Source organism: Pseudomonadaceae bacterium SI-3 (genome assembly GCA_004010935.1).
Taxonomy (GTDB): Bacteria; Pseudomonadota; Gammaproteobacteria; order Pseudomonadales; family Pseudomonadaceae; genus Stutzerimonas.
This window is the reverse complement of sequence record CP026511.1, coordinates 2,988,637-3,046,307: the sequence shown is the minus strand read 5'-3', so window position 1 is coordinate 3,046,307 and position 57,671 is coordinate 2,988,637. Positions and strand designations below refer to the sequence as shown.

Below are 57,671 nucleotides of genomic sequence, written 5' to 3'. Positions count from 1 at the left end.
GGAGGCCGCGAACTTGATTAAGTTCGAGCAGTACTACAACGCTTCGGCTCAGATCATTCAAGTTGCCCGCTCCTTGTTCGATACATTGATCAATACCTTTAGGTAACAGGCCCGCCCATGCGCATCTCGACTCTGCAAGCATTCAATAACGGCGTAGCCGGTATTCAGCGCAACTACTCCAATGCAACCCGCACACAGGAGCAGATCAGCACGGGCAATCGCATCCTGACGCCGGCGGACGATCCGGTTGCGTCAGTGCGTTTATTGCAACTTGAACAGCAACAGAATGTGCTGAGCCAATACAACTCCAATCTGACAGCGGCGAAGAACAGTTTGACCCAAGAAGAGGTGACGCTGAACTCCGTCAACACCGTACTACAGCGAGTGCGGGAGCTGGCTGTACAGGCAGGCAACGGGGCCCTAGATCCGCAGGATCGAAAGGCGATTGCCGCTGAGTTGGGCGAGCGCGAGGATGAGCTGTTATCGCTGATGAATACCCGAAACGCGCGAGGGGAATATTTGTTCTCTGGGTTTCAGGGCAAGACTCAGCCCTTTGTTCGAGGTGCGGACGGCAGCTACAGCTATCAGGGGGATGAGGGGCAGCGGAAGTTGCAAGTTGCGAGTTCGCTGAACGTACCTATCAGTGACAACGGTAAATCCATTTTCGAGAGCGTAACAAATGCTGGGCGGCTGAATAGTGCTCTCGCAACCGAGCCGACTGGATCAACTCTTCGTGTGTCCGCTCCACTTGTGCAAGACGAGGTTGCGTTCAGCGCGTTTCCAAGCGCTGGGATCGAAATCGTCTTCAACGATGCCCCTGATGAGCGGACTTATCGGGTTTTCGAGTATGGCGCCGACACAAGCACCGCGCCCCCCCTGGCAACGGGCAGAATGGATGACGATGCGGATAAATCGGACAAGCTAGTTTTTTCTGGCGTCGTGCTGCAGTTGGATGGGGCGTCGGTAGGTGGCGAGCGGGCAGTCGTTCTACCCGGAAAAATCAGTATTGATTCCGGGACCGGAGCTATAACGACCGGACCAGTAGCTAACAAGCAGGGCATTCTCGACACAATTGCGAGCTTGCGTATGGCTTTGGAAAGCCCTGCGACCAGTAGCAACGGCGTTCGCGATACCGTAGCCGTGGCCCTAACCAACCTTGACCACGGCATGGTCAGTGTTGACCAGGCGCGCGGAAACATCGGGGCTCGACTCAATGTAATCGAAACAACACAAACTGATAACGAAGATGTTGCGCTGGTCAACAAAGGCGTGCAGGCCGAGCTGCGTGAGCTCGACTACGCTGAAGCGCTGTCTCGGCTATCGATGCAGACGGTGGTGCTTGAAGCAGCCCAGCAGAGTTATGTGAAGATCGCGGGATTGAGTCTGTTCAACGTGATGCGTTGAGTCGCCCGGAGGGCACGGTTCACAGAATAAGCAGCCCGATTTGACTTGCTATTGGTGCGACTTAGAGTGTCATTGCGGCGCATGGAGTACCGCGTCGCTAATCTGACACTCATAAGGACATGAACAATGCTTAAGTCATTTATATCCGCTTCCATATTCGCTCTGCTCGCTAGCGTCTCTCTAAGCAGTTTCGCTGGCCCGACCAAGTCAGCTGACCCCGTAGTGGTTGCAGCGGCCCAGCAAGCAGCGCCGATCAACATCAATTCGGCCGACGCCGAAACCCTGACCCGCGAACTCAAGGGTATTGGCGCAACAAAGGCCAAGGCGATCGTTGCTTATCGCGAAGCGCATGGCCCATTCACCGCCGTCGACGAGCTCCTCGAAGTTAAAGGAATCGGTGCGGCCACTTTAGAAAAAAATCGAACAAAACTTGGCGTTAACTGATCCGCCTATTTTTGAATAAACGAAGCCGGTCATTCGACCGGCTTTTTTATGTCTGTAACGGTGCTGCGCAGACCCGCTCTCAAATCGGGCCGGTTCTGCTGCGTTGGCTATCCCGGTCCGGTAGGTAGGAGGAACGCGGGCCTACGCGCGCTGTCCTTGTTAGAACGCTCAGCTAGCTTTGTTTACCGCCTTTGAGGCCGAATTAGCCTTAAAAAGGCGTTGACATGTTACGGTTATTCACATTGATAACCGTCTTGTCTGAGAAGACACATGTACGCGGCGCAGCTACTCATTGGGTTTTTATAACTTACTGATTTGAAAAGATTTATTTGCGCTGAGTAAAGAGCCGCCGATCTGTTTAGAGGCCACGTCACGTGGGCGTTCCAGCCAGTCATCCAGCCGCTGTTCACAAGCTTATCCACAGGTTCTGTGGATACTTTTAGAGACCGGGCAAAGCAGCTCTAGTCGGAGGTATCTGATGAAAACACCTTGGAATTTCTTTAAATACCTACCGATGGCGCAACGTGTGCTCGCTCGGGGCCGGTTGCCTATCGTGCTCCTTGCGGTCGCGCGCAAACGCTCGGCTCAGGGTGGGTTGATGAAAGGTCTGCGTGAAGATCTTGGTTTGCTGCAGCAACTGTGTGTGGCGTGGTGGCGAGGCGAATATCGGCAGGTCAGCAGACCCGCGCTGGTGGCTGCGGTAGCTGGTTTGTTGTATTTCCTGTCCCCCTTGGACGCTATCCCCGACTGGATTCCAGGTCTTGGCTTCGTTGATGATCTGGCAGTACTGGGTTGGATAATCCGCAAGTGGTCTGGCGAGTTGCAGGCGTTTCGGACCTGGAGAGACAGCCAGTCAGCGGATATACGAGCAAGTATCGACCGGTTACCCTCCTTGGACGAGCCAATGGATAGCGACGTTAGCAACGGGCGGAATGTCGGGCGGTAAAAAGACCCTGGATTAGTTCTTTCGAATGGCTCGTGCAGCCCCGTTCCTCATTCTTTGGTGCGACCGGCTGGTGTCGAAAAAAATAGACGCGTGGACTGGTAAGATCCCGACTTTCCAATTTGAGACTACGGTCGGGGTAGCGGATGAGTGTTCAGGTCATCATGCGGGACGGTAAGCCAGAGTATGCCGTGCTGCCGTGGGAGGAGTATCAGACTCTGCTGACGAACGGGCGTGACGTAAGCGCCGCAAAGCCAGTGGAGGCAAGTGATACTGCTCTAGGCGCATTGCCAACTTTCGGAACGTTGCCGATGTTGCGGGAGGCTAAGGGGTTGAGCCAAGAAGCGCTGGCGCGCTCGGTGGGTATCAGCCCTGCTTATCTCGCCCTCATCGAAAGCGGTGAACGCGATCCCGATAATGCGATACGTCGCGCACTCGCCCGCGCATTGGAGATCGAAGGATGGCAGCAGGAGGCGTGACAGGCACCGCAGCGTCAATTCGCATCAGTCGTCCACATTGGCAGGCGTTGTTGGACGAGTTGGCTGAGGTGCGGCGACAGCGCCATCTGGTCACTTACCGCGCGTTGGTCGAGCGGCTCCAGTTACCGGCGCCTGCCATGCAAACCTTGACAGCCGCGCTGGAACATCTGGCTGCGCTGGATGCCCGTGCGGATAGGCCGCTACGTAGTGCGTTGGTGGTGAGCCAAGGGGCAAGTCGTCTGCCAAGAACCGGTTTTTTCGAATGTGCTACTCGCCTCGGGCGCTTTTCTGGTCCGGCAGACGGTTCTGCGGCCGCATCCTGGCACGCAGGTGAGGTTGCGCGAGTGTTCGAGTTTGATTATCCAGGGATTCCGTAATGCTGAATAATATCCGTGCGCGAGTCGGTTATCTGTTTGCTCGCAAATTGATGAGCTCACGTTGGGCCGTTCAGCAACCGAAACTGTGGCGCTGGATGGAGGGCCAATTTTCGCGCATGGCTGCGATTGGCGATTCGAAGGCGCAAAGCTTTTATGGCCATATCCTGCTGTTTCGAGGACAGGGATTTGGTGCTAGGCAGGAGGGTATACGTCTGCTGCGTCTGGCTGCCGAAAAGGGCGATGCCAAGGCCGCTTACCAGATGGGTGTCATCAGCCTGGGCGAAGACGCTACTCACGGGCCAGACGGTGCCAAGGCCGCGCATTGGTGGAAGCTTGCCGTCGAGGCAGGGCACCCCTTAGCGGCAACCAGGTTGGCTCAGCTGTACACGGCGGGAGGCCATGGCCTCGCACGAGACGTGCAGCAGGCGGAGCATTACAAGGCCAGTGCAGCCAGACTCGGACTTTGATTACTTGTGACTGAGATAAAGCGTCCGCGTTTGCAGGCTCAACCCTAGTACCTTTTGGCTTAGTGCCTGGTGTCGGATGCAGTCTGCCGATTGGCGTGACGCGCACATTTCTTACCATGGCTGGCGTCCGTACAATGCAGCGCTTTCTCGGTTGGGTCGTTTCTAATGCAGATCGCCTTGGCGCCTATGGAAGGGCTCGTTGATGACATTCTCCGCGACGTTCTCACCCGTGTTGGCGCTGTTGACTGGTGCGTGACCGAATTCATCCGTGTGTCGGATCGTCTGTTACCGGCATCTAGTTTTCTTAAGCTTGCTTCCGAGCTTGAACACGGCGCGGCAACCCGCGCAGGTACGCCGTTGCGTGTGCAGTTGCTGGGCTCGGATCCGCTCTGCCTGGCTGACAACGCGGCGTTTGCGTGTAGCCTCGGCGCCCCTGCAATCGATCTAAATTTCGGCTGCCCAGCCAAAACGGTCAATAAATCCCGCGGTGGCGCCGTTCTGCTCAGGGAGCCGGATCTGCTTCATTCCATCCTTCACGAAGTACGTAAGGCGGTTCCGGCGCATATACCGGTTACCGCGAAGATGCGTTTGGGTTTTGACCACAAGGGCGGCGCGCTCGACTGTGCCCGTGCACTGGTTGATGGCGGTGCTGCGCAGCTGGTTGTGCATGCGCGGACCAAGGTCGAGGGATACAAGCCTCCAGCGCATTGGGAGTGGGTGGCTAAGGTTAGGGACGTCGTCAATGTGCCGGTGTTTGCCAATGGCGATATTTGGTCGGTCGAGGACTGGCGACGTTGCCGTGAGGTCAGCGGAGTTGAGGACATCATGCTAGGCCGCGGACTGGTTTGTCGGCCGGATCTGGCTCGGCAGATCGCGGCGGCAAAGGCCGGTGCGCCGCTCGAGCCGCTGAGTTGGGAAGATCTGCAACCGCTTTTGGCCGATTTCTGGATGCAGGCGCGACGCAAGATGTCTCCGCGCTATGCGCCAGGTCGTTTCAAACAATGGTTATCCCTGCTTACCCGTAACTATCCGCAAGCCGTTACGCTGTTCGCTCAGGTTCGGCGGGAAAACGACTGCGATCGGCTCGACGCACTGCTGGGTCTAGACGTAAACGCGCAGGGTTTTAAGGCGGCTGTTTAGCGTCCTCCGCTCACATCAAGAAGAGCGCCGCTGGTGTAGCTGGCCTTGTCGCTGGCCAACCAGAGGATCGCTTCAGCGACCTCTTTCGCTTCACCGCCCCGGCCCATGGGCACGCTGCTCCTTACGCGCTCGATGCGATCGGGCTCGCCACCACTGGCGTGAATTTCTGTATGGATCACGCCAGGCCGTACGGCATTGACCCGGATGCCCTCTGCAGCCACTTCTTTGGCCAGCCCGAGGGTCATGCTATCTATCGCGCCCTTGGCGGCCGCGTAGTCGATGTACTCGTTGGGCGCGCCGAGTTTGGCTGCAATTGAGGAGACGTTGACGATGGCACCGCCGGTACCACCGTTGCGAGTGGACATGCGCTTGACCGCCTCGCGGGCGCAGAGAAAGCTACCGAATACATTTACCGCGAATACGCGCTCCAGGCGTGCTTTGTCCATGTCTTCCAGGCGCGTCTGGCGTTCGAGCATGCCGGCGTTATTGACTAGTACGTCGAGCCTGCCGAATTCGGCATCAAGCGCTTCGAACAAGCGTATGACTTGCGACTCCTCCGCTACGTCCGCCTCGACCGCAATTGCGCGCGCGCCCCGGCTGTGCAGCTCGTTCAATAGCTCGTCGGCTGCGTCCTGGCGCGATCGAAAGTTCAAGCACAACGCGTAGCCTTCAGCCGCTGCGACCCTGGCTGTGGCAGCGCCGATGCCACGGCTGGCCCCCGTTATCAACATTACTTTCGACATAAAAAATCCTCGACGATCGGTCTTGAAAACAGGCGAGCAGTTCCTATTTTGGGCATCACAGGATGCCGAATTCGGGTCCTGTATGAACCACTCGCTGAATATCAGGAGACAGCAAAATGACTAGTTTTTCGATGGCTCCACTGTTTCGTCAGTCCATTGGTTTCGATCGCTTCAACGATCTGTTCGAGTCCGCGCTGCGCAATGATGCAAACGGCTCGTTCCCGCCCTACAACGTGGAAAAGCACGGCGATGATCAGTACCGCATCATCGTAGCTGCCGCTGGGTTCCATGAGTCCGACCTGGATTTGCAGGTCGAGCGAGGCGTGCTGACTGTGAGCGGTGGCAAGCGTGAGAACAGTGGCGAAAACGTTACCTACCTGCACCAGGGTATCGCCCAGCGTGCTTTCAAGCTCTCGTTCCGCCTCGCCGACCATATTGAAGTGAAGGGCGCAGAGTTAAGAAATGGGCTTCTCAGCATCGAGCTCGAGCGTGTCGTGCCAGAGGAGGCCAAACCCAAGCGCATCCCAATTAACGGTGAGCGTTTGGCGTTGGAGGGCTGAGCGAGCCGCCAGCACGTAGCTTGAACAGTAACCCCGCCTGCGCAGTTCGCACGGCGGGGTTTTCGTTTTCTGGAAACGCCTTTCAGCTGAGTGAGTGAGTTTTGAGCAGTTCTCCGAAATCTGCCGGCGGAAGAGGGCGGCTGAAGAGATATCCCTGATACAGGTAGCAGCCTTGCGCTTGGAGCAGGTCAAGCTGCGCCTGTTGTTCGACCCCTTCGGCAATCACTTCCAGCCTTAGACTTCGCGCCATTGCGACAATGGCGCGAATGATCTCGGCGTCGTTTGGATCATCCAGTGCATCGCGAACGAAGGACTGATCGATCTTAAGGACATCGACTGGTAGCCGCTTCAGGTAGGTGAGGGAAGAGTAACCAGTGCCGAAATCGTCCATGGCGAAGCTCACGCCCTGTCGGCAGAGGCGGCGCATCTTGGCGATGGTGTCGTCCAGGTTCTGGATAACGATGCCTTCGGTGATTTCCAGTTTGATCATTGTGTGCGGAAGGCTGACGGCTTTGAGCGCTTCGAGAACCCGTTCGACGAAATCACTCTGGCGGAACTGCCGTGGACTGATGTTGACGCAGAGGCTGAAGCTGTCCGAATCAACGACGCCGTTGGCCAACAGCGATGCGGCGATGTGACAGGCCTCCCTGATGACCCAATTGCCCACTTCGACAATCAGGCCGCTTTCTTCGAGCACGTCGATGAACTGGGCAGGGGAACGCACGCCATCCACCGGGTGATGCCAGCGCAACAGGACCTCGGCGCCGATCACCCTGGCGGAGCGCGCATCGACCTGTGGTTGAAGGTACAACTCGAATTCGTTGCGCTGTAGGGCAAGACGCAGTTCGCTCTCAAGCTGGAGGCGTGCACTGGCTGCTTGTTGCATTGTGGTGCGGAACAGCTGAATCGCATTGCGTCCGGCGTCCTTTGCCCGATATAGCGCAATGTCGGCGCGCTTCAGCAGATCGGCAGGCGTCTCGCCGTGATCAGGCATCAAGGCGATACCGATACTGGGCGTTACCTGCAGCCTGTTGCCTTCGAACACCATAGGCTCGGCGAGGAGGGTGCGAAGTTTTTCGGCGACCTGACGGACATGGCGGGTCACCTCCGAGCGCTTGCCCGTCAAACCGGTGAGTAGCACAACGAATTCATCGCCACCCAAGCGGGCTACGGTGTCCTCCTGTCGGATGCTGGCCTCGAGGCGGGCAGTGATCATTTTCAATACCGCGTCACCGACCGGATGTCCAAGCGAGTCGTTGATGTGTTTGAAATGATCGAGGTCGAGAAACAGTAGGGCGCCACGCAGCTTGTGGCGTTTATGCAACGCCGTCTGCTGAGTCAGGCGATCCATTAACAGCGTTCGGTTAGGCAGGTTCGTCAACGGGTCGTGATAGGCCAGGTGGTGAATTTGCGCGTGGGCGGCCTTGAGTTGGCTGATGTCCCGTGCGGATAACAGCAGACAATCTGTGTTGTTCAGCACGATGGGTTCTACCGACACTTCAATGTGCTTTAAACGACCGTGACGATCCTGGCCGACCATCTCCCAGTTCGTCACCCGGCCGTCACGTTCGAGCCGTTCGAGAATCTCCTGGCGCTGCGTGCTGGGCCAGACGCCCAATTCATAAGAGGTTCTGCCGATGGCTTCTTCGGGACTGTAGCCTGAGAGGCGTTGGAAGCCTTCGTTAACCTCGATGAATCGTCCCGTGCCGCGCTCGCTGATGATGATGGCGTCGGGGCTCGAATGAAAAGCCTTGGCGAATTTAACCTCGCTGGCCTTCAGCGCCGCCTCGGCCTGTTGTCGTTTGGTAATGTCACGAAAAGTGGTGACGATGCACAGGCGGCGGTCGACGCGGATGAACCGGCTGGAAACCACGCAAGTGACGATCTGTCCTGTCCTGGTGCGGAACTGTGCCTCGGCGTTCTCCAGCCGCTGATCTCGCATCAGTTGCTCGAACAGTGATTTTCGCTGCCGTTCGTCCTGCCAGATGCCGATTTCCGGAGCAGATCGCCCGACGATATCGGTGCTCTCCCAGCCGAACACAACGCTAAAGCTCGGGTTGATCTCCATGAAAACTCCGTCGCGGATGCGGGACAGGGAGATCGGGTCTGGACTGCCTTGAAACAAGGCTGAGAATTTCGCTTCCGACGCCGCCAGGTGCTGCGCACGTAGTACCCGTTCGGTGGCGTCGATGATAATTCCGGCCATGCGCAAGGGCGCGCCATGCTCGTCTCGGTAGAGCTTGGCGGTGCTTTCGAGGTGCCGAATCGTGCCGTCTGGATGGTTGGCCTGGTACGTGGCCTGATAGGTTTGTCGACGCCCGGCGAGGAGGTCGCTGTATGCCGCCCGCATGGTCTTGCGGTCGTTCGCAGCGACGCTGCGGAAAAACTCACGAAACGATCCATCGAATGGGCCTTCTACCAGACCTTGCAGCTCGGAGGCCCTGGACGAGGCATAGAGCCGGTCGCTTGGAATGTGCCATTCCCAGTTGCCCAGCTCTGCGGAGGCGAGTGCCAGCTCAAGGCGTTCTTGGCTGTCTTCCAGCGCCTGCGCCTGAATGTGACGGTCGGTGATGTCGCGGATGACGCCCACCAGCGTCGTCTCCCCATTCTCATTGACCTGTCGTTGCCCATCGATTTCAAGCCACCGCACACTAGCGTCTGGCCAGCAGACGCGATGGCGGAAGCTGAACCGTGATTCGGCGCCAGTGAGCATCGAACATACTGCAGTCTCGATATGCTGTCGGTCTTCCGGTACGACGAGCTCGAGATACCGATCTGGAGAAAGCTCTACGAGCGGCGCGCTCAGGCCGAACAGCTTTCCCGTGCCGAGGGACCAATGCATGGCGTCGCGTTGAACATCCCAGGACCACAGGCCGAGCCCTGCACCGTCAAGCATCGATAGTAGGCGCGCAACGTCCTGCCATGGTTGTGGTGCACCTGGGGAGGCATCGGACGTGGCATCAGGCGGCAACATGAGCGGCCTCGAAGAGCTGGGTCTGCGTGATGTTTCGACGGTAGGCGATGCTCATGGCTCTCTTGGATCTTGTTGTTGTCCCGCGAACTTATCCGTAGCTAGTGGCAAAGTGCAAGTGCGCTTAGTCGGCCTCCAGCAGTGACATGAAGGCCTTTGCCGCGTTCGACAGGGTGCGCTCGGTATGGGTGATGTAGCCGAGCTCCCTCGCCAGTTGAATGCCCGAGAGGGGCAATCGTACTACCTGATCATCAAGCATGGTGCGGGGCAACACACTCCAGGCGATCCCAATCGAAACCATCATCTTGATGGTCTCCATGTAATTGGTGCTCATCGTGATATTAGGCGTCAGCCTCTCACGTTCGAAAAGCCGGTGGGCGATGTGATGGGTGAACGTGTTGCCGCCTGGAAATACCGCGGGAAAGCCGGCGACGTCGGCCAGCGTTATGTCAGGCTTCTGGGCTAGCGGATGTTCGGGAGCGACGACGAAGTCCAGTGGGTCATCCCAGACCTTGACCGCGCGAATCGGCGATGCAGTCTGCGGCGCCAGCGTGATTACGGCCAGTTCGGCTCGACCGTGCAGAACTTCATCGTAAGCGACCTCCGAATCAAGGAAACGAATATCCAGATTCACCTTCGGATAGGCACGCGTGAAGGCTCTCAGCAACGGTGGTAGACGATGCAGCCCGATGTGGTGACTGGTGGCCAGGCTCAGTTGTCCGCTGACGTCGCCGTTGAGGTTGGTCAGTGCACGACGGGTATCGTCCAGCACGTTGAGGATCTGATAAGCGCGAGGTAGCAGCGCGCGGCCAGCTTCAGTCAGCCCGATTTCCCGGCCAAGCCGATCAAAAAGTCGCACGCTCAGCTGTGATTCCAGCGAAGCCAGGCGCTTGCTCACGGCCGGCTGAGTCAGATGCAGACGCTCAGCGGCGAGGGAGAAGCTGCCCATCTCGGCGATCGCTATAAAAGCGTTAAGGCTGGCGAGGTCCATGGCTGGCTCCGGTCATCGGTGTTGGACTGACGTCATTAGCATGAGGATAGGTGTCAGTATTCCGTTAAGGAATGAGTAAGATGAAAAATATGAATTTGAGTAATCCATTGCAAGTCCCTAGCATGACCTCATAAGCAAAAGGGCTATTGCCCAACGCACTGATGAGGAAAGTCCGATGGCCGGCAAAACGCTCTACGACAAGCTCTGGGAAATGCACGAGGTCAAGCGCCGCGATGATGGCTCGTCACTGATTTATATCGACCGTCATATCCTGCACGAAGTGACCTCACCGCAAGCGTTTGAAGGGCTTCGCCTGGCCGGGCGCAAGCCATGGCGCATCGATGCCAACATTGCCACCCCGGATCACAATGTGCCGACTACCAAGGGCGAGCGTCAGGGCGGCCTGGAAGCGATCGCCGATGAGGTTTCCCGTATCCAAGTGCAGACTTTGGACGAGAACTGCGACGACTTTGGCATTCTTGAATTCAAGATGAACGACGTTCGTCAGGGCATCGTTCATGTGATCGGCCCAGAGCAGGGCGCAACCCTGCCGGGGATGACAGTGGTCTGCGGGGACTCGCACACCTCTACGCATGGCGCTTTCGCTGCACTGGCCCATGGCATCGGCACTTCGGAAGTCGAGCATGTGCTCGCCACGCAGTGCCTGGTCGCTAAAAAAATGAAGAACATGCAGGTGCGCGTCGAGGGCAAGCTGCCCTTTGGCGTGACTGCCAAAGACATCGTTCTGGCCGTGATTGGCAAGATCGGCACGGCCGGTGGCAACGGTCATGCGCTGGAGTTCGCTGGCAGTGCCATCCGTGACCTTTCGATGGAAGGGCGCATGACCATCTGCAATATGTCCATCGAGGCCGGGGCGCGCGTGGGGATGGTGGCTGCAGACGAGAAAACCATCGCTTATGTGGAAGGTAGGCCCTTTGCGCCCAAAGGGGCCGATTGGGAGCGGGCTGTCGAACTCTGGACGACGCTGGTTTCCGACGAAGACGCCGTATTTGACACGGTCGTGGAGTTGAATGCCGAAGACATTAAGCCACAGGTTAGCTGGGGCACTTCACCTGAAATGGTGCTGGCGGTTGACCAGAACGTGCCGGATCCGGCTGTTGAAGCTGACCCTGTCAAGCGTGACTCCATCACTCGTGCGCTGAAGTACATGGGGCTGCAAGCCAACCAACCGATCACTGACATTCAACTCGATCGCGTTTTCATCGGTTCTTGCACCAACTCCCGGATCGAAGACCTGCGCGCCGCAGCGGAAGTGGCGAAGGGTCGTAAGGTTGCCGCAACGGTCAAGCAAGCGATGGTGGTGCCGGGGTCCGGGCTGGTCAAGCGGCAGGCCGAGGCGGAGGGGTTGGACAAGATCTTCGTTGAGGCAGGTTTTGAATGGCGCGAGCCGGGCTGCTCCATGTGTCTGGCGATGAACCCGGACAAGCTGGGCAGTGGCGAGCACTGCGCGTCCACGTCCAACCGCAACTTCGAAGGTCGGCAGGGTGCCGGTGGCAGGACGCATCTGGTGAGCCCGGCAATGGCGGCCGCGGCTGCGGTGACTGGTCGTTTCGTAGACGTTCGTGAATTGATGCAGGCCTGAGGAGACCACCATGAGAGCATTTACCCAGCACACCGGTCTCGTCGCGCCGCTCGACCGCGCCAACGTCGACACCGATCAGATCATCCCCAAGCAGTTTCTCAAGTCGATCAAACGCACCGGTTTCGGGCCCAATCTGTTCGATGAGTGGCGCTATCTGGATGTCGGGCAGCCCAATCAGGATTGTTCGACTCGCCCCGTGAACCAGGATTTCGTGTTGAATTTTCCGCGTTATCAGGGGGCTAGCGTCCTGCTTGCGCGTGAGAACTTCGGTTGCGGTTCATCCCGTGAGCACGCGCCCTGGGCGCTGGAAGAATATGGCTTCCGGACGATCATCGCGCCGAGCTTTGCCGACATCTTCTACAACAACAGCTTCAAGAATGGCCTGCTGCCGATCGTCCTGAAGGAAGAAGAGGTCGACGAACTGTTTGAACAGGCAGAGGCCACTGAGGGTTATCAGCTCACTGTAGACCTTGCTGCTCAGACGGTTACCCGTCCGGACGGTGTTCAGTACGGCTTCGAGGTCGATGCATTTCGCAAGCACTGCCTGCTTAACGGATTGGATGATATCGGCCTGACTCTGCAAGACGCTGAGGCCATCAAGACGTTTGAAACCCGTCATCAACAGAACCAGCCCTGGTTGTTTGGCGCTATTAAGTAAATAAAGAAGCGGCGAGCTCAAGCCACTTGCTCGTGGCTTTCAGTTATTCCAAAGGGAAATTTATCAATGTCCAAGCAGATTTTAATTCTTCCGGGCGACGGTATCGGCCCTGAAATCATGGCCGAAGCGGTCAAGGTGCTGGAACTGGCCAACCACAAGTTTCAACTCGATTTCGAGTTGAGCTATGACGAGCTGGGTGGCGCGGCGGTCGATAAATATGGCGTACCACTGGCTGACGAGACGCTGGAGCGTGCTCGTGCGGCGGACGCCATTCTGCTGGGCGCGGTTGGCGGGCCGAAGTGGGACGCCATCGATCCGGCCATCCGCCCCGAGCGTGGCTTGTTGAAAATTCGCTCCCAGCTGGGCCTCTTCGGGAATCTGCGACCGGCGCTGCTGTACCCGCAGCTGGCGGCTGCCTCTAGCCTTAAGCCGGAGATCGTGTCCGGTCTGGATATTCTCATTGTCCGGGAGCTGACTGGCGGCATCTATTTCGGCCAGCCCCGTGAGAGCAAAACGCTGGAAAATGGCGAGCGTATGGCGTTCGATACGCTGCCCTACAGCGAAAGCGAGATCCGCCGCATAGCCAAGGTCGGTTTCGACATGGCTCTTGTTCGAGGCAAGAAGCTCTGCTCGGTGGACAAGGCGAACGTACTGGCATCCAGTCAGCTGTGGCGCGCTGTTGTGGAGGAGGTCGGCAAAGATTATCCGGATGTCGAGCTTAGCCATATGTATGTCGATAACGCAGCGATGCAGTTGGTACGCTCGCCGAAGCAGTTCGACGTGATCGTCACCGACAACATGTTCGGCGACATTCTGTCGGACGAAGCTTCCATGTTGACCGGCTCGATCGGCATGCTGCCTTCTGCTTCGCTCGACTCGAACAATAAAGGCATGTTCGAGCCTTGCCATGGTTCAGCTCCGGATATAGCCGGGAAGGGTATCGCCAATCCGCTGGCAACGATCCTCTCGGTGTCGATGATGCTTCGCTACAGCTTCAACCAGGTCGCTGCCGCAGATGCGATCGAGAAGGCAGTCAGCAACGTGCTCGACCAGGGATTGCGAACAGGTGATATCTGGTCCGAAGGTTGTGAAAAAGCGAATACTCAGGTGATGGGCGATGCGGTAGTCGCGGCGCTCGCGAAGTTGTAATCTCTCTGGCCCCATTGCACCGGCCGTTGATAGCGCTAGCGGGCGACGGCTAGGCGGAAACGCCGAATAGTGCGAGGCGTGGTGTTTGATGTGTATGAACAACGCGCCCGCGCTTTTGAACCCGAAAGCGTCTTTGTTTATCGACGGCCCGTCCCGCGGGCCACATATATATAGGTGTAGTTGCGATGAAACGTGTAGGTCTGATCGGTTGGCGCGGTATGGTTGGTTCCGTGCTCATGCAGCGGATGCTGGAGGAGCGGGATTTCGACCTGATCGAGCCGGTGTTCTTTACCACCTCCAACGTCGGCGGTCAGGGTCCTTCGATCGGCAAGGAAATAGCGCCGCTGGAGGATGCCTACAGCATCGACGAGCTGAAAACTCTCGATGTAGTTCTCACTTGCCAAGGTGGCGACTACACCAGTGAAGTCTTCCCGAAGCTGCGTGAGGCGGGCTGGAAGGGCTACTGGATCGATGCGGCGTCCACGCTGCGCATGCACGACGACGCGGTTATCGTGCTGGACCCGGTGAACCGCAAGGTCATCGACCATCAGCTGGATGCGGGCACGCGCAATTACATCGGTGGCAATTGCACCGTCAGCTTGATGCTGATGGGGCTTGGCGGTCTGTTCGAGCATGGGCTGGTCGACTGGATGAGTGCGATGACTTATCAGGCCGCGTCTGGTGCCGGTGCGCAGAACATGCGTGAGCTGATCAAGCAGATGGGAAGTATCAATGCTTCGGTCGCTGACGAGCTTGCTGACCCGGCTAGTGCCATTCTGGACATCGATCGAAAAGTTGCCGAATGCCAGCGCTCGGAGGCGTTCCCGGTCGATAACTTTGGCGTTCCACTCGCCGGTAGCTTGATCCCTTACATCGACAAGGAGCTACCGAACGGGCAGAGCCGCGAAGAATGGAAGGCCCAGGCGGAAACCAACAAGATCCTGGGTCGATTCAAAAGCCCGATTCCGGTGGATGGTATTTGTGTTCGTGTCGGCGCCATGCGTTGCCACAGCCAAGCGTTGACCATCAAGCTGAACAAGGACGTGCCTATCTCCGATATCGAAGGCATGATTAGCCAGCACAACCCTTGGGTAAAGCTTGTTCTGAACCATCGTGACTCAAGCATGCAGGAGCTGAGCCCGACTTCGGTGACTGGCACATTGAGTGTCCCGGTCGGCCGCCTGCGCAAGCTGAACATGGGGTCGCATTACCTCGGTGCATTTACCGTCGGCGATCAGCTGCTTTGGGGGGCGGCCGAGCCGTTACGCCGCATGTTGCGCATTCTCCTAGAGCGTTAATCCTAGACAAAAGCGATACCAGAAGCGCCTCGGCAACCCCGCGGCGCTTTTTTTGTGCCGGAACCCACCGAGACGCATGCGGAATGGCATAGTCGAGGTGGCGTTTCCCTGGTATTTCGTCGGGTTAAGTCTCGAATGTTCAGTGTCAAGAATGCTTTCCGCTACAGTGGTGCGCTTAAGTGGTTTGAAAAAGCCAGCACTCGGCGAACGCAGGTCGCCAGCAGTTGCGACTTGCTTGAAGCCCGCGGAGCTAATTTGTGGATTGGGTCTGATAACGTGCGAAAAGGCGTAGTGGGCAACGCTGCCTGGTCTGGTGAGTTGTTGATAAAACACTATCTGTAAAAGATACTTGCTGGAAGTTCGAAGAATTATTCTAGCTAACAACGCTGTTTAGGCTTATCGCTGACGGGGGACCGCCACCTGGCGGGCGCAGGCAGTGACTATAAGACCCTCTCGAAGATCCGAGAAAAGTTAAAAAACAAGGATTTACACAATGGTTCGGGTTCGCAATCTGGTGCTGGCAATCGCGGCTGCTACCGCGCTGACTTCCGAAATGGCTTATGCGCTGGGCTTGGGCGAGGTCACGCTGAAGTCCTCGCTGAATCAACCGCTGGTGGCTGAAATCGAACTGCTGGACGCGAAAACGTTAGCGCCCGGTGAAGTTGTGCCGGTTCTGGCGTCCGCTGAAGACTTCAATCGGGCAGGTGTCGATCGCCAATACTTCCTGACGGACCTGACTTTTACTCCGATTTTGCGCCCAGACGGCAAAAGCGTCATTCGGGTGTCTTCGACCAAACCGGTCCGCGAACCCTATCTAAATTTCCTGATCGAAGTGCTCTGGCCAAGCGGGCGGCTCCTGCGTGAGTACACGTTGCTTCTGGACCCGCCACTTTACTCGCCGGAGATTGCCGCTTCGGTCGCGCCGCAACTGCCTGTGGCTGCTCCGATTTCCCGGCCTGCCGCAGCGCCGCAGGTCGCGACACGACCTACTTCTACGCCCGCCTCCAGCGCTGCCTCCTCAAGCGACCAGTACAAGGTCACGCCTAACGACACGCTGTGGGAGATCGCTGAGCGTGCACGCCAGGGCGGCACGGTCCATCAAACAATGTTGGCCATTCAGGATCTTAATCCCAACGCCTTTATTGGCAATAACATCAACCGCATGAAGAATGGTCAGGTGCTCCGTCTCCCTACTGCCGAGCAAATTGGCAGTCGTTCGCAAGCCGAGGCTATTCAGCAGGTCGCGCAGCAGAACGCGAGCTGGCGCCAGGCTTCAGGCTCGGCAGCACCAGCTGCTCGTCAGCTCGACGCCACTCAGCGTGGCTCGGCAGGTGCTGCGCCTTCGCGCAGCGAACAGGGTGACAATCTCCGGCTAGTTGCTCCAGAACCTGGCAAGTCGACCGTTGGAAGTGATGAAGGGGCTGGTGGTGATGCGGCCGCATTGCGCGACAAGCTAGCTGTTAGCGAAGAGAGCCTCGATTCCAGCCGTCGCGAAAATCTTGACCTGAAGGATCGTCTCAGCGACCTGCAGGGGCAGCTGGACAAGCTGCAGCGTCTGATGCAGCTGAAAGACGACCAGTTAGCAAAATTGCAGGCACAGCTCGCGGCCGGGACGGAAGCAGGAGCAGGTGTCGCTGCGCCTTTGACCCCTTCGGCCGAAGAGACTGGCACAAGCGCTGAGCTTGCGCCCGAGGCTGCTGAAGGAGATTCTCAGCTTGGTGCTGGGGCCGATGCGAGCCCGGACGCAGCGTCGCAGGCCCCTCAGAGCGAAACCATAGAGCCTCCTACGCAGGCCGAGCAAGCACCTGTTGTGCCGGCCGAGCCGGTTGCCGCTCCGCAAGAGCCAGAGACCGACGGCTACATCGACGAGTTGTTGGCCAGTCCCGTTCTGCTCGGTGTTCTGGGCGGCAGCGCGTTACTGCTGTTACTGGTCGGATTAACGGTGCTATCACGTCGTAACGCGATGAAAGAGGCCGAACTGCAGGAAAGCCTTCTTGCCGACAATTCGACTGATAATTTTTATGTCGCTCAGGCGGAGCTGGAGTCGGCTGAGAGCGATTCGGCCGATCTAGGCGCCGCGCACGATGCTGAACAGGTCTCAGCAGATTCGCTTGCTGGCGCGGGTAATGATCCCTTGGCCGAGGCGGATATTTATATTGCTTACGGTCGTTTTAATCAGGCTGCCGAACTGCTACAGAACGCGTTGAACGACGAGCCGCAGCGTAGCGACCTGCGGCTGAAGCTCATGGAGGTCTATGCCGAACTGGGCGATCGAGATGGATTCGCGAGGCAAGAGGCTGAGCTTCGCGAAATAGGTGGTTCGTTTGCGGAGATCGAGCAGACAAAGGCCCGTTATCCAGCGATGGCGGCGGCCGGTTTTGGTGCTGCGGCTGCCTCTGCCTCTACAAGCGATGATTTTGACACCTTCAGTCTGGATGATCTCGAGCTGGAAGAGCCAGCCCCGGTGACGGAGCAAAAGGCGGACGATGACTTCGATCTGAGCCTCGATGATCTCGAGCTGGACGATGACCTGGCGGTTGCACCCGTAGCGCCAGCTAGCGAAGCCACGCCGGAATTGGATGATGTCAACTTCGACGAAATCAGTCTCGAGGTCGCAGCCCAAGAGCAATCTGCCGACGATTTCTCCTTCGATCTAGACGAGCCGGCAGCAACCGAGAATGTGTCATTGGACGATGAGCTGGCCGGCTTCTCGCTTGATCTAGACGAGCAGCCCAGCAGTTCTACTCGTGATGAAGACCTGATGCTGGGTTTCGGTGACGAGGCAAAGCCAGCCTCGACCGAGTCGGTGGATGAGTTTGACTTTGAGCTTACTGACGCAGCGCAGCCCGCTGACATGCCGGACGAGTTCGACCTGTCGTTGGATGACGAGCCTGTAGCACCGGCAGCACCAGAAACCTTGTCATCAGAATTGGAAGTGGTAGAGGCCGAGCTTGAGGATCTGTCGCGGGACTTCAATGAGCCGGTTGATCCGTCGCCCGAAGTGGCGGCGGCTGCAGCAGAGCCTGCCGCTTCGGCGCCTGAGGCTCTGGATGACGATTTCGACTTCTTTGCCGATACCGATGAGACCACTACCAAGCTGGACCTCGCGCGGGCTTACATCGACATGGGCGATGCCGAAGGCGCTCGCGATATTCTTGACGAGGTCATGAGCGAGGGAAGTGACACCCAGCAGCAAGAAGCGCGAGAGATGCTCGCTAAACTAGCCTGACTATGATCGAAGCAGTACACCAAGCGGCAGCCTCATCGGCTGCCGCTGACGTTTTCAGAATTGCCCTCGGGGTTGAATACAAAGGCGCCCGGTATCGTGGCTTCCAAAGGCAGCGTGACGGCGTGCCCTCCATTCAGCTGTCTTTAGAAAACGCCTTGAGCAAGGTCGCCGGGGGGCATTCGGTCACGTTGAGTTGTGCTGGGCGTACCGATGCGCTCGTTCATGCGTGTGCCCAGGTCGTGCATTTCGATACGCCGGTAAAACGATCCATGCACGCCTGGGTGATGGGTGCGAATCAAAACCTGCCCAGCGATATCAGCGTGGCTTGGGCCAAGGAGATGCCGAGCAGCTTCGATGCACGGTTCAGCGCCATGGCCCGCCGTTACCGTTACGTGATTTACAACGATCATATCCGGCCTGCCCACCTAGCAGAGGAAGTGACCTGGAATCACCGTCCCCTGGATATCGCACTCATGCGTGAAGCGGCGAAGACCTTCGTCGGAACTCATGACTTCAGCGCATTTCGGGCGCGCCAATGCCAGGCAAAGTCGCCCATCAAGACGATTCATCATTTTGAATTGCTCCAGCATGGCAGGCTTATTGTGCTCGACGTACGTGCTAACGCTTTTCTGCATCATATGGTCCGGAACTTCGCTGGCGTGCTCATGACAATCGGCGCCGGCGAGCAACCTGTCAAATGGGCGCGGGAGGTATTGGAGTCACGTGTAAGGCGAACTGGTGGGGTGACGGCTCACCCTTTTGGGCTGTACCTCGTCCAGGTGGACTATCCCGATCAGTTCCAATTACCTGAACGCTATTTGGGGCCGCACTTTCTGTCCGGCCTGCCGGATGTGCGGGCACTCCCGCGCTGAGGCAAAAAGCCCAAACTGAAACTGGCGCGGCGCAGGTGGTGATGCGGCTGAACGATGCAGGTTGCAGCCTCTGGTGCTTTTGTTACCATCCTGGGTCTTCTATCGCAGGTGTCCGCCGTTGCCTATCGTTCGTAGCAAGATATGTGGAATAACCCGAGTCGAGGATGCGCTTGTCGCAGCTGATGCCGGGGCGGACGCAATCGGCCTTGTGTTCTATGCCAAAAGCCCTCGGGCCGTCAGCATTCAGCAGGCGCAGAGAATCGTTGTCGCACTGCCGCCGTTCGTCACCACTGTAGGCTTATTCGTTAACGCGTCGCGTTGCGAGATCAACGAAACGTTAGATGCGGTGCCGCTGGACATGCTTCAGTTTCACGGTGACGAAGCCCCCGCCGACTGCGAAGGGTTCTGTCGGCCTTGGTACAAGGCACTCCGAGTCCAGGCGGGCGAGGATGTTCGACGGCAGGCTGCGCGCTATGCGGGCGCCAGTGCCATTCTGCTTGATACGTTCGTTGCAGGCGTTCCAGGTGGGACTGGAGAGGTTTTCGACTGGTCACTGATCCCGACTGATCTGCCCAAGCCCTTGATACTCGCTGGCGGGCTCACGTGCCAAAACGTCCAGCAGGCTGTGGCCGAAGTGCGGCCATATGCCGTCGATGTCAGCGGCGGAGTGGAGCTCAGCAAAGGCATTAAAGATCCTGATTGTGTGATGGAATTCGTTCGGTTGATAAGGGCGTCGATGTGACGAACCTAGGACGTTTGCCGTCCAGTTACAGTTCGCTGTGCTGGCGAGCCGCCATTCATGCATCGCCGTAGATGCGCGATGACTCGAGTCTCAGCGACAGCGCCTTAAGGCCTATCGCTTACGCGACGCAGTGAACTCCGATTGGAGACCGGTCGCAACGATGAATTTGCCGGTGCGTGCAGACGTTACGCGCGGGACTGACAAGCTGTGGAGAATAAAAGCATGAGCAACTGGCTGGTAGACAAGCTGATCCCCTCGATCATGCGCTCGGAAACGCAGAAAAGCTCAGTGCCCGAAGGGTTGTGGCACAAATGCCCGTCGTGTGAGGCAGTCCTCTATCGGCCGGAGCTTGAAAAAACTCTGGACGTTTGCCCGAAGTGTCAGCATCACATGCGGATTGACGCACGCACCCGTCTGGACATCTTCCTTGATAAGGAAGGGCGTGAAGAAATAGCTGCGGACCTCGAGCCTGTTGACCGATTGAAATTCCGGGACAGCAAAAAGTATAAGGATCGCCTCTCCGCTGCGCAGAAACAAACCGGGGAAAAGGATGCTCTGATTGCGATGCGCGGAACCTTGATGCATATGCCAGTAGTAGCCTGTGCATTCGAGTTTTCCTTCATGGGCGGCTCCATGGGCGCAATAGTTGGCGAGCGTTTTGTGCGTGCTGCGAACGCTGCGCTTGAGCAGCGTTGCCCTCTGGTCTGCTTCGCAGCATCCGGTGGTGCTCGTATGCAAGAGGCGCTGATCTCGTTGATGCAGATGGCCAAGACCTCCGCTGTCCTGGCTCGTATGCGCGAAGAGGGGTTGCCATTCATCTCCGTCCTCACCGACCCGGTTTATGGTGGCGTATCGGCGAGTCTGGCCATGCTGGGGGATGTCATTGTTGCGGAGCCTAAAGCGCTCATCGGTTTTGCTGGCCCGCGTGTGATCGAGCAGACTGTGCGCGAAAAACTTCCGGAAGGGTTCCAGCGCAGTGAGTTCTTGCTTGATCACGGCGCTATTGACCTGATCGTTCCTCGTTCCGAGTTGCGCGCTCGTCTGTCGCGTCTGCTGGCTCAGCTGCAGCAAATGCCTACTCCAGGTGAGCCCGCTTTGGTCACGGCTGACGCATGACCCAGCGGAGCCTGGAGGACTGGCTCGGATACCTTGAACAGCTGCATCCCGTTGCCATTGATATGGGCCTTGAACGATGCCAAGAGGTGGCCGCGAGGCTAGGGCTAACGCGTCCAGCTCGCCAGGTCGTCACCGTTACAGGTACCAATGGCAAGGGATCCACCTGCGCCTTCATTGCTCGAATGTTGGTGGGGCAGGGCAAGACGGTGGGTGTCTACAGCTCGCCGCATCTGTTGCGCTACAACGAGCGGGTTCGTTTCAACCAAGTCGATGCGACAGACGAGGCATTGTGCGAAGCGTTCGAGGCGGTCGAGCAAGCGCGTGGCTCTGTTTCTCTCACCTATTTCGAAATGGGCACGCTGGCTGCTTTCTGGCTTTTCGAGCGTGAGGCGCTCGATGCCGTGGTATTGGAGGTCGGGCTTGGTGGGCGTCTCGACGCGGTGAATATCGTGGATGCCGACGTGGCAGTGGTAACCAATATCGGCTTGGATCATGCCGAATGGCTTGGAACGACCCGCGAAAGCGTGGCGTTTGAAAAGGCCGGAATATTTCGTGCTGCAAAGCCCGCGGTATGTGGTGACGCCGACCCTCCAGAATCGATGCTGGAAAGCGCGGCTCGGTCCGCTGTGCCGCTTATGGTCCGTGGGCGCGATTTCGACCTGCGTAGGGAAGCAGCCTGCTGGCATTGGCGTGGTATAGACGCCCAAGGCGCCGTCCGAGAGCTGTCAGATCTGCCGATGCTGACCCTGCCACTGGATAACGCTGCGCTAGCGCTACAGGCGTTTGCATTGCTCGAGTCGTCTTGGCAGCCTGAGCGACTGGTCGAGGCGCTACAGAGCACCCGAGTTACCGGACGCCTGGATCGCCGTACCGTCTACTGCCGCGGCGTTGAGCTTTCGGTAATTCTAGACGTTGGGCATAACCCGCACGCAGCTGTCTATCTGGCTGAGCAGCTCCATCGGGAGTCGAAGCCCGGTCGCCGCCTCGCGGTGTTCGGTCTTTTGGCTGACAAGGATCTCTCGGGTGTCATTGACGCGCTGGCGACTGTTTTTGATGCTTGGGCAGTCGCACCATTACCCACCCATCGCTCGCGCTCTGCGGACGAGTTGCGATCGGCATTGATGGAGCGCGGCGAGGCGGTCACTATCTACACTGGCATCTCCGAGGCGCTCCAGCGGCAATGTGATGAGGCGCGCGAGGGCGATGAGATAGTGGTGTTTGGTTCTTTTTATTGCGTGGCTGAAGCGCTGGCCTGGCTTGATCGGCACGCATCTGGTGGAGGGCATGCTCTTGGTGGATAGAGGATTGTTGCAACGTATCGTCGGCGCGTTGGTGCTTGTTGCGCTGGCCGTGATATTCGTGCCGATGCTTTTCAATCGTGATGATGCGGGCCAGCAGGTTGCCGTCGATCCGCCCGCAATGCCTGAAACACCGGCTACACCGGCAATCGAGACACAGCCTGTAGAGGTACCTGAGCCAGAGGTCGACCCGATCCCAGAAAATTACGAAATTATCGAAGAAGGGCCTGTGGCTGAATCCAATAGCCCGGCGGACCCCATCAATCCTGCTCCTGTGGGATCACAGCCTGCTCCGGTCACTCCCGAGTCGGCAAGCGCTCCGCCTCCACCGGTCAAGCCGGCAGCGACTGATGAGCAGCGGTTGGACGCAGCCAATCTGCCGGTCAGTTGGTCTGTTCAGCTGGCCAGCCTTTCCAGCCGTGAAAACGCCGACAAGCTCGAGAAAACACTACGATCTCAAGGCTACAACGCCTACATACGTACTGCTGACGGGATGAACCGGGTTTTCGTGGGGCCTTTGGTGGAGCGGGCGGAAGCCAATCGTCTGCGGGACCAATTGCAGCGACAGCAGAAGCTCGACGGGTTCGTTGTACGTTTCAAGCCAGAGCAAGGCTGACACATTACGGCCTTCCAGTTCGTTTAACCGGCAGCCGGGAGGGCACCTACGCGGTGCTTACTCCCTAGCTTGCGCTCTGGTAAAATGCGCCGCCTTTCTCCTTTGCAGGAAACCCTGTGGCATTCACCTGGGTCGATTGGGCGTTCATCGCCGTTGTGGTCATTTCCAGCCTGATCAGTTTGAAACGCGGTTTCGTCAAGGAAGCGCTTTCCCTGCTCACCTGGATCATTGCCGGCGTCATCGCCTGGATGTTCGGTGGTGCGCTTTCGCACCATCTCGCGGACTTCATCAGCACACCTTCCTTTCAAGTCATCGCAGCGTGCGTAATTCTGTTTGTAGTGACGTTACTAGTTGGCGCACTGGTTAATTTTCTCGTGGGAGAGCTGGTGCGCGTCACCGGCCTGTCCGGTACGGATCGCTTTCTTGGAATGGTATTCGGCGCAGCTCGAGGGGGCTTGCTGGTCGTGGTGTTGGTTGGTCTGCTCAGCCTCGCCCCGGTCCAGCAGGATCCCTGGTGGCGAGAGTCAGCGTTGCTACCGCATTTTCTGTTGGTTGCTGACTGGTCGAAGAACCTGATCCTTGGGTTTGGAAGCCAGTGGGTGGCCGGCTCGCTCGATGCTTCAAGCTAAGACGAGCAATCTTTAGAAGGACTCGGCACGGCTAAAACCTGTGTGATGTCCGGATCAGCCTGTAACAACTGAGAGGTTCCTTGCATGTGTGGCATTGTCGGCATTGTCGGTAAGTCGAACGTCAATCAGGCGTTGTATGACGCGCTTACCGTTCTGCAACATCGTGGGCAGGACGCAGCCGGAATCGTGACCAGCGACAGCGGCAAGCTGTTTCTGCGCAAGGACAACGGGCTGGTTCGGGACGTGTTTCAGCAGCGTCACATGCAGCGACTTGTGGGCAACATGGGTATCGGTCACGTGCGTTACCCCACCGCGGGCAGCTCTAGCTCCGCGGAAGCACAGCCGTTTTATGTGAACTCGCCTTATGGCATCACACTGGCGCATAACGGCAACTTGACCAACGTCGACCAGTTGACCAAGGAGATTTACGAGTCCGACCTGCGCCATGTAAACACCAATTCTGACTCGGAAGTGCTGCTCAACGTCTTCGCCCATGAGCTGGCAGTGCGCGGCAAGCTGCAGCCCACCGAGGAGGATGTGTTTGCTGCCGTGGCCAAGGTGCATGAGCGTTGTGTAGGTGGTTATGCAGTGGTGGCCATGGTGACCGGCTATGGCATCGTTGGCTTCCGCGATCCGCATGCAATCCGTCCGATCGTGTTCGGGCAGCGGCACACCGATCAGGGTGTGGAGTACATGATTGCCTCCGAAAGCGTTGCGCTGGACGTGCTGGGCTTCTCGCTGATCCGCGATCTGGCACCGGGCGAGGCCGTATACATCACAGCAGATGGCAAGCTGCATACCCGTCAGTGCGCGCCGAATCCGAGCTACGCGCCTTGTATCTTCGAGCATGTCTATCTTGCGCGTTCAGACTCGCTAATGGATGGCGTTTCCGTATACAAAGCGCGCCTGCGCATGGGCGAGAAGCTGGCCGACAAGATCCTCCGGGAGCGGCCCGAGCACGATATTGACGTCGTCATTCCAATTCCCGACACCAGCCGTACGGCTGCATTGGAACTGGCCAACCGACTGGGCGTGAAGTTCCGCGAAGGCTTCGTCAAAAATCGCTACATCGGTCGGACCTTCATCATGCCCGGCCAGGCCGCACGCAAGAAATCGGTACGGCAAAAGCTCAACGCCATCGACCTTGAGTTTCGCGGTAAGAACGTCATGCTCGTGGACGACTCCATCGTCCGGGGAACGACCTGCAAACAGATCATTCAGATGGCCCGGGAAGCTGGGGCGAAAAACGTCTATTTCTGTTCTGCAGCGCCAGCCGTTCGCTACCCGAACGTTTATGGGATCGACATGCCCAGTGCACACGAACTCATCGCGCACAATCGCAGCACCGAGGAGGTCGCAGAGCTGATAGGCGCCGACTGGCTGATCTATCAGGATCTGCCGGACCTGATCGATGCAGTTGGTGGCGGTAAGGTAAAGATAGAGAACTTCGATTGCGCAGTGTTTGACGGTAAGTATGTGACTGGCGACATCGATGATGTCTATTTGCACAAGATCGAACAGGCTCGCAATGACCTCAGCAAGAGCAAGGGTGTCGCTGGCAGCGCAATAATCGACCTCTATAACAACTGATCGACAACCTGGCGGCCATGCCGCCTCGGTTCAAGGTGGAAAACGACTATGACAACCGACTGGGACGCAGGCCGGCTGGACAGTGATTTGTCTGGTGCGAGCATGGATACGCTGGCTGTTCGAGCGGGCCAGCGCCGCTCGCCTGAGGGTGAGCATGGCGAAGCGCTGTTCTTCACCTCCAGCTATGTGTTCCGAAGTGCCGCTGACGCTGCCTCACGTTTTTCCGGTGAGGTGTCGGGTAATGTCTATTCACGCTATACCAATCCCACCGTACGAGCGTTCGAAGAGCGTATCGCTGCTATGGAGGGCGCCGAGCAGGCGGTAGCGACCGCCTCTGGGATGTCTGCGATTCTGGCCATGGTGATGAGCTTGTGTTCTGCTGGCGATCATGTGCTCGTGTCGCGCAGCGTTTTCGGTGCTACGGTTTCGTTGTTCGAAAAATATCTCAAGCGCTTCGGGCTCGAGGTCGACTACGTACCGCTTACCGAGCTTGCAGCCTGGGCGCCGGCATTCAAGCCCAACACCAAGTTGGTCTTCGTCGAGTCGCCATCCAACCCGCTGGCTGAGTTGGTCGACATCGCTGAACTGGCGGCGTTGTGTCACAGCAATGGTGCGATGCTCGCCGTGGATAATTGTTTCTGCACGCCAATTCTCCAGCAGCCTTTGGCACTGGGTGCTGACATCGTCATTCATTCCGCCACGAAGTACATAGATGGTCAGGGCCGTTGTTTGGGCGGTGTGGTTGCCGGTCGTGCGGAGCAGATGAAGGAAGTCGTGGGCTTTTTGCGCACCGCAGGGCCAACACTGAGCCCGTTCAACGCCTGGGTATTTCTCAAGGGCCTGGAAACGCTGCGCCTGCGTATGCAGGCCCATTGCGCCAGCGCTCGTACGTTAGCCGAGTGGCTAGAGCAACAACCGGGGATTGAGAAAGTCTACTACGCAGGCTTGCCCAGCCACCCTCAACACGAATTGGCCAAGCGTCAACAGAAAGACTTTGGCGCGGTGCTGAGCTTTGAGGTAGCGGGGGGCAAGGAGGGTGCCTGGCGTTTCATCGATGCCACCCGCTTGATTTCCATCACGGCGAACCTGGGCGATAGCAAAACCACCATCACCCATCCTGGCTCGACCACCCACGGGCGGCTTTCTGCCGAAGACCGTGCCAAAGCAGGCATTCGCGATAGCTTGATAAGGGTGGCAGTGGGACTTGAGGACGTGGTTGATCTACAAGCTGATCTCGCCCGAGGGTTGGCGGCGCTCTAAATCAAAACGCTCAAGCAAAAAGGACCCCGCTAAGAGGAGGGTCCTTTTTTTGATGGAACACGGGTCAGTGCGAGCGTCGTGTGCTGAAGTTGCGATTTCAGTCTTTTGCCGGCTCGAAATTCACCACGAAACCGTCAAGACGCTGTTCAGTCGCCAGTTCTTCTCGAACCCGATTGGCCTCCTGGCGACTGTCTATCGGACCCACGAACACCCGATGCGTACGGCCGGTAATGCGCAGGTAGGCGTCAAAGCCCTCCTCGCGAAGCTTGCTCGCCAGCGCCTGAGCACTGTCACCGTTTTGCAGGCTTGCCAGTTGCACTGCCCAGCCTGAGCGAGAGGACGCCTGAATCGGCGGCTGCGTTTGCGGTGTGAAGCTTTGCGGTGCACGTTGCGTTGCGGGAGTAGAGGGCATGCGGCTGCGTTGCTCGGGCTCGTTGGAGCGCAGGTCGATCGCCGGGGCTGGTTGTCCCTGTCCATCGAATAAGCCTTCCGGGGTGGCCGGAAGAATGGTCGGGCTGCCGGGGTTGGTTTCGATGACTCGGATGTCGCTGTACTTCTTACCCGACAATGCTGCCAGACCAGCACGGTCGCGAATCACGGTCGGTCGCAAAAACACCATCAAATTGCGTTTGATATGACTTTCCTGCGTTGAGCGGAACAGCGCTCCTAGCAGTGGGATGTCGCCAAGCAGAGGCACCTTCGAATCGGTTCGGGTCACATCGTCCTGAATCAATCCCCCCAGTACGATGACCTGGCCATCCTCAGCGAGGATAGTGCTCTTGATGGATCGTTTGTTGGTGACCAGGTCGACAGCCTGAGCAGAAAGGCTGGCGGATGGCGCAATCGAGGAGATCTCCTGCTCGATCTCCAGGCGTAGCGTGGCGCCCTCATTGATATGCGGAACCACCTTGAGCGTGACACCAATGTCCTCCCGCTCAATGGTCGTAAATGGGTTGTTTGCGCCGGAAGCGTCGGTTGTGTAGGTGCCGGTTTGGAACGGCACGTTCTGGCCAACCAGTATTTCGGCTTCCTGATTGTCCAGCGTCAACAAGCTTGGGGTGGAGAGTAGGTTGCTTTTGCTGTTGGCGGAGAGTGCGGTGATCAGTGCACCAAAGCTCCGGGTGCCAACGCCAATGATCGCGCCGTCAGGCAGATTGTTGGGGATTTCATTGTCATTGATGGCGTTGAGCACGGTACCAATGGAAAGGCCTGTATTGCCAAAACTGACTCCGCCTACGCCGCCCGTGCCACCTCGTGCATCTACGGCCCACTGCACGCCAAGGGCGTCGGTGATATCGCCTGATACCTCAACGATGGCCGCCTCCACCATCACCTGCGCCCGCGGCACATCGAGCTGGCGCACGATTGATTCGAGAGTCGAGATCAGTTCGGGCTCCGCCAGCATGACCAGTGCGTTGAGGCTCTCGTCCGCGCGAATGAGAATGTTCTGCTGACGTCCCGCTCCCCCTTGGACCTCGCCATCCCCCTGTTCGGCGAGGCCTTCGGAAATGTCGCCGAGCATCTCGGCCAGCGACTTGGCGTCATTGTGGCGAAGGCGAATCACCCGCGTATTGGCTGAGCGCGTGCTGGGCGTATCGAGTGTCTTGGCCAGGCTGGCCAGCTTCTGGCGCGCCAGTTCCGGTCCGGTGAAGATCAGGCGATTGGTGCGCGAATCGGCAATGATCTGCGCACCTGCGGTGTCCTTGGCCTCGCCGCGTGCCAGGGTATTGCGCAGGACTTCAGCGATGTCGACGGCCCAGCCATATTGCAGATTCACCACTGAGTAATCGTCGTTCTGGGCTTGGTCGAGCTGTCGGACCAGCTCTTCGATGCGTGCGATGTTGGCGCTACGGTCGCTGATGATCAACGCGTTCGCCGAGCTGACCGCAGCGAGATGTCCGTACTGTGGAACCAGTGGGCGGATCAGTGGGATCAGCTCGGTCGCGGAGGTGTGTTGGACCTGGATGACGCGGGTTTCCAGCAGATCCCCTCCAGTCGGACCGCCACCGGCCTCCGATTTCGCTTCGGCATTCGGCACAATTCTGGCGACCTCACCCTGTGTGAGTACGCTGAAGCCGTGAGTTGCCATGACCGACAGGAACAATTGGTAGACCTCTTCCAGCGAGAGGGTCGTAGACGATACGACGCTCACCTGACCCTTTACGCGAGGATCAACGATGAAGGTCTGTCCGGTCAGTTGGCTGATCTGGTCAATGAAGGCCCGAATGTCGGCGTCCTTAAGGTTGATCGTCCAGCCGTCCTGTTGGGTCTCGCTTGGTTCGATTCCGGGATCGGCCGCGTATAGGGGCAGGGGGGCGGCGAGCAGACCGGCGGCGATCAATGCAATGAGCGGGCGGGAGGAAAAAGGCAGCATCGGTCAGTTGTCTTCCGTGGTCTGTTCGTCGGAGGGCATGGTTTCTAGCGGGCTTGTAGCAGCCCCTTCCATTTGTTGCCGGAGTGCTTCCATTTGCTGTTGAAGCATCTCCGCTTGCGGATCGGGAGCTTCCATCTCCGCTGGTTCACTGTAGTCGGGCAGGCTATCGGGCACGGCCGTCGGAGAACGGACGCTTGGGAAGAACAGGCTGTCAATACGACCGCCACGCTTTACCTCAACCCTGTCAGGTTGAACGCTGTACAGGCGCACCCCTGACTCCAGTTCTTGATCGACCCGATAAAGCTGTGGCGGTTGGCCGCTTAACTGAATGATCGCAGTCGACCGAGCGGGGTCGGCATGAACGAAGCTGCCTAGCAAGGTTAGATCAGAACTCGATTTGCCGGGCGTATAGCTTTGTCCGCTCGAGGCCGGGGAACCGAACAACCCTTCCATTCGCTCCAGATCAGGCGCGGCCCCGGCGGGTTGGCTGCTGTCCGTGATGGCTGCAGGCGGCGTTTGGGTCAGTCTGAGCCAGGCCATGACCTGACTGGCCAGGTAGAGACCAAATAGCACGACAATGACTGCGCTGAGGATCAGGGGCGCAAACCGGCGAATTTTCTGCAGTGCTGCGGGGAAAGCCAAGCTAGGCACTCCGTGAAACCAAATGTTTGATGGTCATGAACGCTGACTCGCGGCGGCGGTTGCTGACAATATGAACAGCGGGCTTGAGTGCCAGTGTAGACCCGGACCATGACAAAGAAGCACTTGAGTATGCCAGTGCAACTGACTGTTTTTCAGGCAAAAGGTGCCCGGAGGTCGTGGAATGAGCGATGGGGCCACGAGGGCTTGGAATATTTTTGAAAAAATCGCGACACACTGTTGACTTGATTTCCCTTGGTGCGTAAATTGCGCGCCTCGCAGGGCGATCAGCCATCAGCCTTAACGGTTGACACTAAACGCCTTGCGAGTCGGACGAAAGTCCAGCCGACGCGCAGCGGTAGTTCAGTCGGTTAGAATACCGGCCTGTCACGCCGGGGGTCGCGGGTTCGAGTCCCGTCCGCTGCGCCATATTTGCTTCCCTTCTGCGGAAGCCACGCGAAAAGCGGCCTTAGGGCCGCTTTTTTCGTTTCTATCGTCTGTATTCCTTCTTCGCTTCATCTTGCGTCAGGCGCTTGCGTCTGGCCGCGATGTGCTTGCCTGTCGTCAACTCCGACGACCCTCAAAAAAAATTGTACATCGTAGATTTAAAGTAGCGGTTTGCACTGCTCGGATGGTGTTCTAGCGCCGAAAAGTCGGCTGTTTTCGATCCTAAGAGCAAAATACTTGTACAAAGATATGTCATTGTGACATCTTGTTGTACAAGTTATGGGTGGCCTAGAGCTTTCTCTCGCCGCGGCGTAACGACATTCATCCCCGGCTGCCGCGCAGCACATATGCAGAGACTCTCAATGAACAAGCAGATGTCAGTATCCAAGCGCCTCGGTCTCGGATTTTTCGTCATTCTCGCGTTGATGGCAGTCGTGGCCATGGTCAGTGCGCTCAAGGTCGACACGATCGATCGGACCATGAAGAGCATCAGCTCTCAGGCGGGTCTGAAGCAGCGCTACGCGATCAACTTCCGGGGAAGCGTTCATGATCGCGCAATTGCCGTACGGGACGCGGTTAGCGCGGCTGACGCTGACTTCGCACGAGGTCGGATAGCGGAGATCGATCATCTTGCAAAGTTATATGCCGACTCCGCCGGCCCGATGAAGGCGATGCTTGCGCAGCGCACGGCTGACCCGGTCGAGCTTCAGCTGATGGGGCAGATCGAAGCGATCGAAGCGAAGACCAACGACCTGACCCGAAAAGTCGTCGACATGCGTTTCGCTCAAGGCTCGGAGCAGGCTTATGCCTTTCTCTTGGAAAATGTCGCTGGCGCTTACAGCGAGTGGCTTCGGCTGATCAATGCCTTTATCGACCACCAAGAAACGTCGATAAGCGAGCAAGTGACTGTGGTGCGCGATACGGCTAGCGGTTTTCTAGTGCTTATCATCACAGTCACTGGTCTAGCGATTTTGCTGGGCACAGCTATCGCTATGCTGATCATCCGCAAGTTGCGATCGACCCTTGGTGCTGAGCCTGATGAAGTGGCGCGGGTAATTGGCAACCTTGCCGACGGCGATCTCGGCCAGGTGATCCTCACCCGCTACCCGGACAGCGTAATGGGGGCAACTGCGAAGATGGCCGGTCGACTGACCGGGATCATCGCCGAGGTTCGTGCTGCCGCTGACGGGCTGGGTGTCGCGTCGGGAGAACTGCTTACCTCATCGTCCAACAGCAGTCAGCAGATTCAGCAGCAGTCCGCGGAGGCTGAGCAGGTGGCGACCGCCATCAATCAGATGGCGGCGACTGTCAGTGAAGTCGCAAACTTTGCGGCCCGGGCCGCGATGGCCGCCAAGAGCGCCGACGAGCAAGTCGAGACCGGCACGCGAGTGGTGGGTGAAACGGCGATATCGATCCACAATCTGGCCAAGGTGCTTGAGCAAGCCACCGAGACGGTTAGCCAGGTTTCCAAGCAAAGCGGCAGCATCGAAAAGATTCTTCAGGTCATTACCGCCATTGCGGAGCAGACCAATTTGCTGGCGCTTAATGCTGCCATCGAGGCCGCGCGCGCCGGTGAGCATGGGCGAGGCTTTGCAGTGGTGGCGGACGAGGTGCGGTCGTTGGCTAACCGGACTCAGCAATCGTCAAGCGAGATCAGCGAAATGATCGAGTCGTTGCAGTCGGGAGCAAGCAAGGCGGCTGAGGTGATGCAAACCAGCAAGCGAATGGCGCAGCAGACGGTCGAGCAGACCCTCGAGGCGGAGGGCGCTCTGTCGAAGATCCGCCATGAGGTTGGCTCGATCAACGAAATGAATGCTCAGATCGCCACGGCATCCGAGGAGCAGAGCGCGGTGGCCGAGGAGGTCAACCAGAGCGTGACGCGCATTCATGACTCCGCCGTGGCCAGCTCGGCCGCCTCTAATCAGGTTGCCGCTTCGAGCAGAGACCTGACGACGCTCGCCCAGGAATTGAATCGAAAGGTTGGTTACTTCCGGGGCTGATGCAGGAGGCCCAAGCCTTGCTGGTGCACGGCATAGTGACCTTCGGACGCGTTAGGCGTATTGCCGGCGCGGCTGATGGCCGCAGCTGAGCCACAAAAAAGGCCAAAGTGGAGGGGCATGGCCACATCCTTGGCTGTTTTACCTTGACCTGCGTCAACCTGTAACGGGGTATCCGGCGCACCCTTGCGGTTAAATGCTGTCAGTAATGCGTGTTGTGACTAACAAGCCAGGGGCTGATGGCGTACTGACGAGGGGTGGTTAATGTTCGGTTTGGAAGCGCTTGAACTTGCGCGGATCCAGTTTGCTTTCACGATTTCCTTCCACATCATCTTTCCAGCGATCACCATCGGGTTGGCGAGTTTCCTGGCAGTGCTGGAAGGGTTGTGGCTGAAAACCAAGCGCCAGGTCTATCGAGACCTCTACCATTTCTGGCTCAAGATATTCGCCGTCAACTTCGGAATGGGTGTGGTATCGGGGATCGTCATGGCCTACCAGTTCGGTACGAACTGGAGCGCCTATTCCGAATTCGCTGGAAGCGTCACGGGGCCATTGCTGGCTTACGAGGTGCTGACCGCTTTCTTCCTTGAAGCCGGTTTCCTCGGCGTCATGCTGTTTGGCTGGAATCGCGTGGGCGCCGGGCTGCATTTCTTTTCGACGCTGATGGTGGCAGTCGGCACCCTGATCTCCACGTTCTGGATCCTGGCTTCGAACAGCTGGATGCACACACCGCAAGGGCACGAGATCATCGATGGCATCGTGATCCCAGTGGACTGGTTTGCCATCGTATTCAACCCCTCGTTCCCGTACCGTCTGACGCACATGGCGATTGCTGCCTTTCTCGCGACTGCGTTCATGGTCGGCGCATCTGCCGCCTGGCACCTGCTGCGCGGCAATGACAACCCGGCGGTGCGAAAGATGCTTTCCATGGCAATGTGGATGGCGCTGATTGTTGCGCCGATTCAGGCCGTGGTCGGAGATTTTCACGGGCTCAACACGCTTGAATACCAGCCGGCGAAAATCGCCGCGATGGAAGGTCATTGGGACAACTCGTCAGGTGAGCCTACTCCGTTGTTGCTGTTTGGCTGGCCGGATATGGAGCGCGAAGAAACCCGCTACAAGGTCGAAGTTCCGTACCTTGGTAGCCTGATTCTCAAGCACAGCCTGACCGAGCAGATCCCGGCGCTGAAGGATTTCCCCAAAGAAGACCGGCCCAATTCCACCATTGTGTTCTGGACCTTCCGTGTGATGGTCGCGCTCGGTCTGCTGATGATCTTCACAGGCTTCTGGAGTCTGTGGCTGCGTCGGGGTGGCAGGCTGTTCCACTCCAAGCCTTTCTTGCGACTCGCATTGCTGATGGGCCCGTCGGGGATTCTCGCAATTCTCGCCGGCTGGTTTACCACCGAGGTTGGGCGGCAGCCGTGGGTGGTGTACGGGATCATGCGGACCGCCGATGCGGTATCCAACCATGGCGCCGGGCAGCTTGGTCTCACCCTGGCGATGTTCGTCCTGATCTACTTTGCGGTGTTCGGCATCGGGTTCGTCTACGTCCTGCGTCTGATCGGCAAAGGACCAATCATTAACGAGGGAGACGAGAAGGGCGCTGGTGGGCCGGGGGAGAAGCGCACGCCAATGCGGCCGCTGTCTGCCGCAGACGAGGCGATACCGCACGATCATGGCGACAAACTGGGCGAGAGGAACTGAGTTATGGGTATTGATCTTTCGCTGATCTGGGCCGTCATCATCATCTTCGGCATCATGATGTACGTGGTGATGGACGGGTTCGATCTGGGTATCGGCATTCTCTTTCCGTTCCTGGCCGATACCTCCGAGCGGGACGTCGCGATGAACACCGTGGCGCCAATTTGGGACGGCAACGAGACATGGCTAGTACTGGGCGGTGCAGGGCTGTTCGCAGCGTTCCCGCTTGCCTATTCCGTCGTACTTTCGGCGCTCTACCTGCCGATCATCTTCATGCTGATGGGGTTGATCTTCCGTGGTGTGGCGTTCGAATTTCGCTTCAAGGCCAGCGCGTCTCGTCAGCATGTGTGGGACAAGGCCTTCGTTGGCGGCTCGCTGGCGGCGACCTTCTTCCAGGGTGTCGCACTTGGCGCCTTCATTCATGGCTTCCCCGTGGTCGATCGAGCTTATGCCGGTGGTCCGCTGGACTGGCTGACACCGTTCTCGGTGTTCTGCGGTGTGGCGCTAATCGCGGCGTATGCCTTGCTGGGCTGCACCTGGCTGATCATGAAGACCGCTGGTGATCTGCAAAAGCGCATGCATGACATCGGCATTCCGCTGGTCTGGGCCGTGCTGGCCGTAACCGGGATCGTCAGTATCTGGACACCGCTGACCCATCCGGATATCGCTGAGCGCTGGTTCAGCATGCCGAACCTGATCCTGTTCTTGCCGGTGCCGATTCTGGTGCTCGCATGTACGTTCGGGCTGCTTCGATCGATCAAGCGTTACGCTCACTACTCGCCATTCCTGTTCACCCTTGCGCTGATTTTCCTGGGCTACAGCGGACTCGGAATCAGCCTCTGGCCGAACATCATTCCACCGTCCATCAGTATCTGGGACGCCGCCGCACCGCCTCAGAGCCAGGGGTTCACCCTGGTCGGGGCGCTGCTGATCATCCCGCTGATCCTGATGTACACCGCGTGGAGTTACTACGTATTCCGCGGCAAGGTCAGTGCAGACGACGGCTACCACTGAAACGGGCCGTCACGGAGCGATATATGCAAAACAAGCACGAAAGCGGTGCAGCCAGGCCCAAACCGCTGTGGAAGCGTATGACCTGGTTGGTTTTGATCTGGTCAGCGAGCGTTCTCGCGCTGGGCGTGGTTGCCTGGCTGCTGCGCCAGGCGATGACCGCGGCGGGTCTGACATCGCCCTAACCGCCGCGCTAGAGCCTATCTGCGGCCTGCGGCGATATGGCGCGTTGTGGCAGCAGCCCGCTCGGGCTATTTATTGGTCATCCGCCGTGTGAAGCGCTTCATGTTTCGGTCATGTACGCAGGTTAGTTTCGCTGGCATGGACTTTGAAACGCAGAACTGGGCAAACCGAAAAAGAGGATCGTTTCTATGGATGACTATCAAGACGAAATTCTCGAGTGGCACGCATCTGAGCAGGACGGGCCGGAGCCTGCTGACGACGCCTTCGAGCTTTGACGGAATCAGTCGGCGCGCCGTTGTACGCGCCGATATTCTCCCGGTGTCTGGCCGCTCCAGCGTTTGAATGCGCGTTGGAAGGCTTCCGCCGAAGAGAATCCGAGTAACCAGGCAATCTCGCCGAACGCCGATTCGGTGTCCCGAATGTAGGCCATGGCAAGATCGCGGCGAGTGTCGTTGAGAATCGCGCGGTAACTGGTGCCTTCTTCATCCAGCTTTCGACGCAGCGTCCAGGGCGGTAACTGCAATCGTCCTGCAACTTGCTGCAGATCGGGCTCCTGGCCCTTGAGCATCGCCCCGAGGAGCTGAGCCACTCGCTCGCGGATGCTGCGGGTTCGAGTGCGAACCTCCAGTTCCGCCTCGCAGAGTTCGAGAAGCTGGCGCCAGGTACCCGGGCAGTGCTCCGGGTTGCGGAGCGCCAGTGTCGCCTGGTCCAGTCGCAGTTGATTGTGCTCGGCGCCGAATTCGATCTGTCTTGCGAAGAACGCTTCGTAGCGTGCAGCGTAATCGGGGCGTTGAAATTCAATTTGCACTGCAACCGGGGTCAACGGCTGGCCCGCGACCGCGCCAAGTTGCGTAACCCAGCTGGCCAAGACGGTGTCCACGACGAACCGGTTGTAGCTGTTGTACGGGCTGATCGAATAGAACCTGAGCCAGGCACCAGATGCATCCTCGTGGAACCCTGAGGCGCCCCGGTAATTGGACGCATAAAGCGGCTCGTAGCGAATCAGTGCACGTGCGGCTTCGCGCACCGTAGGGGCTTGCGTCGAGGTCACGCCGACGAGGCCAAGGTGGCCGGCCTTGCGCAGCCGCCCCATTTCAAGCCCTAGCCCAGGGTCGCCCGCCAGCTGCATGGCCGCATGACCCAGACGCATGTAGCGAGGAATCGACAGCCGCGCTCGCGGCTCCGATAGCCGCGCATGATCGAGGCCATACGCATCCAGCAGCGGTTGGGGGTCGATCTGCTTTTCCTGCAGGGCACTGACCAGGCTGTGCACGAAGCCAACCGAGAGATCACCAAGGCGGACCCGTTGACGGTTCATGGTCGATTCGGCAGCCACTGGTTGCGCAAACGCACCGGCTCGCCGTGATGGTGTCGTGTCGGTCTGCGAGGCGAACCGACGAGATTCCAGGGCAGCCCCAGCGTATGCACATCCATCCGCGCCAGTTTTGCAGTTACGCCCAGGTTCTCGCCGCAGGTGGCCAGCGGTTCGTCACGTGCGCCCGATACTGCAATCAGCTCCGCTTCGTCGGCAACATGCCGTGCATAGGCATCGCAGCCGAGCAAAACGATCAACCGACCGGCCGGCGTCTGGAGTACCGATGGCGCCTGACCTTCGAGCGCTTCGCTGTAACGGCGCTCATAACGACTCAGTTTCTGCTTGTACTGCAGTGGCCCCAGTACCTCGCCGTCCGGCGTGAAACTGAGGCTGACCTGCCGAAGCGGCCCGGTACCGCTCCGTAGTCGACCCTCGTCCAGATAGGGTTCGGGCAGCACGATCGAGCCGGCGACGAGTGTCACACCGTACGCCTTCGCCAGGCCTCCGAAAATTAGCTGATAGTCATCAGCCATCTTCCGTGCCTTGATCTTTAGAACGGCCTCAGTACGGTGATCATCCCCTTCGTTGCCCAGCAGCGCACGCAAGTAGTCCCAAGGGTTGCTCAGCGCCATCCACTGCACGGCGTCGCGCAGCGTGCGGGCCTGCTGGACTTCAGGCTTCTCGCCGAGGGCGAACAGGCCCGTGCCGACATGCTCTGGCAGCACGACAACCGTTCGGGGATTGAGCAGTCCCGCTTTTCGCGCCTGGTCCAGGTAGGTGGCGAACTTCAATTGCAACCGCTCGCGGCTCTGGTAGTCCGCCGGCATCAGTCGGGTTTCGATCCCGAGCAGGTTGCCGGTTTCACCCGGCTGGCCCTGGCTCTCGATAGGAAGAACCCGAAGGTCAGACAGCAGAGGGCCGCTGCCCCGGTCTTGGGTCCAGTCGAGGTAGATAAGGAGCGCCACGAGGGCGAGCACGGCGAGGCCGAGCAACTTGCTATAGGTGCGCATGGGTTACAGAGCTGGATGTGTTCCCGCAGAGACTAGGCATCGCACAGCCGCTTGCCAAGCGTTTTGCGCATTTGAGTCATGTAGTTGTGATTTTCGGTCATTGAGCGCGTGGCGGGTGCTGTTTATCGTCACGGCACTGCGACTGCGCCCGACAGAGGCGCGGCGATCCGACCGACGAATTCTGGCACTGGCTGTGCCGCCTGATCGAGGAACGAACATGACTGCTTTTCCGCATCTGCTGGCTCCGCTGGACCTGGGGTTTACCACGCTGCGCAACCGCACGCTGATGGGCTCGATGCATACAGGGCTGGAAGAAATGCCCAATGGTTTCGAGCGCATGGCCGCGTTCTTCGCCGAGCGGGCACGTGGAGGCGTGGGCCTGATTGTCACGGGTGGGGTAGGGCCGAACGAGGAAGGTTCGGTGCGCGCCGGAGCAGCTAAGTTGTCGACCCTCGAGGAAGCCGAAGAGCACAAGGTGGTCACTCAGGCGGTGCACGAGGCAGGTGGCAAGATCTGCATGCAGATTCTCCACGCCGGGCGTTATGCCTACAGCCCTCAGCTGGTGGGCCCAAGCGCCATCCAGGCGCCGATCAATCCCTTTACCCCACGCGAGCTGGACGAAGAGGGCATCGAGAAGCAGATCCGTGACTTCGTCAATTGCGCAGGTTTGGCTCAAAAGGCTGGCTATGACGGCGTCGAGATCATGGGATCGGAAGGCTACTTCATTAACCAGTTCTTGGTGTCTCATACCAATCACCGCACCGACCGTTGGGGCGGCAGCTACGAAAACCGTATGCGTCTGCCTGTAGAAATCGTCCGCCGTGTACGTGAAGCGGTAGGCCGCGAGTTCATCATCATCTATCGCCTGTCGATGCTCGATCTAATGGAAGGCGGCAGTACCTGGGACGAGGTGCTGATGCTGGCCAAGGCCATAGAACAGGCCGGTGCCACCTTGATCAATACCGGCATTGGCTGGCACGAGGCCCGCATTCCCACTATCGCCACCAAGGTGCCACGCGCGGCGTTTACCAAGGTAACGGCGAAACTGCGCGGCCACGTCGGCATCCCGCTGGTAACGACGAACCGCATCAACACGCCGGAAGTCGCCGAGCAGGTCTTGGCAGAAGGTGATGCAGACATGGTCTCCATGGCTCGTCCGTTCCTTGCCGATCCAGATTTCGTCAACAAGGCAGCAGCGGACCGCAGCGACACTATTAACACCTGTATCGGCTGCAACCAGGCCTGCCTGGATCACACGTTCAGCGGCAAACTGACCACCTGCCTGGTCAACCCACGGGCGTGCTACGAAACAGAGCTGAATTACATCCCCACCACCACGATCAAGAAAATTGCCGTTGTGGGAGCCGGCCCGGCTGGCCTGGCAGCTGCTACCGTAGCGGCGGAGCGCGGTCATCAGGTAACGCTGTTCGATTCCGCCAATGAGATTGGTGGTCAGTTCAATATCGCCAAGCTCGTGCCGGGCAAGGAAGAGTTCTTCGAAACCCTACGCTACTTCAAGAGCAAGCTGCAGAGCACTGGCGTTGACGTCCGCCTGAACACCCGGGTTAGCGCTGCCGATCTGCTAGCCGGCGGTTTTGATGAGATCATCCTGGCAACCGGGATTGCGCCACGCACGCCCGATATCCCAGGTATCGATCATCCAATGGTGATCAGCTACATCGACGCAATCCTGCAACGTAAACCCGTTGGCCAGCACGTAGCAGTCATCGGTGCCGGCGGGATCGGCTTCGATGTGTCGGAGTTCATCACTCACAACGGCCTCTCGACCAGTCTCGACAGGGAGGCGTTCTGGCGCGAGTGGGGTATCGACCTCGCGCTGGAAGCTCGAGGTGGGGTGGCCGGCGTTCAGCCTGAGCCACACGCACCGGCACGGCAGGTGTATCTGCTGCAACGCAAGAAGTCCAAGGTTGGTAACGGCCTGGGCAAGACGACCGGTTGGATTCACCGCACTGGGCTGAAGAACAAGCACGTGCAGATGATCAGCGCCGTCGATTATCTGGGGGTCGACGATAAGGGCCTGCATATCCGTGTGGCAGATGGTGAGCCGCAGGTGCTTGCAGTCGATACGGTCATCGTCTGTGCCGGCCAGGACCCGTTGCGGGAGCTGCAAGCCGAACTGGAGGCGGCTGGGCGCAAGGTCCATCTGATCGGAGGGGCCGACGTTGCCGCAGAGCTCGATGCCAAGCGCGCCATCAATCAGGGTTCGCGGCTAGCCGCCGAAGTGTAATGCCGAAGCCCCGCTTTCAAGCGGGGCTTTTTGTACAGGAGCAACGACGTGAGCACATCTCTTCCGCTACACCCGGCCGCTGCTGCGACCTTACAGCGCTGGCATCAGATGATTGCAGCTGGCGATCTCAGTCGGTTACCCGAGCTGCTGCACCCGCAGGCGGTGTTTCGCTCGCCGATGGCCTTCACCCCCTATGAGAGCGCTGCGGCGGTCAATCTGATCCTCAATACCGTGGTCAGGGTATTCGAAGACTTCGCCTATCAGCGCGAGCTGGCCAGCACCGATGGCACAGACGTCGTGTTGGAGTTCAGCGCTCGGGTCGGTGATCGTCAGCTCAAGGGTATCGACATGATTCGCTTCGATGAGGCTGGGCTAATTACCGATTTCGAAGTCATGATCCGGCCGATGAGTGGGCTGCAGGCGCTCGGTGAGGAAATGGGCAGGCGTCTCGCACCTCAGCTTGCCGCAATGAAGGGCCGACCGGCTTAGTCCAACCCGTTCACAGTTTGCCGGTGGCGTTTCGATAGCCAATCCTGGCGCCGAAGTCGCTGCCAACCCAGTCACATTGCCGGTTTCGCTTTTTCCCCTACACTTCGGCCCAACCATGGGCTAGCGAGCGCCGAGCGCCTGCAGCGCGGATATCCCGCGGGCCGTTCAAGTTGTTGAGGAACCGAGCATGCAGATCAAACCGCAGACGGTCGAAGCCGTACTGTTCTTCAATGATGGCGGCGTCTGCAAGGAAATGCTCTACCCAGAATTCGAGGCCATGCTCGATGGGGTGGTGAGCATGCTGGAGTTCGCCGATCAGCAGATGCGGGTCGCGTATGTGCTGGTCAATGCACGGCTGCAGATTCGCGCAGCGGTGTTCTTCTACCTCGATTTCAACGAGGACGGATCAGCCGACAGCGGCTGGAATATCCCGCTGCGCAGCCTTGCCGAACGCACCGGGCGCGGGCCGGATCTCGGTGCTGGGCCGATCCGCCTGGCCTGTCGCAGCCAGTGCCCGGTGTCCTGGCACCAGATGCACTTGTGGGACCCGGACCTGACGCCCGGCAAGAACCACTTTGTCATGTTGCGTGATCGCATCAAGCGCAACCAGCTGGGACTGCTGGTGGAAGAAGAGGCACCACAAACCCTGCCCACCGAGCGTCTGCAAATGGTGGCTGAAGACACTTGGTACGCGCCGGATGCGGCCAAGCAGGCTGCGACTCGCCGTACTGAGCAGCTCGAAAAGGAACAGCGGCTCAAGGCTGCGCAGTTGATCAAGCAGCAGCGTTTGCGCATTGCCAGCCTGGAACAAATGCGCGAGGCCGACCTCGCCAAACTGCGGGATCTGGCCGCCCAACAGCAGGCAACGCTGCAAAATGAAATCACCCGATTGCGTGGGCAGCTGCTTGAGCGTGAGCAGCAAACAGTGAACCTTCGCGCCCAGCTCGCAGAACAGGCCGAGGGCTTCCAGAAGACCCGTGAAGAGATGAGCCAGCAGCTGCGCGCGGTTGAGCAGAACAGTCGTGACGAAGCCGATGCTGCACGGACGCGCTTCAACACCGAGCTGCAGGTGCAGGTCGCCGCAGCGGTTGCTGAATACAAGGAGCAGATTGCTATTCGGGACGTCGAGCTGGCTTATCGCAACGAGCTGGATGCGCAACTGCAGGAAGAGATCGAAACGCTACAGAAGCAGGTGGGCGTGCTGGCCGAGCAATCGGGGGACCGAGTGCTCGAAAGGCTGTCGCGGATCGGCGTGGTGTTCATGGCTTATCATCCCGGCGCCGGACATCTGACGATCGCGCTTCAGGATATGGCGCGCTATCAGGAGAATCCGCTAGCGTACGCCGCCGCTAAATGTGCGGTCTCCGAGGAGCAGTACGGCAAGTGGGTTCAGCATTATCAACAACCTAGCTGCGTGGCCAGCCTCTCGACTGGGGAGCGCTGCAACATGCCCTTGGACAAAGTCGACTCGCCTGCACGCTTCGTGATCGGCGAGTCCAATTGTTGCGCCAGGCACCGGTCTCAGGATCGACTGCGTACCGGTAGCTGACAGGGTTTCTATCATTTCTGCATTTATCCCCAGCCTGGCCTCAGTGCCGCTGCAGCGGCTTGATCTGCGCTGGCTACGCAAGGCCGATGTTCAGGTTGCCGTGCTGCGGCTGGATCTGGTCGATCCGGAGCTTTCCGGGAACAAGTGGTTCAAGCTCGCTCATCACCTAAATGCGGCACAAGCCAGCGGCGCGTCAGGGTTGATTAGCCTTGGCGGCCCTCACTCGAATCATTTGCACGCGCTAGCCGCAGCGGCCAAGCGTTACGGCCTAGCCAGCGTCGGGCTACTGCGTGGCAATCCGCAGCAGACAGCCACTGTCGGAGACTTGCAGCGCTTCGGCATGCAGCTGCACTGGCTAGGTTATGGCGGCTATCGCGAACGGCACCGGGCGGATTTCTTCAATTCCTGGCAGGAGCGGTTCCCCGGTTACTACTGCGTACCCGAAGGCGGCGGCGGGCTTGCTGGAGCACGGGGTTGCACCCCGCTGGTCGACCACGTGCAAACTCGCCTGGCCGCCATCGGTTGGGATGATTATGACGGCTGGTGGCTTGCCGCGGGTACGGGTACCACCTTGGCTGGGTTAGTGATCGGCGAGGCGCAGCGGCGCAGAAGGATGGTCCACGGAGCGCTGGCAGGCCCGCCTTCGCACGGCGTTGCAGACGAAGTCAGCCGGCTGTTGGTAGACGCCGGCACTGCTGACTCCGGGTATCAGCTGGTCGACGCCAGTCGTGGAGGCTTTGGTCGATTCGACGAGCTGCTGGCTCGGTTTCTGCTGGAGACTGAAGCGGTTTCAGGCGTTCCTCTGGAGCCTGTTTACACGGCTAAGGCGATGATGGCATTGCGCCTTTACGTGCAGGGCGGTTATTTTGCCTGCGGCACGCGGCTCATCTTCGTGCATACCGGCGGTCTGCAGGGCCGGAGAGCTGCCCAGGCGCAGCTGGACGAGCTGCTGCGCTGACCTCTCGCCCCTTTGGAACTCATGGATGAATAAGCTGCTGCCTCCCGATCTTCTCCACCGCCTGGTTCCGCTCAACACACTGTCGCCTCGATATCTGCAAGAGATTCGCCATCAATTGGTGCCGCGCGCCCTGGGAGCAGGCGAAGTGCTGTTCGATAAGCAGACGCCATCGGGTTTGAGCTATTTCCTGCTCAGCGGCGTCCTTTCGCTGCATACGCCGGAAGGCGAGCGGCGGTTGGTTGCTGGCTCGTCTGAAAGTTGCCATATGTTGGTTTCCGGCGCCCGGCTGAGCAGAGCCTGCGCGCTGGAAGATGTCAGCGTGCTGTGCATCGACAGTGAACAGCTCAATCGTCTAGTGTCCTGGCAGCATGCCAATGCCGATCTGCTACTGGAGCTGGCGACGGCAGGCGAGTTGACCGACTGGCTTGAGACGTTGCTGGAGAATCCGCTGTTCGCCAAAGTGCCTCCTGCAAACGTACGCGACATGCTCGGCAGACTTGAGGCCATCGATATGCCAGCCGGCCATGTGCTGTTGCGCGAGGGTGAGGCCGGCGATTGTTGCTACTTCCTCAAGAGCGGCCGCGCCGAGGTCATGATCGGCCTTGGCAGCGCCGGGCAAGTGGTAGCGGAGCTGGACGTCGGGGCCTGCTTCGGTGAAGAGGCGCTGCTTACCGACGGACCGCGCAATGCTACCGTTACGCTGATCGAGGATGCGTGTGTGCTGAAGCTGGCACGCGAGAACTTCGTTTCGCTATTGAAGGCGCCGGTAGTCGATGAGCTCAGCCTGGAACAGGCGAATGCGCTGATCGAGCAGGGCGCCCAATGGCTGGATGTTCGGCTGTTGGAGGAGTATCAACAGGGACATGCTCCGCAAGCGCTGACGATGCCGCTGCATCTGTTGCGGCTCAAGGCGCGATTGCTGAAGCAGGATCGGCTGTATCTTTGCTACTGCGACAGCGGCAAACGCAGCGCCAGCGCGGTGTTCCTGCTGACGCAGCTGGGCTTCAGCGCTTATCCGCTGCGAGGCGGCCTCGACGGGCTGTCGGCCGAGGATTATGCGATCTTGCTCTGTGAGCAGGGCAACGGTTATCTCGCGCGTTCCGGCGGGCGAACCGAACGCAGCGGCTGAGCCGACGAGAGTCTAGCTCAGCATGGCGAGCAACCAGCCGGCGATGCCGCCAGCCAGTACCACCAGCCAGGGCGGCAACTTCCACACCATCAAGGCAGCTAAAGCAATGGCCGCCAAGACAAAATCGCCTGGGCCAAAAATCGCGCTGGTCCAGACCGGATCGTATAGCGCTGCCAGCAGCAGCCCGACGACCGCGGCATTCACACCGCCCAGCGCTGCTTGCATGCGCCGATTGGCACGCAACCGGTCCCAGAACGGCATGGCGCCGAACACCAGCAGAAACGATGGTATGAATACGGCGATCAGGCACAGCGCGGCGTTGATCAGGCTGCTACTGCCGCCCTGAATCGAGGCCCCAAGAAAGGCAGAAAACGTGAATAGCGGCCCTGGTACTGCTTGGGCTGCGCCGTAGCCGGCCATAAAAATGTCATTGCTGACCCAGCCGTTGGGCACGACTTCTGCTTCCAGCAGCGGGAGCACCACATGGCCGCCACCGAATACCAACGCGCCAGCGCGATAGAAGCTATCGAACATTTCCAGTAGCTGGCTGGACGAGGCGGCAGCCAATGCTGGCAGCACAAGCAGCAAGGCAAAGAACAGCAGCAACGCCAGGGCGCCGGTTGTTTGCCCCACGCGAGGCCGAAAAGGGGTGAGGTTGGACATGGCAGCAGGGCGAAACAACACCAATCCAGCCAGGCCGGCGATTGCGATGACGGCCAGCTGCGCCCAGGCATTGGCCAACAGCAGAACAGCGCAGGCAGCCAGCAGCGCGATTGCGATTCGCGGGCCATCGGTGCATAGGTTACGTGCCATACCCCAAACCGCCTGAGCGACTACGGCGACCGCGACGATTTTAAGGCCGTGGAGAAGCCCCTCGGGCAAACCATCGCCCAAGTGGCCGATGCCCAGCGCGAACAACGCCAAGGCGACCGCTGAAGGCAGCGTGAATCCTGTCCAGGCCGCCAGCGAACCGCGATAGCCACCCCTCAGCAGGCCGATGGCAATTCCGACCTGGCTGCTCGCCGGGCCGGGTAGAAACTGACAGAGGGCTACCAGATCCGCATAGCCCTGCTCGTCAAGCCAGCGCTGGCGGTGAACGAACTCTTCACGAAAATAGCTCAAGTGGGCCACCGGACCGCCGAATGACGTCAGCCCGAGGCGCAGGAATAGCAAGAAAATTGTCCACGGACTCGATTGTTCCGGTGCGAATGACTGGACCTGGTCCGAATTCATCGAGCTGACCCTGACGGTGGAAGAAGGTGCTGTTGCCGCACAAGTCTGCCGGATGCAGATGACGTTTTCACGTCACGAGCAGTTCAGCGGACCGGCCAGGTGCTTGGGACCAGGAACAGACGCTCCTGTTCGAGCCAGTGTCCATCTGCGTGCTCCTCCAGGCGTACCAGCATTTTCGCCTGACGTTGGCCCTTGACGTCGATGACCCACCGATCGAAATCGGGACGCTGCCAGACGGCGCTCCACGGCACGCGAGCGGGAGCCAACCAGGCATGGCGGGGCAAGGGTTGCCAGACTGTTTCGTGGTCGCTTCCAGCGAATGCCGGCCAATCGTGGTGACGCAGCCAGCGCCCGCCTAGGTGATGGGGGCTGGCGCCGGCAGGCGGGGAGCAGGCGCTTGCTAGCGGCTGGAACAGATAGCCGCCTAGCCACAGCGCGCTGTTGATCGGGGCGCTGGTCAGTTCGCTGAGCAATAGTTGCGCGGCGGGCACCGAGGGCAGCCTCAACTGGTGGTCACAGAGGCGCCTCAGCTTGATGTCGAGTCGGTCGTGGCTGCCGGGGCCCAGCCAGCGATCGTGCCGCGCGCTGTCGTCGCCCCGTCCGAGGTAGAACTTGACGGCCAGTTCCAGATGATGGACACCTTCCCGGTCACGCAGAAGCAGGTCAATCTCGCCCAGGGTATGGCCGCCATGGCGAATCGGCAGGTTCGCCACCAGCAGATCGACATCGGGCGCCTGACACAGGGCGAATTGCCAGAGCCGCTCGTAGTAAAGCCCCAACCGCCTGATGCTGCGTTGCGCGAGCCAGGCCTCGAGGATCCCCGGCTGCGCGTCGAGCAGGCGCAGCCAGTCGGCCAGTTCTTCAGGGTGCTCAGCCCAGCGGCTGACCGTTAAAGGGTGTCGTTGTTGCGCCGGGGCCTCGCTCAGCAACGGTGGTGAGAGCAGCGCCCAAGCGAGATCCCGCACGGCCGGGTGCATCAGGCTAGGGAGCAGATCGCCAAGATAGGGAAGGTTCATGCAAGCAGCATAGCCGAGGTTGGTTTGCTGCCACTTCCAGCTTTCGCCCATAATCCGCCGGCTGCACTGCAACGGGGAGTCCGAGCCGACCAGTTTGTTGAACTCGAACGTGCCTGCGCGACACCAAACTGATGCCAGATACGTTTCGGCCGATTGGTGTTTCTCCTGTCCCGCAACCGCTTTCACCCGTCTCGCCTACAGGGAGCTTCAATGGACCAGTTCCGCAATATCGGCATCATCGGTCGCCTGGGCAGCTCCCAGGTGCTGGATACCATCCGCCGGTTGAAGAGATTCCTCGTGGAGCGCCACCTGCACGTGATTCTCGAAGAAAACATCGCCGAGGTGCTGCCTGGCCATGGCATGCAAACCTCCTCGCGGCAGCGCCTCGGCGACTCCTGCGATCTGGTGATCGTAGTGGGCGGTGACGGCAGCCTGCTAGGCGCGGCGCGGGCGCTGGCCAAGCATCGGGTGCCGGTGTTGGGGATCAACCGGGGCAGCCTCGGGTTCCTGACCGACATTCGCCCGGATGAGCTGGAAGAGAAGGTCGCCGAGGTGTTGAGCGGGCAATACACGCTGGAGAATCGCTTCCTGCTCGAGGCCCAGGTGCGGCGCTTCGAGGAGTCCATTGGCGAAGGCGACGCGCTCAACGACGTGGTGCTGCATCCCGGCAAGTCGACCCGGATGATCGAATTCGAGCTGTATATCGATGGTCAGTTCGTCTGCAGTCAGAAGGCCGATGGGCTGATCATCGCCACCCCCACGGGCTCAACTGCGTACGCACTTTCCGCTGGTGGGCCGATCATGCACCCCCGACTGGATGCGATCGTGGTTGTTCCGATGTATCCGCACACTTTGTCGAGCCGGCCCATCGTGGTGGATGGCAACAGCGAACTGAAAATCGTCGTCTCGCCGAACATGCAGATCTACCCGCAGGTCTCCTGCGATGGCCAGAACCATTTCACCTGCGCGCCAGGCGATACCGTCACGGTGCGCAAGAAACCGCAGAAGCTTCACCTGATCCACCCGCTCGACCACAACTATTACGAGGTCTGCCGTACCAAGCTTGGCTGGGGTAGTCGCCTCGGTGGAGGGGAATAGTGCTTGTCGACCCGGAGCGCAACTACGACCTGATTGGGGACGTGCATGGTTGCGCCCATACATTGGCTCGTCTGCTTGAACAGCTGGGCTATAGCCGGCACGGCGACGTGTGGCGGCATCCTCGTCGGCAAGTGATCTTTCTTGGCGACATCATTGATCGCGGTCCTCGGATTCGCGAAGCGCTGCACCTGGTCCATGCAATGGTCGACGCGGGGCAGGCGCATTGCATCATGGGCAATCACGAGTTCAACGCACTGGGCTGGTACGCCCCGGCGCCCCCCGAGAGCGGCAAGGCCTTCGTTCGCGATCACACGCCGCGGTACGCCATGCTATTGCAGCATACCTTTCAGCAGTTCGAGCACTATCCGCAAGAATGGGCCGACTTCCGTGAATGGTTCATGACGTTGCCGCTGTACCTTGAAAACGAGCGTTTTCGGGTCGTTCATGCCTGCTGGGACAATGCGGTGATCAGTCAGCTGCGCGAGCGGTTGGTCAATGGATGCGTTGATCCCGCATTCTTGCGGGACGCGGCGTTCGCCCAAGGCTTCGCTGCCAAAGCACTGGACCGCCTGCTGCGCGGCACCGACATGCCGTTGCCCGAAGGGCTGACGCTGACCAGCGCGGAGGGCTTCACCCGCAGCTTCTTCCGGACGAAATTCTGGGAAGAAAATCCCCAGACCTACGGCGACATCGTCTTCCAACCCGACGGCCTACCGGAAAAGGCCGCGCGGGTGCCACTCAGTGATAGCCAGAAGAGCAAACTGTTTCTCTATGGCCCGGATGACCCGCTATTGTTCGTCGGGCACTACTGGCGTAGCGGAACACCCGCGCCGATCCGGCCCAACCTGGCCTGTCTCGATTACAGCGCAGTGAAATACGGCAAGCTCGTCGCCTACCGGCTCGATGAGGAAACCAGACTCGACCCGGCGAAGTTCGTCTGGGTGGACGTGGAGCGATAGATGGCCATCATTGAGGCGTTGCGCCTGCCATTGTCAGAGGACCTAAGCGGTTTCATCGCCTTGTTGCAGCGGTTGCAGGTGCCTTGCCGCGTCTCCGAGGAGTCTGGCGAGCAGGTGTTGCGGGTCCCGGCAGAGACGGCCGAGCAGGTCCGCGAGCTCTACCAGCGCTATCCCCGGGGCGACGGCGCCGTGGTGGCCGAACAACCGCCACGGCGCGGCGGCGGTTTTGTCGCCAGCCTTCGCCGCAGTCCGCTGACTGCAGCGGTATTGCTGCTGACGATGATCGCAGCCGCCATCACCATGCTTGGCGAGAACTTCGAGACCATTCGCTGGTTCAGCTTCGGTGACTTCCGCATCGACGGTGAGTACGCCTACTTTGCGACGCTCGAACAAACCCTCGCCGCTGGGGAGTGGTGGCGGCTGGTCACGCCAATCTTCGTGCATTTCGGCTTCCTGCACCTGGCCATGAACTCGATGTGGTACTGGGAGCTTGGGCGGCGCATCGAATATCGACAAGGCGCGCTGATGTTGCTTGGCCTGACGCTGGTGTTCGGCGTCGTTTCCAATGTGGCTCAATACACTTACGGTGGCCCCGGGATTTTCGGAGGATTATCCGGCGTTCTGTACGGGCTGCTCGGGCATTGCTGGCTATTCCAAAAACTCTCTCCCGATGAGGCCTATCGGCTGCCGCCCGGCGTTGTGGTGCTGATGCTGGTCTGGCTGGTGGTCTGCCTGACGGGCGTGATCGAAGTGGTGAGCTTCGGCGCATTGGCGATCGCCAACGCAGCGCATGTTGGCGGTCTGGTTGCCGGCTGTTTGACCGGCGTTCTGGGCGGGCTGCTGTCCCGTCGCAGAGCGGTGCGCATGGGCGACTGAAAGGCTGATCGGTTTTTCCCTAAAGCTGCGCTGCTCGGTAGAATGCGCGCTTGATTCCCTGGGAGCCGGCCATGTCGTCCTTTATCGAAGCCATCGAAAACATCACCCCCGAAATCTACGAAAACCTCAAAACCGCCGTCGAGCTGGGCAAGTGGAGCGACGGGCGCAAGCTGACGCCCGAGCAGAAAGAGACCTGCCTCGGTGCGATGATTGCCTGGGAGATGAAGAACCTGCCGGAAGAAGAGCGCACTGGCTATATGGGCGGCCAGGAGTGCGCCTCCAAGAGCAAGAACAAGGCGCCTATCGACACCAGCCTGTTTTCACCCGCTTCGGGAACGCGTCACTGATGCTTGAGCTGGGACGCGGCGCGCTGAGCAAGATGTCGATTCAGCTGGGCGAGCAGGCACAGTATTCATTCCGTCTGAACGACCAGTTGGTGCCGGTCAATCCGCTGATCGGCAAGACCCTACGGTTGGAATATCTGGGTGCCATTCACTGCAGCCATTGTGGACGCAAGACCAACAAGAGTTTCAGCCAGGGCTATTGCTACCCCTGCTTCAAGAAACTGCCGCAGTGCGATATCTGCATCATGAGCCCGGAAAAATGCCACCACGACTTCGGCACCTGCCGTGACCCGCAGTGGGGCATGGATTTCTGCATGACCGACCACGTGGTGTATCTGGCCAACTCCTCGGGTATCAAGGTCGGCATCACCCGCGCCACCCAACTGCCCACGCGCTGGCTCGATCAGGGTGCCAGCCAGGCGCTGCCAATCATGCGCGTTGCGACTCGCCAGCAGTCAGGAATGGTCGAAGACCTGTTGCGCAGCCAAGTGGCAGATCGCACCAACTGGCGCGCACTGCTCAAGGGTGATGCCGAACCCATCGACCTGATCGAGATCCGCGAACAGATCTTCGATGCCTGCGCTGAGGGGTTGCGAGAACTACAGCAGCGCTACGGGTTGCAAGCGATCCAGCCAGTGGCCGATGCCGAGGTGCTTGAGATCCGCTATCCGGTCGAGGCCTACCCGACCAAGATCGTCAGCCTGGATCTGGAAAAGACGCCGGTCGTCGAAGGCACCCTGCGCGGTATCAAGGGTCAATATTTGATCCTTGATACGGGGGTTATCAATATCCGCAAGTTCACCTCGTATCAGATCGCAGCCAGCAGCACAGCCTGAATGCGAGGCGGGTAGCGGGGGTAGGGTGGACAACGGCGCGGCCTTGTCCACCGATAAGCGCTGGCTGCCAACGCCAGGCTCAAGGATGCACGGCCTGGAACAAACGCGTCGAAAAGCCTAAGCCGTTTTCCACCCTACTAGTCAGCCGCGACAGACGCTAAGCTCGAAGTCATCCTCCGCCCGGCCACCGGGCGGGCAGTCCATTGCCCCATTACAGCTTGAAGCTTGCCGCTTGAAGCTCAGCCGACGAGGTTTCCATGCGCACCGAACAACCGAAAGTCATTCATCTAAAGGATTATCAAGTTCCGGACTACTTGATCGATGAAACCCACCTGACCTTCGAGCTGTACGAAGACCGCACCCTGGTGCATGCCCAGCTGGTCATGCGGCGCAATCCGGAGGCCGGTGCCGGGCTGCCGCCTTTGCAGCTTCACGGCCAGGATCTCGAGCTGATTTCCCTGGCGCTGAATGACCGCCAGCTCGGCCTGGGCGACTACGAAGTGGCCGAGGAAAGCCTGACACTGCAGCCCGATTCCGCCAGCTTCACCCTCGACAGCACTGTGGTAATCCATCCGGAGAGCAACACCGCGCTGGAAGGTTTGTACAAATCCGGCAGCATGTTCTGCACTCAGTGCGAGGCCGAAGGCTTCCGCAAGATCACCTATTACCTCGACCGCCCGGACGTGATGAGCAAGTTCACCACCACCGTCAGCGCCGAGAAGCATGCCTATCCGATCCTTCTCTCCAACGGCAACCCGATCGCCAGCGGCGAAGAAGACGATGGGCGTCATTGGACGACTTGGGAAGATCCCTTCAAGAAACCCGCGTACCTGTTCGCCTTGGTCGCCGGTGATCTCTGGTGCGTCGAGGACAGCTTCACCACCATGAGCGGTCGCGACGTGGCGCTGCGCATCTATGTCGAGCCGGAAAACATCGACAAATGCCAGCACGCCATGGACAGCCTGAAGAAATCGATGACGTGGGACGAAGAGGCCTACGGTCGCGAGTACGACCTGGACATCTTCATGATCGTCGCGGTCAACGACTTCAACATGGGCGCCATGGAAAACAAGGGGCTCAACATCTTCAACTCCAGCGCTGTGCTGGCGCGCGCCGAAACGGCCACCGATGCTGCGCACCAGCGGGTCGAGGCAATCGTCGCCCACGAATACTTCCACAACTGGTCGGGCAACCGCGTGACCTGCCGCGACTGGTTCCAGCTGTCGCTCAAAGAGGGCTTCACCGTCTTCCGCGATTCGCAATTCTCCGCTGACATGAACTCGCCGACCGTCAAGCGCGTCGAGGATGTGTCCTACCTGCGTACTCACCAGTTCGCCGAGGATGCCGGCCCGATGGCCCACTCGGTGCGCCCGGAATCCTTCATCGAGATCTCCAACTTCTACACCCTGACCGTTTACGAGAAGGGCGCTGAAGTGGTGCGCATGATCCAGACGCTGCTGGGTGAGGAGGGCTTCCGCAAAGGCAGCGATCTCTACTTCGAGCGGCACGATGGCCAGGCGGTGACCGTCGATGATTTCGTCAAGGCGATGGAAGACGCAAATGGTGCCGACCTGACGCAGTTCAAACGCTGGTACAGCCAGGCGGGCACGCCGCGACTGGCCGTCAGTGAGCAGTACGACGCCGCCGCAAAAACCTACAGCCTGACATTCCGCCAAAGCTGCCCGCCAACGCCGGGGCAAAGCGAGAAGCTGGCGTTCGTCATCCCAGTTTCGCTGGGCCTGCTGGATGGGCAGGGCAACGAGATTGCACTACGCCTGCAAGGTGAAGACGCACCGGTCGGTACCACCCGCGTGCTGGCCGTCGACCAGCCCGAGCAGACCTTCACCTTTGTCGACGTGCCAGAGCAACCATTGCCTTCGCTGCTGCGTGGTTTCTCCGCTCCGGTGAAGCTGGACTTCCCCTACAGCCGCGATCAGCTCATGTTCCTGATGCAGCACGATTCCGACGGGTTCAACCGCTGGGAGGCGGGGCAGCAGCTGTCGGTCCAGGTGCTGCAAGAGATGATCGGGCAGCATCAGCGCGGCGAAGCGCTGCAGCTGGATCAGCGTCTGGTCGCTGCACTGCGCAGCCAGCTCGAGGACGAAAGCCTCGATCAGGCGATGGTCGCGGAAATGCTGTCGCTGCCGAGCGAGGCCTACCTGACCGAGATCAGCGAGATCGCCGATGTCGATGCCATTCACGCCGCGCGTGACTTCGCTCGTCAAAGCATCGCCACCGCATTGTTCGAGCTGTTCTGGAAGCGTTACCAGGCCAATCGCGAGGTTTCGCGGCAGACGCCCTATGTTGCCGAAGCGGGCCACTTCGCTCGTCGTGCCCTGCAGAACATCGCTTTGTCGTACCTGATGCTCAACGGAAAGCCCGAAGTGGTCGCCGCCTGCGTCGAGCAGTTCGAGGACGCGGACAACATGACCGAGCGGCTCACGGCGTTAGCAGTGCTGGTTAACTCTGGCTTCGAAGCCGAGCGTGACAAGGCACTGGCCTCGTTTGCCGAGCACTTCAAGGACAACCCGCTGGTCATGGATCAGTGGTTCAGCGTGCAGGCTGGTAACACCCAGCCGGGTGGTCTGGAGCGCATTCAGCATCTGATGCAGCACCCGGCGTTCACGCTGAAGAATCCGAACAAGGTTCGCGCCTTGATCGGCGCCTTCGCCAACCAGAACCTGGTGAACTTCCACCGTGCTGATGGCGCTGGTTATCGCTTCCTGGCCGACCAGGTCATTGTGCTCAACAAGCTCAACCCACAAATTGCATCGCGCTTGTTGGCGCCCTTGACCCGCTGGCGCAAATACGACGTAAGTCGTCAGGGACTGATGAAGACCGAGCTGGAGCGGATTCTGGCGTCCGGTGAGTTGTCGAGCGACGTGTACGAGGTGGTCAGCAAAAGCCTTGCCTGATCAGGCCTGCGACGCTAGATCGTGACAAACGAAAATCCCGCACTTGATGCGGGATTTTCGCTTTCAGAAGACTGAGAAGGCCTGGTCAGACGCCCCCTTCCGATGCGTGACGTGAAGGACGCAAAGCGCCATGCCATAAGGCCCACCTATCACGCAACATCATTGAGCCATGCTTAACAAAACATAACGTCCAGGCAATTGCCGCCGCTTTCGAAAGCCCTATAGCATGGCCTCGCCTGTCTCCATACGCAGGCCCTACCTAATAAAAATAAAGGGGGTATGTATGAGTGAGCCCGTCATGTGGCGCACACCGGTTGGCCGCGCGAAAAAAACTTCCCGCACGCCGATGTTTAGTAGTCAATCGCCGCTGGCAAGAACGCTCTCGCTCTGCAGTGTTCTCTCCATTTTATTTCTAGCCGCGCCTGCTCAGGCCCAAAGCCCTGCCGAGCCAGGCGTTCGCTATTCGATCGAATCGCAGAAAGCCGCAACCAGCTTGCTTCTCGATATTGCCCATGCTGGCAAACGTCTGGTTGCAGCCGGTGATCGCGGCCACATCCTTTATTCCGACGACGGTGGCGCCAGCTGGACCCAGGCCAAGGTGCCCACCCGGCAGCTGCTTACGGCGGTGTATTTTGCTGATGACAAACATGGCTGGGCGGTTGGGCATGACGCGCTGATCCTGGGCACGACGGACGGCGGCCAGACCTGGACGCAGCAGTACGAAAACCGCGAAGGCGAAGTGCCGCTGCTCGACGTCTGGTTCGAAAATGCCCAGCACGGTTTTGCCACCGGCGCTTACGGCGTCCTGTTGGAAACCACCGATGGCGGGGAAAACTGGGAAGACGTAGCTGATCGCCTCGATAACGAGGACGGTTCCCACCTCAACGCCATTGCCGAGATTCCCGGGTCCGGCCTGTTCATCGTCGGCGAGATGGGTGGCATGTTCCGCTCCGCTGACATGGGCGAAACCTGGGAGCGCGTCGAGTCGCCCTATCAGGGCTCGTTCTTCGGCGTTGTTGGCGGCGGCGAGCCGGGCGTCGTCGTCGCGTTTGGCCTGCGTGGCAATCTGTTCCGCTCAACCGATTTTGGCGACAGCTGGCAGGCGATCGAGCTGCTGGATGACGGTGATGCCGTGGAATCGGGTCTGGCTGATGGCAACCGGTTGGCCGATGGACGCATCGTCGTGGTCGGCCATGGCGGCACCGTGCTCAGCAGCGAGGACGACGGACAAAGCTTCAAGCTGTTCAGCCGCCCTGACCGACGCTCCTTGTCGGGCGTCGTCGGCAACTCGGATGGCAATCTGGTCCTCGTCGGGCAGAGCGGCGTCCGGATCGTTTCGCCGACCGGCGCCAACCTGCCCGTACAACAACAATAAGCCGGAGCCAACATGACCAAGCATCAGCAGAAGCCGGCGTCTTTTCTCGAGCGCCTGATATTCAACAATCGACCGGCAGTGATCCTCGTCTGCCTGTTGATCAGCGTGTTCCTGTTCTACCAGGCTGCCCAGGTTCGTCCTTCGACCAGCTTCGAAAAGATGATCCCGCTGGGACATCCCTACATTCAGAATATGCTCCAGCATCGCGATGATCTGGCCAACCTGGGCAACACGGTGCGGATCTCCGTGGCAGCCAAGGACGGTGACATCTTCGCTAAGGACTACATGGAAACACTGCGTCAGATTCATGACGAAGTGTTCTATATCCAGGGTGTTGATCGCTCCAACATGAAGTCGCTTTGGAGTCCCAGCGTTCGCTGGACCGAGGTGACGGAGCAAGGCTTCGCCGGCGGTGAGGTCATCCCGCAGACCTATGACGGGTCGCCGGAAAGCCTCGATGACCTTCGCAGCAACATCCTCAAATCCGGTCAGGTTGGGCGTCTGGTTGCCAACGACTTCAGGTCCAGCATCATCGATGTGCCGCTGATGGAGTCCTACTCGGATCCGGAAGATCGCAGCAAGCAGATCAAGCTCGACTACCAGAAGTTCTCTCATGAGCTGGAAGAGAAGATTCGCGACAAGTACGAGGCGCAGAATCCGAATGTGGAGATTCACATCATCGGTTTCGCCAAGAAGGTCGGTGATCTGATTGATGGTCTGGTCGGCGTTGCGCTGTTCTTCTTTGTCGCCATCGGCATCACCCTGGCGCTGCTGCTGTGGTTCACCCGCTGCTTCAAGAGCACCATCGCGGTCGTCGTGACCACGCTTATCGCCGTTGCCTGGCAGCTCGGTCTGCTGCACACGCTGGGCTTCGGGCTCGATCCTTACTCGATGCTGGTCCCGTTCCTGGTATTCGCCATCGGTATTTCCCACGGCGTGCAGAAGATCAACGGCATCGCCATGGCTTCCGGCGAAACCGACGATCCGCTTGCGGCCGCGCGGATGGCATTCCGTCAACTGTTCATCCCCGGCATGGTGGCGCTGGCCTCCGATGCCGTTGGCTTCGTGACGCTGCTACTGATCGACATCGGTGTGATCCGCGAACTGGCGATCGGTGCTTCGCTGGGTGTGGCGGTCATCATTCTGACCAACCTGATCCTGTTGCCGGTGGCGATTTCCTACATGGGCATCAGCCAGCGCGCAGTCAAGCAGGCTCGAGATGAGGCCGCGCGTAACCATCCGTTCTGGCGCCTGCTGTCCAACTTTGCCAATCCGATCGTCGCGCCGATATCCATTGTCATCGCGCTGCTCGCCGTGGGTGGAGGACTCTGGTACGGACAGAACCTGAAGATCGGCGATCTCGACCAGGGCGCACCGGAACTGCACCCGGATTCGCGCTACAACCTCGACAACGATTTCGTCATCAGCAACTACTCGACCAGTTCGGATGTGTTGGTGGTGATGGTGAAAACGGCGCCAGAGGGCTGTGCCCACTACGACACGCTCGCCGCCATGGACGAGCTGATGTGGAAAATGGAAAACACCGAGGGTGTCCAGTCAGCGGTGTCGATGGTCACCGTGGCACGGCAGAGCATCAAGGGCATGAACGAGGGCAGCCTGAAGTGGGAAACGCTGTCGCGTAACCAGTTCGTACTGAACAGCTCCATTGCTCGTGCCGAAGGCATGTACAACAGCGATTGCTCTCTGGCGCCGGTGCTGGTGTTCCTCAATGACCACAAAGCCGAGACGCTTGAGCATGTGGTGTCCGCGGCGCGTGAATTCGCTGAGGAAAACAACCGCGAAGGTTTGGAGTTCGTCCTGGCTGCGGGCAACGCCGGTATTGAAGCAGCGACCAACGAAGTCATCGCCGCTTCTGAAACCACCATGCTGATTGCGGTCTACGCCGCGGTGAGTTTCATGTGCCTGCTGACCTTCCGCTCCGTCGCGGCGACTCTGTGTATCATTCTGCCGCTGGTGCTGACCTCCATTCTCGGCAACGCGCTGATGGCCTTCATGGGGATTGGCGTAAAAGTCGCGACGTTGCCGGTGATCGCACTCGGGGTGGGTATTGGTGTGGACTACGGCATCTATATCTACAGCCGTTTGGAATCCTACCTGCGGCAAGGCATGACGCTGCAGGATGCCTATTACGAAACCCTGAAATCGACGGGCAAGGCGGTCATCTTCACCGGTATCTGCCTGGCGATCGGCGTGTTCACCTGGGTGTTCTCGGCGATCAAGTTCCAGGCGGACATGGGCCTGATGCTGACCTTCATGTTCCTCTGGAACATGGTCGGCGCGATCTGGCTGCTGCCTGCACTGGCGCGCTTCCTGATCAAGCCGGAGAAGCTGCGGCAGAAAGCGTGACATAGCCAGGCGCTAAACTAAGAACCCCGCAAAGCGGGGCTCTTAGTATCCAGCGCTGGGGACGCGGAGTCTGCCATCACGTCGCTCGACCATCGCGGGCTGTCTGGTGCGCTGAAGCCCACCCTACCTTAGGGTCACGCCCTGCTGGGCATTCGCTGCCCGAACCTCAGAGTAGGGTGGGCCGGGCGGCGCTCCGCTTCAGCCCACCGTTCCCCGGTAGGACGGTACGGTGATATGGACCCCTACGTGCTGAGTGTCAGCTCCAGCTTCGACCATCCGGTCCAACGTATCAGCAGCTACCTATCACGCAATCTGGCTTAGCCCCTGCGTAACGGCTTGCGCGGCGACTTCGCCGATGACCAGGATGGCTGGGCTCTTCAACCGGAACGCGGCAGCATCCGTGCACATAGCCCCCAGTTGCGAACGGCATTCGCGCTGTTGCGGCAGCGAGGCGTTTTCAATCATCGCCACCGGAGTGCTGGCAGGCAGGCCGCCTTCCATGAGGCCGGCCTGTACCTGCTGCAAGCTGCTCACGCCCATGTAGACGACCAGCGTGGTGCCGGTCTTGGCCAAGGCATGCCACTCGGGGCTGCTGCCGTCCAGGGTATGTGCGGTGACCAGGGTGACGCCGCGCGCTACGCCGCGTTGGGTGAGTGAGATACCGCATTGGGTGGCGCCGGCCAGGCCTGCGGTGATGCCATTGACCAGCTCGACCTCGACGCCGCGCTCCGCCAGCCATTCGGCTTCCTCGCCACCACGGCCGAAGATGCAGGGGTCACCCCCTTTGAGCCGCACCACGCATTTGCCCTGGCGTGCGTAGCGCAGCATCAGCCGATGGATGAATGCCTGTGGCGTCGAGCGGCAGCCGCCGCGCTTGCCAACCGGGATTACCCGTGCGTTCGGGCAATGCTCGAGTACTGCAGGGTTGACCAGATCATCGATCAGCACCACCTGGGCCTCGCCCATGGCGCGTACGGCCTTGAGCGTCAGCAGTTCCGGATCACCGGGCCCTGCGCCAACCAG

At 59.3% G+C, this 57,671-nt stretch carries 49 protein-coding genes, 1 tRNA gene and 1 pseudogene (2 of these 51 only partly in view); 41 read left to right on the top strand and 10 right to left on the bottom strand.

Features of this window, described 5'->3' with window-relative positions; genetic code table 11:
- The 8 genes from C1896_14170 to C1896_14135 all read left to right on the top strand — a co-directional run.
- Window positions 1-106: the final stretch of a flagellar hook-associated protein FlgK gene (locus C1896_14170; protein ID AZZ45942.1), read on the top strand. The gene continues 1,967 nt to the left of window position 1, outside the view; the window shows 106 of its 2,073 coding nt (coding positions 1,968-2,073); its start codon lies off the left edge, out of view; it ends in the stop codon at window positions 104-106.
- Window positions 107-117: 11 nt separating this feature from the next.
- The gene (flgL, locus tag C1896_14165; protein ID AZZ45941.1) at window positions 118-1,404 is read left to right on the top strand and encodes a flagellar hook-associated protein 3; all 1,287 of its coding nucleotides are present in this window, start codon (window positions 118-120) and stop codon (window positions 1,402-1,404) included.
- Between the two features lie 126 nt (window positions 1,405-1,530).
- Window positions 1,531-1,848, top strand: coding sequence for a competence protein ComEA (locus C1896_14160; GenBank protein ID AZZ45940.1), 318 nt, complete (start codon window positions 1,531-1,533; stop codon window positions 1,846-1,848).
- Between the two features lie 478 nt (window positions 1,849-2,326).
- A complete protein-coding gene (locus tag C1896_14155) occupies window positions 2,327-2,794 on the top strand; it encodes a hypothetical protein (GenBank protein AZZ45939.1) in 468 nt (155 codons plus the stop codon).
- Between the two features lie 143 nt (window positions 2,795-2,937).
- On the top strand, window positions 2,938-3,270 hold the full coding sequence (locus tag C1896_14150) for a transcriptional regulator (GenBank protein ID AZZ45938.1): 333 nt from the start codon (window positions 2,938-2,940) through the stop codon (window positions 3,268-3,270).
- Complete coding sequence (locus tag C1896_14145; GenBank protein ID AZZ45937.1) at window positions 3,252-3,647, top strand: hypothetical protein; 396 nt, start codon at window positions 3,252-3,254, stop codon at window positions 3,645-3,647. The genes C1896_14150 and C1896_14145 overlap by 19 nt, the downstream gene beginning before the upstream one ends.
- Window positions 3,647-4,114 (top strand): hypothetical protein, encoded by a 468-nt coding sequence (locus C1896_14140; protein ID AZZ45936.1) that lies wholly within the window; start codon window positions 3,647-3,649, stop codon window positions 4,112-4,114. The genes C1896_14145 and C1896_14140 overlap by 1 nt, the downstream gene beginning before the upstream one ends.
- Window positions 4,115-4,279: 165 nt before the next feature.
- Window positions 4,280-5,254: a tRNA dihydrouridine(16) synthase DusC gene (locus C1896_14135; protein ID AZZ45935.1), complete on the top strand. Its 975-nt coding sequence runs from the start codon at window positions 4,280-4,282 to the stop codon at window positions 5,252-5,254.
- Here the strand turns inward: C1896_14135 and C1896_14130 are convergent.
- Window positions 5,251-5,997 (bottom strand): NAD(P)-dependent oxidoreductase, encoded by a 747-nt coding sequence (locus C1896_14130; protein AZZ45934.1) that lies wholly within the window; start codon window positions 5,995-5,997, stop codon window positions 5,251-5,253. The genes C1896_14135 and C1896_14130 overlap by 4 nt on opposite strands.
- A 116-nt stretch (window positions 5,998-6,113) precedes the next feature.
- Between C1896_14130 and C1896_14125 the strand changes: the two genes are divergently transcribed.
- Entirely contained in the window at window positions 6,114-6,557 is a 444-nt protein-coding gene (locus C1896_14125; protein ID AZZ45933.1) for a heat-shock protein, read from the top strand.
- 82 nt (window positions 6,558-6,639) lie between these two features.
- On the opposite strand, the gene C1896_14120 is transcribed toward C1896_14125, so the two are convergent.
- Together C1896_14120 and C1896_14115 are read right to left on the bottom strand one after the other, a co-directional pair.
- Entirely contained in the window at window positions 6,640-9,531 is a 2,892-nt protein-coding gene (locus C1896_14120; GenBank protein AZZ45932.1) for a histidine kinase, read from the bottom strand.
- 121 nt (window positions 9,532-9,652) lie between these two features.
- A complete protein-coding gene (locus C1896_14115) occupies window positions 9,653-10,519 on the bottom strand; it encodes a LysR family transcriptional regulator (GenBank protein AZZ45931.1) in 867 nt (288 codons plus the stop codon).
- A gap of 175 nt (window positions 10,520-10,694) precedes the next feature.
- Between C1896_14115 and leuC the strand changes: the two genes are divergently transcribed.
- The 14 genes and pseudogenes from leuC to C1896_14045 all read left to right on the top strand — a co-directional run bounded on the left by leuC (window position 10,695) and on the right by C1896_14045 (window position 26,579).
- Window positions 10,695-12,122, top strand: coding sequence for a 3-isopropylmalate dehydratase large subunit (gene leuC, locus C1896_14110; GenBank protein ID AZZ45930.1), 1,428 nt, complete (start codon window positions 10,695-10,697; stop codon window positions 12,120-12,122).
- Between the two features lie 10 nt (window positions 12,123-12,132).
- On the top strand, window positions 12,133-12,780 hold the full coding sequence (gene leuD / locus C1896_14105) for a 3-isopropylmalate dehydratase small subunit (protein AZZ45929.1): 648 nt from the start codon (window positions 12,133-12,135) through the stop codon (window positions 12,778-12,780).
- A 66-nt stretch (window positions 12,781-12,846) separates the two neighbouring features.
- Complete coding sequence (gene leuB / locus C1896_14100) at window positions 12,847-13,929, top strand: 3-isopropylmalate dehydrogenase (GenBank protein AZZ45928.1); 1,083 nt, start codon at window positions 12,847-12,849, stop codon at window positions 13,927-13,929.
- Window positions 13,930-14,114: 185 nt separating this feature from the next.
- Window positions 14,115-15,227 carry an aspartate-semialdehyde dehydrogenase gene (asd, locus tag C1896_14095; protein AZZ45927.1) on the top strand — a complete coding sequence of 371 codons (1,113 nt, stop codon included), beginning with the start codon at window positions 14,115-14,117 and terminating at the stop codon, window positions 15,225-15,227.
- Between the two features lie 252 nt (window positions 15,228-15,479).
- A pseudogene (locus C1896_14090) lies at window positions 15,480-15,569 on the top strand (aspartate-semialdehyde dehydrogenase).
- 151 nt (window positions 15,570-15,720) lie between these two features.
- On the top strand, window positions 15,721-18,456 hold the full coding sequence (locus tag C1896_14085; protein ID AZZ45926.1) for a peptigoglycan-binding protein LysM: 2,736 nt from the start codon (window positions 15,721-15,723) through the stop codon (window positions 18,454-18,456).
- Between the two features lie 2 nt (window positions 18,457-18,458).
- Window positions 18,459-19,328 carry a tRNA pseudouridine(38-40) synthase TruA gene (locus C1896_14080; protein AZZ45925.1) on the top strand — a complete coding sequence of 290 codons (870 nt, stop codon included), beginning with the start codon at window positions 18,459-18,461 and terminating at the stop codon, window positions 19,326-19,328.
- 118 nt (window positions 19,329-19,446) lie between these two features.
- Window positions 19,447-20,070 (top strand): phosphoribosylanthranilate isomerase, encoded by a 624-nt coding sequence (locus C1896_14075; protein AZZ45924.1) that lies wholly within the window; start codon window positions 19,447-19,449, stop codon window positions 20,068-20,070.
- 222 nt (window positions 20,071-20,292) lie between these two features.
- Window positions 20,293-21,186 (top strand): acetyl-CoA carboxylase carboxyltransferase subunit beta, encoded by an 894-nt coding sequence (locus C1896_14070; protein ID AZZ45923.1) that lies wholly within the window; start codon window positions 20,293-20,295, stop codon window positions 21,184-21,186.
- Entirely contained in the window at window positions 21,183-22,487 is a 1,305-nt protein-coding gene (locus tag C1896_14065; protein AZZ45922.1) for a bifunctional tetrahydrofolate synthase/dihydrofolate synthase, read from the top strand. The genes C1896_14070 and C1896_14065 overlap by 4 nt, the downstream gene beginning before the upstream one ends.
- On the top strand, window positions 22,471-23,100 hold the full coding sequence (locus tag C1896_14060) for a cell division protein (GenBank protein ID AZZ45921.1): 630 nt from the start codon (window positions 22,471-22,473) through the stop codon (window positions 23,098-23,100). Before C1896_14065 ends, C1896_14060 begins: the two co-directional genes overlap by 17 nt.
- A 116-nt stretch (window positions 23,101-23,216) precedes the next feature.
- Window positions 23,217-23,729: a colicin V production CvpA gene (locus C1896_14055; protein AZZ45920.1), complete on the top strand. Its 513-nt coding sequence runs from the start codon at window positions 23,217-23,219 to the stop codon at window positions 23,727-23,729.
- Between the two features lie 84 nt (window positions 23,730-23,813).
- A complete protein-coding gene (locus C1896_14050) occupies window positions 23,814-25,319 on the top strand; it encodes an amidophosphoribosyltransferase (protein AZZ45919.1) in 1,506 nt (501 codons plus the stop codon).
- A 48-nt stretch (window positions 25,320-25,367) separates the two neighbouring features.
- Window positions 25,368-26,579 (top strand): O-succinylhomoserine sulfhydrylase, encoded by a 1,212-nt coding sequence (locus tag C1896_14045; GenBank protein ID AZZ45918.1) that lies wholly within the window; start codon window positions 25,368-25,370, stop codon window positions 26,577-26,579.
- Between the two features lie 97 nt (window positions 26,580-26,676).
- On the opposite strand, the gene gspD is transcribed toward C1896_14045, so the two are convergent.
- Together gspD and C1896_14035 are read right to left on the bottom strand one after the other, a co-directional pair.
- Window positions 26,677-28,953, bottom strand: coding sequence for a type II secretion system protein GspD (gene gspD / locus C1896_14040; protein AZZ45917.1), 2,277 nt, complete (start codon window positions 28,951-28,953; stop codon window positions 26,677-26,679).
- A 3-nt stretch (window positions 28,954-28,956) separates the two neighbouring features.
- Window positions 28,957-29,550 carry a secretion protein gene (locus C1896_14035; GenBank protein AZZ47679.1) on the bottom strand — a complete coding sequence of 198 codons (594 nt, stop codon included), beginning with the start codon at window positions 29,548-29,550 and terminating at the stop codon, window positions 28,957-28,959.
- Window positions 29,551-29,944: 394 nt separating this feature from the next.
- On the opposite strand from C1896_14035, the gene C1896_14030 reads away from it, so the two are divergent.
- The 5 genes from C1896_14030 to C1896_14010 all read left to right on the top strand — a co-directional run bounded on the left by C1896_14030 (window position 29,945) and on the right by C1896_14010 (window position 34,933).
- Window positions 29,945-30,021 (top strand) — tRNA-Asp (locus C1896_14030).
- A gap of 380 nt (window positions 30,022-30,401) precedes the next feature.
- Window positions 30,402-32,039, top strand: coding sequence for a methyl-accepting chemotaxis protein (locus C1896_14025; GenBank protein AZZ45916.1), 1,638 nt, complete (start codon window positions 30,402-30,404; stop codon window positions 32,037-32,039).
- Window positions 32,040-32,300: 261 nt separating this feature from the next.
- A complete protein-coding gene (locus tag C1896_14020; GenBank protein AZZ45915.1) occupies window positions 32,301-33,740 on the top strand; it encodes a cytochrome ubiquinol oxidase subunit I in 1,440 nt (479 codons plus the stop codon).
- A gap of 3 nt (window positions 33,741-33,743) precedes the next feature.
- Window positions 33,744-34,751 (top strand): cytochrome d ubiquinol oxidase subunit II, encoded by a 1,008-nt coding sequence (gene cydB, locus C1896_14015; protein AZZ45914.1) that lies wholly within the window; start codon window positions 33,744-33,746, stop codon window positions 34,749-34,751.
- A 23-nt stretch (window positions 34,752-34,774) separates the two neighbouring features.
- Window positions 34,775-34,933 (top strand): DUF2474 domain-containing protein, encoded by a 159-nt coding sequence (locus C1896_14010; protein ID AZZ45913.1) that lies wholly within the window; start codon window positions 34,775-34,777, stop codon window positions 34,931-34,933.
- A 278-nt stretch (window positions 34,934-35,211) separates the two neighbouring features.
- Here the strand turns inward: C1896_14010 and C1896_14005 are convergent, their stop codons facing one another.
- Together C1896_14005 and C1896_14000 are read right to left on the bottom strand one after the other, a co-directional pair.
- Entirely contained in the window at window positions 35,212-36,249 is a 1,038-nt protein-coding gene (locus tag C1896_14005; GenBank protein ID AZZ45912.1) for an AraC family transcriptional regulator, read from the bottom strand.
- Window positions 36,246-37,256: a carbon-nitrogen hydrolase gene (locus tag C1896_14000; protein AZZ45911.1), complete on the bottom strand. Its 1,011-nt coding sequence runs from the start codon at window positions 37,254-37,256 to the stop codon at window positions 36,246-36,248. Before C1896_14000 ends, C1896_14005 begins: the two co-directional genes overlap by 4 nt.
- Window positions 37,257-37,473: 217 nt before the next feature.
- Here C1896_14000 and fadH point away from each other — a divergent pair, with 217 nt between their 5' ends.
- From fadH to C1896_13975, 5 genes are all read left to right on the top strand, one after another.
- Complete coding sequence (gene fadH / locus C1896_13995; protein ID AZZ45910.1) at window positions 37,474-39,504, top strand: NADPH-dependent 2,4-dienoyl-CoA reductase; 2,031 nt, start codon at window positions 37,474-37,476, stop codon at window positions 39,502-39,504.
- Window positions 39,505-39,612: 108 nt separating this feature from the next.
- Window positions 39,613-39,993 (top strand): polyketide cyclase, encoded by a 381-nt coding sequence (locus C1896_13990; protein AZZ47678.1) that lies wholly within the window; start codon window positions 39,613-39,615, stop codon window positions 39,991-39,993.
- Window positions 39,994-40,180: 187 nt separating this feature from the next.
- Complete coding sequence (locus tag C1896_13985; protein ID AZZ45909.1) at window positions 40,181-41,542, top strand: chromosome partitioning protein ParA; 1,362 nt, start codon at window positions 40,181-40,183, stop codon at window positions 41,540-41,542.
- A gap of 43 nt (window positions 41,543-41,585) precedes the next feature.
- On the top strand, window positions 41,586-42,500 hold the full coding sequence (locus tag C1896_13980) for a 1-aminocyclopropane-1-carboxylate deaminase (GenBank protein ID AZZ45908.1): 915 nt from the start codon (window positions 41,586-41,588) through the stop codon (window positions 42,498-42,500).
- A gap of 25 nt (window positions 42,501-42,525) precedes the next feature.
- The gene (locus C1896_13975) at window positions 42,526-43,629 is read left to right on the top strand and encodes a cAMP-binding protein (GenBank protein ID AZZ45907.1); all 1,104 of its coding nucleotides are present in this window, start codon (window positions 42,526-42,528) and stop codon (window positions 43,627-43,629) included.
- A gap of 12 nt (window positions 43,630-43,641) precedes the next feature.
- Here C1896_13975 and C1896_13970 read toward each other — a convergent pair whose 3' ends face one another.
- On the bottom strand, window positions 43,642-44,862 hold the full coding sequence (locus C1896_13970; GenBank protein ID AZZ45906.1) for a chromate transporter: 1,221 nt from the start codon (window positions 44,860-44,862) through the stop codon (window positions 43,642-43,644).
- A gap of 83 nt (window positions 44,863-44,945) precedes the next feature.
- Entirely contained in the window at window positions 44,946-45,878 is a 933-nt protein-coding gene (locus C1896_13965; protein ID AZZ47677.1) for a DUF1853 domain-containing protein, read from the bottom strand.
- 210 nt (window positions 45,879-46,088) lie between these two features.
- Here C1896_13965 and C1896_13960 point away from each other — a divergent pair, with 210 nt between their 5' ends.
- From C1896_13960 to C1896_13925, 8 genes are all read left to right on the top strand, one after another.
- Window positions 46,089-46,976: an NAD(+) kinase gene (locus tag C1896_13960; protein AZZ45905.1), complete on the top strand. Its 888-nt coding sequence runs from the start codon at window positions 46,089-46,091 to the stop codon at window positions 46,974-46,976.
- A complete protein-coding gene (locus C1896_13955; protein ID AZZ45904.1) occupies window positions 46,976-47,935 on the top strand; it encodes a serine/threonine protein phosphatase in 960 nt (319 codons plus the stop codon). The genes C1896_13960 and C1896_13955 overlap by 1 nt, the downstream gene beginning before the upstream one ends.
- The gene (locus C1896_13950) at window positions 47,936-48,811 is read left to right on the top strand and encodes a rhomboid family intramembrane serine protease (GenBank protein AZZ45903.1); all 876 of its coding nucleotides are present in this window, start codon (window positions 47,936-47,938) and stop codon (window positions 48,809-48,811) included.
- A 71-nt stretch (window positions 48,812-48,882) separates the two neighbouring features.
- Entirely contained in the window at window positions 48,883-49,158 is a 276-nt protein-coding gene (locus tag C1896_13945) for a DUF1315 domain-containing protein (GenBank protein AZZ45902.1), read from the top strand.
- Window positions 49,158-49,991: a DUF2797 domain-containing protein gene (locus tag C1896_13940; protein AZZ45901.1), complete on the top strand. Its 834-nt coding sequence runs from the start codon at window positions 49,158-49,160 to the stop codon at window positions 49,989-49,991. Before C1896_13945 ends, C1896_13940 begins: the two co-directional genes overlap by 1 nt.
- Window positions 49,992-50,248: 257 nt before the next feature.
- A complete protein-coding gene (gene pepN, locus C1896_13935; GenBank protein AZZ45900.1) occupies window positions 50,249-52,906 on the top strand; it encodes an aminopeptidase N in 2,658 nt (885 codons plus the stop codon).
- Window positions 52,907-53,189: 283 nt separating this feature from the next.
- Window positions 53,190-54,281 (top strand): hypothetical protein, encoded by a 1,092-nt coding sequence (locus tag C1896_13930; protein AZZ45899.1) that lies wholly within the window; start codon window positions 53,190-53,192, stop codon window positions 54,279-54,281.
- A gap of 12 nt (window positions 54,282-54,293) precedes the next feature.
- Window positions 54,294-56,648: an RND transporter gene (locus tag C1896_13925; protein ID AZZ45898.1), complete on the top strand. Its 2,355-nt coding sequence runs from the start codon at window positions 54,294-54,296 to the stop codon at window positions 56,646-56,648.
- 303 nt (window positions 56,649-56,951) lie between these two features.
- Here the strand turns inward: C1896_13925 and cobA are convergent, their stop codons facing one another.
- Window positions 56,952-57,671: the 3' portion of a uroporphyrinogen-III C-methyltransferase gene (gene cobA, locus C1896_13920; GenBank protein AZZ45897.1), read on the bottom strand. The gene runs 18 nt beyond the window's last position; the window shows 720 of its 738 coding nt (coding positions 19-738); its start codon lies beyond the right edge, outside the window — the gene reads right to left on this strand; the stop codon is at window positions 56,952-56,954.

Excerpts from the sequence above, each read along its gene's own strand:
- flgL (AZZ45941.1), top strand. The coding sequence starts at position 118 with ATGCGCATCTCGACTCTGCAAGCATTCAATAACGGCGTAGCCGGTATT.
- C1896_14160 (AZZ45940.1), top strand. The coding sequence starts at position 1,531 with ATGCTTAAGTCATTTATATCCGCTTCCATATTCGCTCTGCTCGCTAGC.
- C1896_14155 (AZZ45939.1), top strand. The coding sequence starts at position 2,327 with ATGAAAACACCTTGGAATTTCTTTAAATACCTACCGATGGCGCAACGT.
- C1896_14150 (AZZ45938.1), top strand. The coding sequence starts at position 2,938 with ATGAGTGTTCAGGTCATCATGCGGGACGGTAAGCCAGAGTATGCCGTG.
- C1896_14145 (AZZ45937.1), top strand. The coding sequence starts at position 3,252 with ATGGCAGCAGGAGGCGTGACAGGCACCGCAGCGTCAATTCGCATCAGT.
- C1896_14140 (AZZ45936.1), top strand. The coding sequence starts at position 3,647 with ATGCTGAATAATATCCGTGCGCGAGTCGGTTATCTGTTTGCTCGCAAA.
- C1896_14135 (AZZ45935.1), top strand. The coding sequence starts at position 4,280 with ATGCAGATCGCCTTGGCGCCTATGGAAGGGCTCGTTGATGACATTCTC.
- C1896_14130 (AZZ45934.1), bottom strand. The coding sequence starts at position 5,997 with ATGTCGAAAGTAATGTTGATAACGGGGGCCAGCCGTGGCATCGGCGCT.
- C1896_14125 (AZZ45933.1), top strand. The coding sequence starts at position 6,114 with ATGACTAGTTTTTCGATGGCTCCACTGTTTCGTCAGTCCATTGGTTTC.
- C1896_14120 (AZZ45932.1), bottom strand. The coding sequence starts at position 9,531 with ATGTTGCCGCCTGATGCCACGTCCGATGCCTCCCCAGGTGCACCACAA.
- C1896_14115 (AZZ45931.1), bottom strand. The coding sequence starts at position 10,519 with ATGGACCTCGCCAGCCTTAACGCTTTTATAGCGATCGCCGAGATGGGC.
- leuC (AZZ45930.1), top strand. The coding sequence starts at position 10,695 with ATGGCCGGCAAAACGCTCTACGACAAGCTCTGGGAAATGCACGAGGTC.
- leuD (AZZ45929.1), top strand. The coding sequence starts at position 12,133 with ATGAGAGCATTTACCCAGCACACCGGTCTCGTCGCGCCGCTCGACCGC.
- leuB (AZZ45928.1), top strand. The coding sequence starts at position 12,847 with ATGTCCAAGCAGATTTTAATTCTTCCGGGCGACGGTATCGGCCCTGAA.
- asd (AZZ45927.1), top strand. The coding sequence starts at position 14,115 with ATGAAACGTGTAGGTCTGATCGGTTGGCGCGGTATGGTTGGTTCCGTG.
- C1896_14085 (AZZ45926.1), top strand. The coding sequence starts at position 15,721 with ATGGTTCGGGTTCGCAATCTGGTGCTGGCAATCGCGGCTGCTACCGCG.
- C1896_14080 (AZZ45925.1), top strand. The coding sequence starts at position 18,459 with ATGATCGAAGCAGTACACCAAGCGGCAGCCTCATCGGCTGCCGCTGAC.
- C1896_14070 (AZZ45923.1), top strand. The coding sequence starts at position 20,293 with ATGAGCAACTGGCTGGTAGACAAGCTGATCCCCTCGATCATGCGCTCG.
- C1896_14065 (AZZ45922.1), top strand. The coding sequence starts at position 21,183 with ATGACCCAGCGGAGCCTGGAGGACTGGCTCGGATACCTTGAACAGCTG.
- C1896_14060 (AZZ45921.1), top strand. The coding sequence starts at position 22,471 with ATGCTCTTGGTGGATAGAGGATTGTTGCAACGTATCGTCGGCGCGTTG.
- C1896_14050 (AZZ45919.1), top strand. The coding sequence starts at position 23,814 with ATGTGTGGCATTGTCGGCATTGTCGGTAAGTCGAACGTCAATCAGGCG.
- C1896_14045 (AZZ45918.1), top strand. The coding sequence starts at position 25,368 with ATGACAACCGACTGGGACGCAGGCCGGCTGGACAGTGATTTGTCTGGT.
- gspD (AZZ45917.1), bottom strand. The coding sequence starts at position 28,953 with ATGCTGCCTTTTTCCTCCCGCCCGCTCATTGCATTGATCGCCGCCGGT.
- C1896_14025 (AZZ45916.1), top strand. The coding sequence starts at position 30,402 with ATGAACAAGCAGATGTCAGTATCCAAGCGCCTCGGTCTCGGATTTTTC.
- C1896_14020 (AZZ45915.1), top strand. The coding sequence starts at position 32,301 with ATGTTCGGTTTGGAAGCGCTTGAACTTGCGCGGATCCAGTTTGCTTTC.
- cydB (AZZ45914.1), top strand. The coding sequence starts at position 33,744 with ATGGGTATTGATCTTTCGCTGATCTGGGCCGTCATCATCATCTTCGGC.
- C1896_14010 (AZZ45913.1), top strand. The coding sequence starts at position 34,775 with ATGCAAAACAAGCACGAAAGCGGTGCAGCCAGGCCCAAACCGCTGTGG.
- C1896_14005 (AZZ45912.1), bottom strand. The coding sequence starts at position 36,249 with ATGAACCGTCAACGGGTCCGCCTTGGTGATCTCTCGGTTGGCTTCGTG.
- C1896_14000 (AZZ45911.1), bottom strand. The coding sequence starts at position 37,256 with ATGCGCACCTATAGCAAGTTGCTCGGCCTCGCCGTGCTCGCCCTCGTG.
- fadH (AZZ45910.1), top strand. The coding sequence starts at position 37,474 with ATGACTGCTTTTCCGCATCTGCTGGCTCCGCTGGACCTGGGGTTTACC.
- C1896_13990 (AZZ47678.1), top strand. The coding sequence starts at position 39,613 with ATGATTGCAGCTGGCGATCTCAGTCGGTTACCCGAGCTGCTGCACCCG.
- C1896_13985 (AZZ45909.1), top strand. The coding sequence starts at position 40,181 with ATGCAGATCAAACCGCAGACGGTCGAAGCCGTACTGTTCTTCAATGAT.
- C1896_13975 (AZZ45907.1), top strand. The coding sequence starts at position 42,526 with ATGAATAAGCTGCTGCCTCCCGATCTTCTCCACCGCCTGGTTCCGCTC.
- C1896_13970 (AZZ45906.1), bottom strand. The coding sequence starts at position 44,862 with ATGAATTCGGACCAGGTCCAGTCATTCGCACCGGAACAATCGAGTCCG.
- C1896_13965 (AZZ47677.1), bottom strand. The coding sequence starts at position 45,878 with ATGAACCTTCCCTATCTTGGCGATCTGCTCCCTAGCCTGATGCACCCG.
- C1896_13960 (AZZ45905.1), top strand. The coding sequence starts at position 46,089 with ATGGACCAGTTCCGCAATATCGGCATCATCGGTCGCCTGGGCAGCTCC.
- C1896_13950 (AZZ45903.1), top strand. The coding sequence starts at position 47,936 with ATGGCCATCATTGAGGCGTTGCGCCTGCCATTGTCAGAGGACCTAAGC.
- C1896_13945 (AZZ45902.1), top strand. The coding sequence starts at position 48,883 with ATGTCGTCCTTTATCGAAGCCATCGAAAACATCACCCCCGAAATCTAC.
- C1896_13940 (AZZ45901.1), top strand. The coding sequence starts at position 49,158 with ATGCTTGAGCTGGGACGCGGCGCGCTGAGCAAGATGTCGATTCAGCTG.
- pepN (AZZ45900.1), top strand. The coding sequence starts at position 50,249 with ATGCGCACCGAACAACCGAAAGTCATTCATCTAAAGGATTATCAAGTT.
- C1896_13930 (AZZ45899.1), top strand. The coding sequence starts at position 53,190 with ATGAGTGAGCCCGTCATGTGGCGCACACCGGTTGGCCGCGCGAAAAAA.
- C1896_13925 (AZZ45898.1), top strand. The coding sequence starts at position 54,294 with ATGACCAAGCATCAGCAGAAGCCGGCGTCTTTTCTCGAGCGCCTGATA.